A 52,818-nucleotide genomic window follows, 5' to 3' on the forward strand; every position below is an offset into this window, starting at 1 on the left:
CGGCGCCGGCGATGCCGTGGACAACGACGCAGAACACGATCGGCGCCACGATCATCGAGATCAGCTTCAGGAAGGCGTCGCTGAGGATCTTCAGGCTGATGGCGAAGTCCGGAGCGACCACGCCGAGGATAATGCCCAGGATCAGCGCCGCCAGGACCTGGACGAACAGCGAGGCGTAAAGCGGTTTGCGCTCTGCGGCCTGGGCCGCGGCAATGGTCGACATGGCAACTCCCTCGTTTTGACGACGTCTTGATCGTCAAAGGCAGCAACTATCATGCCAGATTGTCGCGGTTTGCTCTGGAAGGCATCCAAGGCATCGCCGAATCCCGGAATTCTGGCGTGCGCTGTCTCGTTTGCATGTCCCCATCGCAAAAGGTATGCCCCAACCTTCGGAGGACCTCGATATGACGATCTCGAATGAGGAAGAACTCGCTTGCCTGAAAGAGATCGGGCGTATCGTCGCCAATGCTCTCGAGGCGATGGGCAAGGCCCTTGAGCCGGGTATGACGACCTCTGAGCTTGACCAGATCGGGCGGAAGCTCCTGGAGGCGGCCGGGGCGCGTTCCGCGCCGGAGTTGGCGTACGCGTTTCCTGGCGCGACCTGCATCAGCGTGAACGAAGAGATCGCACACGGCATCCCGGGCGTCCGCCGAATCGCGCGTGGCGATCTTGTCAACATCGATGTGTCTGCCGAGAAGGACGGCTTCTTTGCGGATACGGGAGCCTCGTTCGCTGTTCCACCCGTGAACCGTTCGATCGAGCGGCTATGCAAGGATGGCCGGCGGGCGATGTGGACAGGCCTGCGGCAGGTCGGCGCCGGCAAGCCGATCGCCGGTATCGGTCAGGCCATCGGGACCTTTGCGCGGAAGTACGGCTATACGCTCGTCAAGAACCTCGCCAGTCATGGTGTCGGCTTATCGCTCCACGAGAAGCCGACAGAAATCGCAACGTGGCCCGACGCTTCCGAGCGTCGCACGATGAGCGATGGCCTGGTGTTTACGGTGGAGCCCTTCCTGTCCATTGGCGCCGAGTGGGCCGAGGATGCTGATGATGATCCGTGGACGCTCTACAGCAGCCCCAGGGCGCCCACGGTGCAGTATGAGCACACCGTCATCGCAACCCACAACGGACCTTTGGTCCTTACGTTGCCCGGTTAGGGCCTCGCGAAGCGCCTTAAGCGAAGAGCAAAGGATTTATTCTTCAGTCGATCATGCACGCGCCGCACACTGTCAGCACGGTTACGCCACCAGATCCAGCAGCCGGCACGATCCACGCACCAACACTTTGCGTCCGATGGGGGTCATCGCGGGTACGCCATCATCAATGACAACGAGACCAAGCCTGACGAGGCTGTCGACGAGATGGGCCTTCGAGAGGCGATTGTTCGCTACGGGGTTACGAAGAGTGCGCAGGGCCGCCCATTGATCCGGCGAAAGATCGAAGTCGAAATCGTCGTTCATGTTGCCTCAAGCGATAGTCACGTTCGCGCGCCCCTGTTAGCCGCGCTGCATGAAGACCATGCGACGACAATGAGTCGGGAATTCGGTGAGTTGTTTAGAACTTCTCTTCACGAATTGCCGCACTTCGTTGCGCTACATTAGTTAGGATCGTTCGCGAGCGATCATCGTCCCGATCCCTGATCACTAATTGATGATCTTCTCTTGATGTTGCATCGCGGCGAGCGCAGTGCACGGGACGCGCTACTGTCTCATTCTGCGTCGCGATATGCACAGAAATGGTGAGACGCTGGGTTCGCGATTCTGCTACGCTCTGCGCGGTGAATGGCTTCACACGACAAGGAGTGTGAGTGCATGAACAGACTGGTGGAAATTCGCAGTCAGGAATTCCTATGCCGTGAGCGTGCGGCGCTCGATTTTGAGCGTCGGGTTTTCTGGCTTGCGCAAGCCCAGGAATGGGAACAGCGCGCGCTCGACGAAATTGCTTATCACTTTCGCGAGTGCAATGTCGCTCAGGTGGAGCTTGCGCGAAGCTGATGTTGACCGTGAGCCAATGACTTACTGGTAAGTCGCAACGATATCGGAGACCGCGCGCTCGAGCTGTTGCGCGGTGGCGCATTGTCGCACCACGCTGCAAAAGGTCGCATAACGCGGCATCTCGGAATCGCCAAAGCCCCAGGCGAGCCGTCCTTCGGGGTTGAGCCAGACCAGCCGCTTCGAACGTTCGGAGATTCGACGCAGGATGTCTGCGCGCGGGTCGAGATTGTTGCTGCGGGCATCGCCGAGCACGATCACCGTTGTCTGTGGCGTCAGCGTGCTCATGAAGTCGTGCTCAAAATCAACCAGCGAAGAACCGTAGTCGGACGAGCCGAAGCCGACCTTGGACATGATCTCGGCCATCGCCTCTTCGGGCGACTTCTTCTCCAGGATCTCGCTGACCTCGATCAGATGCGACGAGAATGCGAAGGAGCGGACGTCGTCCACGACTTCATGCAGCGAGTGGATCAGGAGGAGGAAGAAATCGGAGACCTGCGCGACAGAACCGGAGACGTCGCACAGCGCCACGATCTTCGGCCGGTCGCGATGCTTGCGCTTCCACGCCGTGAGAAAAGGGATGCCGCCCCAGGCGGCGTTACGGCGCAGGGTGCGGCGGACATCGAGGTGACCACGGCGCTGACGCTTGCGCGGCTTCGAATAGCGCTCACGCAGACGGCGAGCGATCTGGCGGATAAGCGCCCGCATTTCCGCGACCTGGCGCCGCTCGATACGGGCAAGCGGCGCATTGCGCAGGATCTCGTTGCGGAGGTTTTCGGCCTCCTCGCGGGCATAGAGCGCAAGCCCTTGCGAGACGGTGTCACGCACCGCCTCACGCAAGGCATCGAGCGCGGCGCGCAAGCGTTCGGCCAGAGCCGGGTTCGTCGCGGTCAGCTCGTCGAGATCGTCGCGCAGGCGTTGAAGGCCCATGGCGTCGAGGATGCGGCTGGAGAAGATGCCGCGTTGGGTCGAGTAGCGAATGTCCGAGAGCGAGGCTGCACCGGAGGCGCTGGCAATCGCGGCCGAGATCACGTTGCGATCCTGTGACATCAGCATTTGTGCAAGCGGTCCCAATCCTTCGGGAGGCTGTCCTTCCCCGGCTTCGCTGGCCGAGCTTGAGGAGGGCGACTGATCCGAGTCCTGCGAGGCTTCGTCATTGTCGTTGGCCTCGGGTTGATCCTGTCGCGGCTCGGGCTGGCTGAAGAACAGATCAAAGCAGTCGCCGAGTGCGAGCTTCTCGTCCTGCGACTTGGCGAGGGTCAGGAGCAGCGCATCGCGCAGGATGGCACGGTCGGTAAGGCCGACCTGCGCAACCGCGCGCATCGCATCGATGCTTTCGGCGGGCGAGACGTGGACACCGGCCCCACGCGCCGCCCGAAAGAAACGATGGAGGTTATCGCGCATCGGGCATCAACCGAAGACGTTGGATCGGGCCGCCTTGGCAATGAAGGTCGTGATCTGCGGGTGAGCTGCCTCGATATCGGTCTCGTATTTCAGGAGCACGTTGAGCGTGTCCTTGACGATCTCGGTGTCGAGTTCGCTCGCCTGAAGCAGCACCAGCACGCGCGCCCAGTCGATGGTCTCGCTGACCGAGGGCAGCTTCTTCAAGTCGAGCGAGCGGATTTCGTGGATGAAGCCGACCATCTGACGACGCAGCGTTTGCGAGATGCCGGGCACGCGGCTCTCGACGATGCGCTCCTCCAGCCGCTGCTCGGGGAAGCCGATATGCAGATGCAGGCAGCGCCGCTTCAAGGCGTCGCCGAGATCGCGCTCGCTGTTGGAGGTGAGGATCACGGTCGGCGGCGTGATCGCCGAGACGGTGCCGAGTTCCGGGATCGTGACCTGGAAGTCCGAGAGGATTTCCAGCAGCAGCGATTCGAATTCGGCATCCGACTTGTCGATCTCGTCGATCAGGAGCACGCATCCGCCCGGCTGCTCCAGCGCCTGGAGAAGGGGACGTGGCTCGACGAACTCCTTGGAGAAGAACACGTCGCCGAAATCATGGAGTTGCTCGAGCGCGGCGTGCAGCGTCTGTGCGCCGCCCAGGACCTCGCCGAGCTTGTCCTTGAGGATCTGGGTGTAGAGAAGCTGCTTGGCGTATTTCCACTCATAGAGCGCCTTGGCCTCGTCGAGGCCTTCATAGCATTGCAGGCGGATCATCTTCAGGCCGCGCCAGGCGGCAATCGCCTTGGCAAGCTCGGTCTTGCCGACGCCGGCAGGGCCCTCGACCAGGATCGGCTTTTCGATCTGTTGCGACAAATAGACGGCGGTCGCGATCTGCCGGCTCGCGATATAGCCTTGCGCGGCGAGGCCGCTCTCCACTGCCTCGATCGAGGTCGAGGCCTTCTGTTCAGCCACGAAAGGGCGCTCCCAAAGGTCTTGCTTGAGGCTTGTTCTGCCTGCGTTCCCGGCAAAGAACAAGCCTCGTTTGGGACGGGCCTGATCCGCGCTGAAGATCGCTTTTTCCGTTCAGCGCAAATACTTAAAGGGCGACTTGTGGTGCGGTCAGTGCCGCAGCAGCTCCGGTTTGCGGATGGTCTGCCTAACCTCAGCGCCGCAATCGGCGCATTCGTAGACGAAGTCGATCTTGGCGAGGCTCCAGTTCGGTTCGACCTCGCGCACATGCATCGGCAGGAACCCCATGCACGTCGGGCAAATCACAGGCGCGATCTCGATATCCTGATGATGCTGTACATAAGCTGGCATCTCGGCTCTCCTTCGCAGGCGACCACCAAACCCCGCGCAGAGGCTACTGCCGGTCGCGGAGATGCCTTCATCAACTCTTTCGAACAGAGACGGAACGGTGAGGGTTTGTCGTTCGCTGTGACATTCTTGTTACGTCTCTGTACTGTAACGGGCGAACCAAATGCCTATTTCTTCGGCCGATCCGCTTTTCTCGGACCATCAACGCAACGATAAGGGAGCAACGCCCATGACCCATGCCATTCGTTTTCACAAGACCGGCGGTCCGGAAGTCCTGGTCTGGGAGGAGGTGAACGTCGGCAAGCCGGGACCGGGTGAGGCGCGCATCCGCCATACCGCGGTCGGTCTCAACTTTGTCGACATCTACAATCGCTCGGGTGTGTATCCAGCACCATTGCCGAGCGGGCTCGGCAGCGAGGCTGCGGGCGTTGTCGAAGAGGTCGGGGCAGGCGTAACCGATCTGAAGCCGGGCGATCGCGTCGCCTATGGTGCGTCACCGCTCGGCGCCTATTCCGAGGCGCGGCTGATCCCGGCCGACCGGCTGTTGAAGCTGCCTGACGGCGTCGACGACAAGACCGCGGCAGCGATGATGTTGAAGGGGCTGACCACGCAGTACCTGATCCGGCAGACCTATCGCGTGAAGGCTGGCGACACCATTCTGCTGCATGCGGCAGCCGGCGGCGTCGGCCTGATCCTGAGCCAGTGGGCAAAACATCTTGGCGCAACCGTGATCGGCACCGTCAGCAGTGACGAGAAGGCAAAACTCGCCAAGGCACATGGCTGCGACCATGTCATCATCTACACGCGCGAGGATTTCGTGAAGCGCGTCGACGAGATCACCGGCGGCAAGAAGGTGCCGGTGGTCTATGATTCCGTCGGCAAGGACACGTTCCTGAAATCGCTGGATTGTCTTGCGCCGCTTGGCGTGGCCGCGCTGTTCGGTGCGTCCTCCGGTGCGGTCGAGCCGCTCAATCTCGGCCTGCTCGCGCAGAAGGGCTCGCTTTACGTCACCCGGCCGACGCTGTTCACCTACGCAGCCAAGCGCGAGAGCCTGGTTGCGATGGCCGGCGAGCTATTCGACGTTGTCAAGTCCGGTGCAGTCAAGATCGAGGTGCACCAGACCTATCCGCTGAAGGACGCCGCCAAGGCACACGCCGATCTCGCCGCGCGCAAGACCACGGGATCGACCGTGCTCACGGTGTGACCTTGGATTGGGCGATGACGCAGGCTGCTTCAGCCTGCGTCACGTCCGTTCGTGTTTGCGCAAGTCGCGGGCGTGATCGAGACGGATCGCCTGGAGGTCGACGTCCTCAGGCGGGATCTGGGGGAGAGACGCCTCGGCGAGGATAGCCTCAGTGACGTCCTCGATCGAACTTTCCACGATCTCGTGGATGAACGAGATGTTCTGGTACTCGCCCGAGGCGACGCGGGAGATGACCTCGCGCCTTGTGACTTCGGGATCGACGACTGCCTCGCGACCGCGCCGCCCATAGTCGATCATCACGACGAAATATTGCATGGAACGATCCTGCCGCGCCCCGTGGCCGGGAGCGCGGCAGAGTATTTCCGAAAAACGGAATTAAGTCAAGTTGGATTTCTATAAATCAGAAATAAGCGCCTATCGGCTCTTCTTGCGCGGCCGCGCCGATTTGGCACGCAGCCGCTCGAGCTGGCCCTTGGGCATCGAGAGGCAGATCTCTCCGACCCAGTCGAGCTTGACGCCGACGATCGGTTTGGCGTTGAAGCTGTTGAGGTTGACGACGGAGGGAGATTTGCCCCGCTCAATGGTCTTCAAATAGCGCTCGCCGGACTTGAGCCGGACCACAGCCTCTTCGCCGTAAAAGCTGGACAGCGGGTGACGCTGGTCCTTGTAGACCACGATCACGTCGCCGCTTTCGTATTTGGGCAGCATCGAATCGCCGACGATCTCGAAGGCGACGGTTTCTTCCATGATCGGGAAGGGCAGTGCGATGTCGCCGAGCCCCTCCGGCGGAACCTGCTCGACATCCGGCTCAATTACGGCGCCGGCGCCGACACGGCCCATGATCGGCGCGAGGTTCAGCTCGAGATATTCCATGATCGGAATGATTTCCGACGCCTTCACCAGGCGTTCGCCGCCGAGGATCTCCGACACCGCGCCAGGGCGCACGCCCATCGCTGCGGCCAGGCCGCCCTTGCTCTTGCCCGTCTTCTCCAGGCCCCGTTCGATCATCGCAGCGTCCAACATGGTGATTCCCTCGATTGCCCATGGCTCCGCCTCTTGTAATCCGAAATTCGGAATTGATGCAATTATGAATATCAGAAACCTTGCTTGACTTTGGCTTCGGAATAACGGAATGTGTGCTCCGCCTCCGGATCGTGCGATCGGGGCGCATCACAGGACAGCAGCATGGAACCGGGCCATTGGTCGTCGGAGCATTCCGACGCGCTTCGCGACTATTTTTTCAAAGGATTGTCATATGCGGAAATCGGAAGAGAGATTAACGCAAGGTTTGGAACGGCTTACACGCGCAATGCGGTGATCGGTCGCGCCAAGCGGCTCGGGCTCGCCGCGCCGGACCGGATGACGAGTCCATCGATCGTGCCGTCCTTGCCGGGCGAGCCCGGTCCGCTCTCCCCGCCTCGCGTTGCAGTACCCGGCCTGAACCTGCCGCCGCCGTCGGCACTAAAGCCGGTCAATTCGGTCAAATTGCGCTGCGTCGGTGTCCGGCCGCGACTGATCACGCTGCTCGAGCTCGAGCGAGGCGATTGCCGCTATCCCTACGGCGGTGACAAGGAGGGAGAGGAGATCGGCTTCTGCGGTCACCCGCGTCAGCCCGGCTCGAGCTATTGCGTGCCCCATGCCCACTTGACCCGCGGCGCCGGAGTCGCCTCCGGCCGTAACGCCGGTGCCGTCGTGCTGCGGCTGGTCTCCGCTGCCTGACCAGCGCGCAGGTGTTCCTTCTCATCCCAGTTCGCAAGGAGTCTCCGAGTGGCACGTGCCAGACGCAACATGTCCTACAAATTGACCGGGCTTCACGACCGCCGATCGCGCGATCAGCCGTTCAATGCCGAATTGGCGGCGGTCGAGGTCGACAATCCCCTGGCGCTCGATCTGGACGAGAAGATCGTGGCGATGCGGTCGATCCGCAACGATCCGCTCGGTCGGCTGCACTCGCACCGCCAGATCGACGAGGCGCAATATCGGGGTGGCCGCGCTTACCAGAACGACTGGGAGCGGGCGGAGCGGGGCCCTCAGGCCATGGATCCGACCCGCGAATATGTCGACGGCACGCGCTCCCGCGAGCCTGTCACCGAGAGCCAGCGTCAGGCCGTGTTGCGGCTGAACCGGGTCGAGCACCAGTTGGGGACAGACGGTGCCGCGCTGGTGCATGACGTGTTGGTGCTCGGCTTGACCATGGACCAGATCGGGCAGCGACGCGCCGTCCGCACCCAGCGCTGGAACGACTATTTCGCACGGCGTTTTCGCGAATGTCTCGACCGGCTGGCGCTCGCTTACGGCTTCGCGACCGATGCATCGTCGCGGCGTCGCTGAACGGGGCGGTGCCGGCGGCTTTCGCCGCCGGCGGTGAGGTCGCCCGTCTGTGCCAGCGGGTGCGCGACCGCGCTCGCGTCATTGCCACCGAGCGTCTGAAGCTCCTCGGGCGATAGCCCGATGATGATCTCGTCCTTGATGGTGACGATCTTGAATAAGTTCATCTTGGTCTCCTGCGCCCATGCGTCCTGTGTCGAGAGCGCAAGAAGCGCAACCACGGAGCCTTTGATGAGATCGCAGCGAGAAAGCATGCTGTCGTCCTCCGGTGCTGACGTGTGCCCGAATCAAACAGTCCATCAGCGATGGCGCCCGCGATCTGCCTGGCCGTTTCGCAACCGCTTGGTCGCATGATCTTGAACCACGGTTCACGGAGCCAGAAATATGGGGCAATAATGAACCGTCATGACGCAGGTCTAGTTGACAGCGATCGGGGCGGTGTGGCGAGTGATTGCTGCTTCTTGACGCAGGTGGGTGACGGCAGCGCGTATTCCTGCTATCCGGACTTGCAGTAGCATGATGCCGGCGACGAAGCGTCGCTTAAGTCTTACGGTTTGGCTTGCTCAAGGGGTTGTTCCTTGCCATAACTGCAACTTCTCGGGTCGGGCCGAGTTTCTCCGGATGTGCAGCTCAGCATGCCAACCGGCCGGCGTGTTTCGACCTACAATTCGTTGTCGCCGTGGCGTTCGGTGACGGCGTGCGGTTCTCGATCAGGCTCCCGACGCCCGACCCGAAGGGCCGAGTCCTGTTATAGGTGCGAGATGAAAAACCTCAATTTCGCGGCTGAATTGCATCTTAAGCTCGGCGCACCCGCGACCGGTACCGTCGAAAGTCTCCGCCTGCTGCGCGCGTTTCTCAAGCTGGCCCCCCGGCAGCGCTTTGAGGTCATCAAGCTCGTCGAAGACCTCGTCACTGATGAGACTGTCCCCGAACTTCCGCTGTCTTGAGCCCGGCCACCGCCGACATTACGCTTTGTCCACCTTTCAGACCGGAAAGCGGACCGCCAAGTGGCGTCCGTTGCCGGAGTTTGGCTGCTGGAAGGCGGTGCGGCAAATGTGATAATCAGTCAGGAAAAAGGGGAGGAGTACGACCATGATCGAACCAAAGCTCGAAGTTCCGGCCGAACTGCGCGACCTGGCTGAGAAAACCATCGACCAAGCCGAGAAGGCATTCGGCATGTTTTTCGATGCCGCTACAAAATCGATGTCGTCCGTTCCCGGAGCGGGCGCCGACGTATCCAAGCAGGCGCTCGCCTTCACCGAGCAAAACATGAAGGCGGCGTTCGAACACGCTCGCAAGCTGGTTCACGCAACCGATGTTCAGGAGGCGATGCGAATCCAGTCCGAGTTCCTGCGCAGCCAGTTCACCAATGCCGGCGATCACATGCGTCAGATGACCGGCAACTTCATGCAGCCGGGCAAGGGCAAATCCTGATTTGGCGAGGCCGCCGCTTGCTTACAGAATGATCTTGCTCGGTGACACGCTGGGCATTGCAATGCCGGTGCAGGTCCAAAAGTTGCCACCGGATGAACCTCATTCGCCGCCCGTCATCCTTTCTGCTGATCCCTGTCGGTTCATCCGGCAGGGATTTGCCGCAAAGCGTCCCGGCTAGTAGTCGCCGGGATTCATGATCATCGGCGAGGTCGTATCGGCGGGCGCGAGCGCGCTGCTGGCACTGTCGAGCAGGAAGCGGTCAAGTGTCGCCTGGATCTTCTCCTTGACCGAGTCCGGCCCGCGATCGCTCATCTCGGTATGCTGCGCACCGGTGTGGATGATGTCGATGCCGCGTGCCTTGGCCTCTTCCGGCGTCGGCAGCACGCCGGGGTCGGTCTGGAAATGCGGATCCTTGGAGCGGAACGACAGGATCTTCATGCGGTTGTTGAGCACGAAGGGCACCCTGAGATTGTCGAGCGTGATCACCTTCGACACGAGCTCGGGATGCTGCTGGGCGACATACATGGAGACGTCGCCGCCATTGGAATGACCAACCAGTGTAACGTGATCGTAATCGGCATTCTGCTGCCTTCCCTTCAACGTATTCAGCACGAAGAGGATGTTGGCTTCGCAACGCATATAGACCTCCCGCCGGCCGACATATTGCTGGCCAACATGGGTCATCAGGGGCGGGTCGGTCGGCAGATCTTGCTGGATGCTGGCGACGAGATAGCCGCGCGCGGCAAGCACGTTGGCGAGGAAGGAATACTCGGTGGCCTTGACGGTGTTGCCGTTGCTGATGATGGCGACCGGAAGCTTCCAGAGGCCGAGATTGGCCTTGGTCTCGTAGTCGCGCCGCACCGCGATCTCGACCGAGATCGGCCGCTGACGCGCGGGGTCGAACAAGGACAGCACCTCGTGACGGATCGCGAATTTGCTGACGATGACATACTGGCCCGCCGCGAGGACGCAGAGAAAGGCCAGAACTGCAAACACCTTCTTCATAGTTCCGTCTCAATCACTTTTGACTGAACATGGCTATTGAAAACGCCCAGATCGAGCGATCGTGAGCACATTACGGGATTAAATTTAGGCAAGTCTGTGAGAAGAGCCTCAAAAGGGCCGCATCGCGGCGAAGGTCGCGTGGCTAGAGGCAGCCGTCCTTGCCGCGCTCCGGGCAGAGCCTAAACGCGCTCGACAGGATGAGCAGGAAGCGCGGGCTGCGGCGCTCATTGTCTGGCGCCCGGTAGCTCAAGGGCACGGCCACGCCGAAATCTGCCTGGAAATCCTGCGGCAGGAAGAACCGTATGCCAGCACCGGCCGACGTCAGCGCCAGCCCGGCGCTTAATTAGCGCCGGCGCGCAACCGCTACGCCAAAGAGGAAAGCGACGAACAGGCTGGCCAGGGGCGCCTCGCGCGTGATCGCCGCCACTGTGGAGAGCGGCCGTCCAGGCTTCCGCGCTTCATCGAGCGCGTAGGTGAGGCGATCGACGGCGGCCCGCAGACCTCCAGCAACCCCGCCGATGGTGTGCGACATGTCGGTCGCAGCATCGATGGCGCGCTCGGCCATGCCGGGCGGAGGATTGGGCTGCGGTATGTCCGTGCTCAAGCGCGACCTCCAGACCTGACGAAGAACCTCTGGCCGGCACCTTTGGCTATCCGCGACAAGCGCCGTTTTGAACGGCGGGTGCCGGCCTCGCAGTGAAAATGTAGAGCGCGGGATTTTGTTCCGGCTCCCCCGTGAAACGACGGATGCGAATCTCTGTTACGCTGGTGCAGCCTTGCCGATCTCTGGAGATTGCCGTGACCGATCGAACCATCACGGATCGAGCCCGGCGCATCGCGCTGCTGGGCGCGCCCATCGACATGGGGGCCTCGCAGCGTGGCACCCTGATGGGGCCGGCCGCGCTGCGTACCGCCGGCCTTGCCGCATTGCTCGAGAGCCTGGATTTCGAAGTCGTCGACCACGGCGATCTCTCCGTCGCTGAGGTCAGCGATCTCGTCGACAGGCCGCCGGAAAAGGCCAATCATTACCGCGAAATCCAACGCTGGACGCGCATCCTCAGTCGTCGCGGCTATGAGATTGCGCAAACCGGCGCCTTGCCGATCTTCCTCGGGGGCGACCACACGTTGTCGATGGGCTCGGTCAATGCGATGGCGCGACATTGGCGAGAGCGCGGACACGAGCTGTTTGTGCTCTGGCTCGATGCCCATGCCGACTACAATACGCCGGAGACGACGATCACCGCCAATATGCACGGCATGTCGGCGGGGTTCCTCTGCGGCGAGGCGGGCCTCGATGGTCTTCTGGGCGATGATCCGCGCGTCTCGATTGATCCGGACAGGCTCGATCTCTTCGGCGCGCGCTCAATCGACAAGCTCGAAAAGGAGCTGATGCGCGCACGCCGGATCAGGGTTGTCGACATGCGCCAGATCGACGAGTTCGGCGTAGCGGTACTGACCCGGCGCGTCATCGAGCGCGTCAAGGCCAGCAACGGCGTGCTGCATGTCAGCTTCGACGTCGATTTTCTCGATCCTTGCGTCGCACCGGGCGTCGGCACCACGGTGCCGGGGGGCGCAACCTACCGCGAGGCGCATCTGATCATGGAGTTGCTGCACGATTCCGGCTTGGTTGGGTCGGTCGATATCGTCGAACTCAATCCATTTCTGGATGAGCGCGGCCGCACCGCACGCACCGCGGTCGAACTGATCGGCAGCCTGTTCGGCCAACAGATCACCGATCGGCCGACGCCCAGCAATGCAATCGCTCCGGGTGAGTAACGCGCGAACCGTTTGTGCATCGCAAAGAATGGAACTGCTGCCGCTGCCGGCGGATTTAGGTAACTCGTGATCGAAATCGCCTGCTTTTGAAATGCACGCGAATTGCAAATGCCTTTCGCGGAAGGTTTCATACGGGCCAAGCTTGAACCGAGGGTCCGCAATGAGCAGCACAATCGACACCGAAGACAAATCCGCCCGAACCACACGCCGTCGCTTCCTGCAAGGCAGTACTGTGGTGGCTGGTGGCGCCGTTCTCGGCGCTGGTGGATCGGCCGCCGCTGACGCGGAAAACCTTCCGCCCAACGTCCCCGATTGGATGAAAGCGCCGGGCGATCCGATGGGAAGCCAGCCCTACGGCACGCCGTCGCCGTTCGAAAAGGGCGTCGTCAAGAATATCTCGAAGAACCTCAAGCAGTACATCTCAGCGTCCGGCCGCACGCCATTGCAGGAGCTCGACGGCATCATCACGCCGAATGGCCTATTTTACGAGCGCCATCACGGCGGCGTTCCGACCATCGACCCGGCGCAACACCGCCTGATGCTTCACGGACTCGTCGAAAGGCCCCTGATCTTCACCGTCGATGATCTGCGGCGCTTCCCTTCGGAGTCGCGCATCCACTTTCTCGAATGTTCTGGCAATCCCGGTTACACCAAGCCCTATGGCAAGACTGCGTCGGACCTCGTCGGCCTGCTGAGCTGCGCCGAATGGACGGGCGTCAGCCTGAAGCTGCTGCTTCAGGAGGCCGGGCTGAAGCCGGAAGCCAAATGGATTATCGCTGAAGGCGCCGACGCTGCCGCGTTAACCCGAAGCATTCCCATCGAGAAATGCCTTGAGGATGCTATGCTCGTCTATAGTCAGAACGGGGAGCGGCTTCGTCCGCAGCAGGGTTATCCGTTGCGGCTGCTCCTGCCGGGGTTCGAAGGCAATATGAACGTGAAGTGGCTGCGGCGCCTGCACGTGACGGCAGAGCCGGCTTACTCGCGCGAGGAGACCTCGAAATACACTGACCTCCTGCCGGACGGTACGGCACGAGAGTTCTCTTTCTACATGGAAGCGAAGTCGATCATCACGCGTCCCTCGGGCGGCCAGCGTCTTAACCCACCCGGCTTCCACGAAATCACAGGCATCGCGTGGAGTGGTCATGGCACGATCAAGCGGGTCGAGGTGTCCGTCGATGATGGTAAGAGCTGGCAGGATGCGCAATTGCAGGAACCGGTGCTGACTCGTGCCCTCACGCGCTTCCGCCTACCCTGGCAATGGGACGGCAAGCCCGCAGTGATCCAGAGCCGCGCAATCGACGAAACAGGGTATGTACAGCCGACGCTCGCCGAGCTGCTCGCGGTGCGCGGCGAGAACTATTTCTACCACAACAACGCGATCTGGCCCTGGCGCGTCGCAGCCGACGGGGAGGTGACCAATGCGTTGGCGTGAAATCTGCGGCGTCGCCTTCATCATCTTGGTCTGCGCTTCAGCGAACGGCGCGCAGGCGCAAAGTCCCTATGGAATCGGGCGGCCAGCGACGGCGGCGGAGATCGCGGGCTGGAACATCGATATCGGGCGGGACGGCAGCAATCTGCCGAAGGGGAGCGGTTCGGTCGGCCATGGTCGCGAGGTGTTCGCTCAGCAATGTGCGTCATGTCACGGCGAAGGCGGCGAGGGCGGTTTAGGTGATCGCCTCGTCGGCGGGCAGGGTACAATCGGGACCGCCAAGCCGATCCGCACCGTCGGAAGCTACTGGCCTTATGCGCCAACGTTGTTCGACTATATCCGTCGCGCCATGCCGCAGAATGCGCCGCAGTCGTTGAGCGATGAAGACGTCTACGCGGTGTCCGCTTATGTCCTGAATCTGAATGGGCTGGTCGGAGCGGATGCGACGCTCGATGCGAAATCGCTCGCGGCGATCAAAATGCCGAACCGCGATAAGTTCGTCGGCGATGCTCGACCTGATGTGAAGTGAGCGAAATGGAGACGGTCAAGTTCCGTGCATTGGCTCGGAACTTGCTTAAATCAGGCGCGGAACTCGCGGGCCGCATTTGAATTAACCTGCGAGAGGAAAAAATGATGGGTCCTTCGATGGCAACTAACCGTTTCGCAAACTCCATGTCCTCGGCGTTTCGCCATCCCGGCGTCATCGCTCTGATTGTGGCCGGCGTGACGATTGCTGCGATGTTGATCGTTGATCATGGGCCATGGAATCGCGCCAAGACACAGCCAGCACACGTTGCGATGTATCACACCACCGGTGAAGCGGCGCAAGCCGCCGGTGCGAAGGTGCTTCCGACCGAGCCAAAATCGGCGATTGAGCCGGAGCGGCCGGGGCCGAGGACGTCCCCGACCGTCAACCCCGTGACGCCGTAGGCGTCGGTTCTTGTGGCCGTAGTTGAGGAGCCTGCGCGTGGTCTTCGGCGGATGGACGCGAAGAGCCTCTTCGTTCGGCTCGGTGCCTCCGGCCCGGGTGGTCCGGAATGATCAGATGGCAAGCCCGGGCCCAGCCACAATTGTTAGGGTAATGATCGACTATCGTGAAGCCGGCTAACACTTGGCCAGGCGTTCATTTGGCCGTGTTGGCGGAAAGCCCGTAGATTCCCCGGAATCATGATGTTTCTTGAGATCGTCCCGAAATTGCGCCAAGCCCAGACTTTTTTGGCCACAATCGGAACCGATCAAGGAGGCATGCAGTTTTTAGCTATGATTTCGGTTTTGGCGCTTCTCACGATGAGTGGGGCCGCCGTTTCCGATCGGTTTCTGACAGCCGATCAGCACGTCGCGCGAGGGGTGGAGTAGCGCGGCGGGCAAGGGCGCTTTGTCTTTGGGGAGACAACAATGCTTTCAGTCGATCAATTCTTGCGGTTCATCAGCGTGCCGGCCGTGTTCGTGGCCTTCGTCATTGCGTCGCAGATTTCGGCCGCGCTATCGCCGCTCTAACCGATCACGGACGAGCCGAGCAAAGCAAGGACGGCCAGCACCGTCAGCGCGGTGCCGAGCCAGCTCAGCGTGACGAGCCACGACCGATTGTCCCGTTCGAGACGATCAGCATCATCATCGCCATGTTCGGGACAGCGACGATGCCGTTGAGCACGGCGCTCCCACACCTGCGCTTCGAGACAAGGCCGTGACCCTGCTTGCGACGGGGCGCGATGCCCTTGCGAAAGCACGTTGAGATCGTCGACGGCGAGCCTGCCGTCCCTGGTCCGCTTCGGAACGGCGGGTGCATGGCCGCGTTCTCTGTCCTATGGAGGACGTGGCGATGGACCATCTGACGAAACGCGCGCAGCCGGATCGCAGCAAGATCAACATGCACGAGGCCTGGGAGGTCAAGTACTGGGCCCACGCGCTCGGCGTCTCCAGGGACAAGCTGCAACAGGCTGTCGACAAGGTGGGCAATTCGGCGGCCGCCGTCCGTAAGGAGCTGGCGGTCTAAGCCGGTCCGTCCTTGCGTCCTACTTGATGCTGACGAACATGCCCCAGGCGGCGGCAAGCGCTGCGCCTGTGAAGATGACCATCGGGCTGTCGCAGAACGTGCCGCCATAGCTGCACACGTCAGCGCCGAACGAGCCGAGCTCGTGACGGCCAGCCGAATAGAACAGTCCTGAAAGCCCGAGCAATACGGCGGCGACGTAGTACATCGGCTCCCTCTCCTGAGAACGGCATGTGCCAGCATGGCGCGGAGAGATTTCGTTCCGCCGAATCCGTTTCCTTGCATTCGAATAAAGTTTGAATCGTCTGCCAAAACACTTGAACGACAAAACACCTGGACGATAAGACATCGCACCGATCACGGTCGCGATTGAACCTGCATCCGCCCCGGCGACACCTAGACAGGCAGACCTGTTGCCATGGCCGCAATGGCCTTGCCGACTGATCGGCCATACGGCTTGGTCATTGGCAGTCCGATTTGACGAACGGATGCTTGTATGAATGCCGCGCTCGATCTCCTCTATCGCCTCGCTGCGATCGGGATCAGCATCTATTGCGCCCGCAAGGTCTGGAATGGCTATCTGGAACGAAAGATCCTGTTCGTCAGCGATGATTGGCTGGACTGGTCGCGGTGGTCGCGGCAGGAGTTTGACCGAGACACCATGCCGATCCGGTACTGGATGCAGATGGGCGGCACGGCCTTCGGCGCGCTGCTATGCCTCGTCGGTGCGATCATCGGGTGGCAGCCCAACGTCTGAGCGATCAGTCTCGCGCGGTGCGTCCTCTACCGACGACGAAACAGTCTTGAAACACGCCTGAAACCAGATCGTCCTGAACTCCGTGGCCATTAGGCCCGACCAACGGAGCGAAAAGGAGATCATCATGATCCAGATCGGTTCGAAGGAAGAAGTCGCGTTGCTGCTGGCGTTGTTCGGGACCCATACCCAGCCCGAGAGGGGGCCGAAGCCGAAATCCGCGCGCAGCTAAGGCGAACCCATGCCGGGTTTGGCCGATTGCCTGAGCTTTTTGCGTTTGCTGATCGCCAGAGGAGACCCGAAAGGAATCCCGCTGGCGATGGGCGCCATCGACGACTATCTGGCGATGGCGCCGGTCAGCGTACGCAGCCGTGGCCTGCGCGTGCTTCGGCGGGATGCGCTTGAGCTGCATGTCACGTCGGTCGGCGTGCAGCGCTCGTTCGCCGAGACGGTGGATGCCTACATCGAGCGGAAGCTGGCGGACGAGTGAGGGGCTCAGGCTCATGCTCTGGTTCCTCCCAAAGTTGGCATCTCTCTTGCTGCACGACGTCTTCATCCAGGCCCGGCCCATCGGGCCGTTTCAAATTGAGGCGATCACATGCAGACAACGTCCCGTTTCGAAGCGACCGCGCTCCGCGCTCTGATCTCCGACCTGCGCTGGAGGATCCAGATGCTGGAGAGCGACATTGCCGAGGAAGAGCGCAATGCCGGGAACGCCGACCCCGGCAGTGCGACCTATTCGATGCTGGCGCTGGCCTTGCGGTCGCGCAGGGACAATCTGCGGGCCTCGATCGCCATGCTGCAGGGACGGGAAGAGCGCGCGGCGGAGTTGTCGCGCGCTGCGTAAGCCACTTGGCATCCTCCCGACAGAACGATCGCGACCGGACATCTCGCCGCGTTCGGGCGGTGCCAGCGAGATTGCTGCGCCGGGGCCCGCACGACCACCCGTGGCTCCGTTAGGAACTTTCGGTTCCGAACCCGAATTTATTATGTGGCCGGTCCGCCCGCCGATGACCGGCCTGGAATGGCGGCCTCGGCGCCAAAGCCCCCCCGTCAGCGCCGGGGCCGTTCTCTCGAATTGACACGTCGGGCAAAACACCGGCACAATGGCATCATCGAAAGAGTCAGGCCCGCGCGGTGCAATCCGTGGCGGGCTTTTTGATGTCGAGGCGGAGCCCGCCTGGCGTCGCAATGGAACAGCCTGCGGCCTCGGATCTGTCCCGTCAGGAGGCTTCCATGCTGACAGACCACCCGGATCGCCGTGCTCTGCGACATCGGCCAGTCCATCGCCTTCAGCGATGACAAGCGGGACGAACTGTTCCGGCTCATCACTGAGGGCTACGTGCAGAAGGATGGCGACACCTTCGAGCTCACCGCCAAGGGCGAAGCGGCCGTGGTCGATCGCGGTGCCGGATTGAACGAGGCTTGATTTCGACGAAAGCGAAATATGGTTTGACGCGTCGGGCAAAACACTGGCACAATGCCATCATCGAAAGAGTTCGGTTCAGCCCGCGCGGGACGCATCCGCAGCGGGCTTTTGCATGGGCGCCTATCGGAGACGCGGACTGCGGTCTGGATAGGACGGGCGTTGCGCATAAGGGTTCTGCAAGCACATCGCCGAAAGGCCCGCAGCGGCCGCGTGACACTCGTCAAAAGATCTATACTCGCAGTAGATCGAGGAGGAACCGCCCCATTCCCACTTCTGCATGCACACCGGAGCACTGCCGCCGAACCGTTGAGCTGAGGCTGGAGCGGGCGCAAGCATTGCGATCCAGGCGAGGAGGAGAAAGGGAAGCGCGCGCATGATGTGACTCCGAGGATTTGCAGACCCTGCTTCCAGGGCACTGCCGACACAGAGATAGGTCCTCCATGCACGGCTACAATACCAAGCCGCGCTCCCGGAGCAAAGGACGTGCGAAGAGGTGCTGTCTGCGGCGGGCTTCTTCACTTCAAAATGCCATCATTGAAAAGATTGGTTCAGCCCGCGCGGAATTATCCGCCGCGGGATTTTTTCATATCGTCGCGGGATCGCAATCGTCGCCATCACGATGGCCTCGATCCCAATTGCAGACAAAGTTTGACACGTCGGGCAAAACACCGGCATAGTGGCATCATCGAAACGAGTTTGTCAGGCCCGCGCGGGACGCATCCGCTGCGGGCTTTTTTGTTTCGATTTCTGGAATCGGACGGCGTCCCGCGCATCGCGGCCTCGCCCTCGTTGAAACGCGTTCATGGAGCGCCGACAAGCGCGCCGCCGTCCGAACCACGTTGATTGGCCGTGCACGCGCGAACGTGCCGGCCCGCGGCGCGAGCCTTTGCTTGCGCCGCCGCGGTCCCCGGAAACGGGGATAAGGTTCGCGCCGAAACGATCGCGCGTCGTCTCGCGATCTGCCGCACTGTTGCTTTCGTTGGAGGAACGATGACCGCCTATCTGATATCGCTCGCGCTTGTGGGCCTGGTCGCGATTGCTGTGTGGGAGATTTTTGCTTGAGTGATGGTCTTGAATACGAGCCGAAGATGGCGGACGTCTACCGGCCCGTCGCCAGGAGGGCCTCGAAGGCGCGAACGCTGACCGAGATCCGCTCGCTGGCGCGCAGTCACACCAGGACGGCGGTCAGGGTTCTCGTCGGCATCATGCGCAGTGACGATGCGACGCCGGCGGCCCGCATCTCGGCCGCCAACGCGATCCTCGATCGCGGCTGGGGCAAGGCGGCGCAGCCGATCGAGAACGACGAAGACGGCGTGCTGGAATTGATCCACCGGATCGAGCGCATCATCGTGCATCCGGAAAAGTCGGGCGGTGAGGAGTCCTAGCGCCATTGCTGGAGAAGAGGCGCTCGCAATGTCGACCTTGAAAATTCCAACCGCCAGGATCTTCGCGCCGCTGCTGAAACCCGCACGCTACAAGGGCGTTTACGGCGGACGCGGCTCGGGCAAATCGCATTTCTTCGGCGAGCTGCTGGTCGAGACCTGCCAGGCCGAGCGCGGCACGCTCGCGGTCTGCATTCGCGAGGCGCAGCGGACGCTGGCGCAATCGTCGAAGCGGCTGATCGAGGGCAAGATCGCGAGCCTCGGGCTCGGCCACGGTTTCAAGCTCTATAGCGACAAGATCGAGACGCCCGGCGACGGGCTGATCATCTTCCGCGGACTGCAGTATGATGCCGGCAAATACCGGCTGATGATGAAAGCGAGGGATGCCGTCACGGCAAAGCCGATACCGCCGGTGCAAAGGCCGGGCATGGCGGCCAGCCGAGGCGAGCGCGATCAGCATGATCTGCGTGCTTTGAGCGCCCGGCTTTCCAGCTCTGGCGATCTCAAGGACGCGGTCGCGCTCTACCAGGCGAAGACAGCCGGTCGACGGTGAAGCGAGTGTAGCGTCAGGCTTTGGCCGAACGAAGATACAGATGTATCTTGTTTGGCTCCGAATTGAGACGTTGTGCAAACAGAATTTTGTCTGTCATGATTGTCGCGACGGGTCTTCTTCTGCCGGCCAATGCATTTGCCGGTGATTATACCGTTTCCTATGCCTTCGACGGCACGACGGGCGACGACGTTGCGGCAAGCGCGATGAGCGCGCTCAACGACGAGGGGACTTCGAAGGAATGCCAGTATGAGAGGCGCTGCACGATAGAGCTGACGAAATCGGATCTGACGATAGCGTTGAACGTACAGCGTTCGGGGCGCCATAAGGTGGTCGTCTTTGCCGACGGCGGTCGTAGCCGCAGTATCGGTTGTTGCTATTTTCGGGCGGGGAGCAGCGCGCTGAAGGCGACCTTACTCAGCCAATGCTTTGGCTGCGCATCTACGATGGGCACGCTCGCAAGAGAAATGAAGTCGTCCAAAATATCCATTTGGGGCTCCTGTATCTCCAATTTTCAGATATGAGATAGTTCGGCATCCGGGACGCCTCTAGTCCGTCTTCATCGCCTTAATCGTCAGCCGAATCCACTCGCGATCCTTGCGTCGATTGCGGGAACGGATCGGCATGTCACGCCAGCAGTATCTTTGTGACCGTGGCTTTCATCGATCGTCTGGCCACGCGCCGGCCGAGCAAAGTGAATTTTAGATAGGAGAACGCACCATGAGCGAGGACCACAGAAATTTCATCGAACGTGCCGAGTCCATCACCGGAAATCTCTACGGCGAGCCGATGTCGCCGGATCGGATCGCGGAGAACTTTGCGCTCTACGGCTTGAGGAAGCGCGTCGCTGCGCTCGAGCGCTTCGATGCCGAGCTGGGCGGTGAGATCGATTCGAGCCCTCACAACTTGCGAAGGCGGGTCCAGCTTGTCGATCTGCGCCGGCGTATGGGCAGTCTCCACGAGGAGCTGCGCAAAGCGAAGCGATGACCCATCCGTTGCTGACGGCGCTCGCGCGGGCGCGGCTACGTGATGCGCCGGTATTCGTTCGGTGGTGCGATCTGCACAATTTGATTGCCTGCCCGGCGGCGCCTTCGTCCGTAGCGCGCTTCGTGGACGACTGTGCATCCCTCGGCGTGGATCGGCTCTGGTCGGCCGTGCAGGAGATATCTCGGATGCACGCGTCGCTCGGTCTCGCCGACCCCACGCTTGGCGGGCCCGGCGCGGCTGCGATGAGCGCTGTTGCGGCGGTCGATCCGCCGCGATCCTGGCCAGGGCGGTTCAAGGAACGGTTCGGCACGCTTCCCTACGACATCCAGGCCTATCTCGCATCTCACGAGGCGCAACGCGAACGTGCGCTCCGCCGCGCGCAGAACGAGGCGGCATCCGTCAGCCGCAAGCTGGCGGCGCTTGAAACTCAAATAAAGGACGGAACGACACATGGCGACGAAGCAGCAGCGCGCGACGAGACTTGAAGAGCGGATCGAGGAACTGCGCGCAGAGATCGATGGCGTCATCGACGCGCGCGTGGCGAAAATCGCAAGCCAGAGCCCCGGAGTGCCACCTGGTGTGATCCGCAACCTGCTCACGGCCCGCGCTCCAACCTGCCGTTGCGCGCAATATATCGAGCTGTGTGGCAGCGAGGCGAAGAATCCGGACTGACGGTCCAGAGGGCGAGGTTGCCCTGGGAATCCGCAATGGCGTCTGCCTCTATATCAAGGATGCGAAATGACTCTCTACAAATGGTCTCAGACGGCGTCCGCAGACGCAACGATCGATTCGACAATCAACTGGGCCGAGGGGCAGTCCCCCTCCAGCGTCAACGACTCAGCGCGTGCGATGATGGCGGCGATAGCGAAGCACCGCGATGATATCGCCGGCGCGATTGTGACAAGCGGGACCAGCACCGCCTACGCCGTGAACTCGTACCAGGTGTTTCAGTCGCTGTTGCAGCTGAGCGGGCAGGTGATCGCGTTCACGCCCCACACGACAAATGGCGCGACAGTCACCATCAACGTCGACGGCCTGGGAGCCAAGCCGCTCCGGTCGGCGCCAGGAGTTGAATTACCGGCCGGCACGATCGTCCAGGGAACGCCCTATGCGGCGCTCTACAACAATGCAGATGCCGCTTTCTATCTGGCTGGCTTCTTCAACAATCCCTACAACGTGCCGATCGGCTGTTGCATCGATTTCTTCGGTGCGACGGCTCCGAACAGTTCGTTCGTGCTGGCATATGGGCAGGCGATCTCGCGAGCGACCTATTCGACGCTATTCTCGCTTCTCAGTACTACCTACGGCTCAGGCGACGGCTCGACGACGTTCAATGTCCCAGACCTTCGCGGGCGGGTTGTCGCCGGCAAGGATGATATGGGAGGATCGGCTGTAAGCCGGCTGACCTCGACTTATTTCGGGGCGAGCGCGGCGTCCTTGGGCGCTGTTGGAGGCCTTGAAAGTAACACGCTGACGACGGCTCAGCTCGCAAGCCACAGCCACGCGAACACTTTGAACGATTTGGGGCATACCCATCCCTGGGGACCCGCGGGCTTTCAAGCCAGCGTCAGCGGCGCAGGTGCGACAGGTACGACACCTCAATATGGCGCCACCACTACGAACACGGGCAACAACACCTCCGCTCCGATGTCGATCACGAACACCAACGCCGGTAGCGGAAATCCTCACCCCAACGTTCAACCGACGATCATCGCCAACAAGCTGATCCGCATCATCTAAAAGGAATGGCGCCGTCGGATGCCCAGAAATAAAGGTTATGTCGGTCAGGATAGACAGTTTCGAAAACGTTGACATTATTGAAGTGGGGCTCCAGGAAGCGGGCGAGGTCATCCTTCGATTTGAATTCATATTCGTGATGAGAAAGCGACTTTTTACCGTCTAGACGCTCGACAATGGTAAACCCTGACAGGATGCCTTCAGGCGTCAGGCGCCGCTTGATGCTCGACATCAATTCGGTGATTTCGGTTTCGGTAAAGTGCTCAATGGCGGCATCCCAAACGACATTGTCGAAAACGCCGTCTGGCATATTGGTCCTGATATCAGCGAGTTCATATCTGATATTCGGCGCGCGGAAGTGCTTATTGGCATAGGCAATTGCCTTGGGATCGAAGTCAACGGAAACCATCGATCCTACGCGAGCACGATAAAAATAATGAGCATTGAATCCGTCTCCACAGCAAAGCTCTAAAGCTTTGCAGCCAGGTTTCATCGCAAGAAGCGAGAAGATGCCGCGCTCGACCCAGTGAGGAGCGTTCGTCGCCTCCCAAGACCAATATAGGCCGATCTTGTGCTCGAAAAACTCGGGCAGGGGATGCAGTCCCCATTGAGCGAGAAATAGTCGGCGATGGGCGGCGGCGGTCCATCGTTCCGACAATCTGGCTTCAAGGGAAAATATCGCTTCTAACAACGGTTTGGCGAATGAAAGCCTCCGTCTGATGAGCTCAACTGTTGAGATCAAGTCTCCGTTTCATCGGGTTCGCACAGGGACTCGACAGGCAGTTTTAGCAGACGGTCCAGCATAGGGCCGAACGTACACCCACAACCCTAATCCGAGCAACCCATGGTAGACCTTAACGCACTGCAACGTGCGAACGCCTCGCGCTGGGCGAAGGCCAAGCTGACCCGGAAGACGGAAGCAGCCAATATTGCGCTGCACCTCTACCAGGCCAAGAAGCGATATCAGGTGGTGGAGGCTAAGACCGGCGTTCCCTGGCCGGCCATCGCGGTCATCCACGAACGGGAATCCTCGCAGCAATGGAGTGCGTCCCTGGCGCAGGGCGATCCCTGGAACCGGGTGTCGATTCACATTCCGGCCGGGCGAGGTCCTTTTGATTCCTGGGAGGCTGCGGCGATCGATGCGCTGGTCAGGTGTCCACCGTTTCTCGCGCGCCATAAAGACTGGTCGATCGCCGGCGCGTTGACCGCGCTCGAGACCTACAACGGCATCGGCTACGCGGCCCGTGCCGTGCCGTCGCCCTATCTCTGGTCGGGGACCAACCAGTACCGGGCCGGAAAATACGTGCGCGACGGCCTCTACGATTCCCGCAAGGTCGATCCGCAGCTGGGGTGTGCGGCGCTGCTGATCGCGCTGACTGAGCTCGATCCGAACATCCGCTTTGCCGGGACAAAGATCGCGAAGAGTTCGCCGAGCGGCGATCCGGCCCGGCCTTCACTGATGAACCCGTCGAAGGGCTCGATCGGCGCGTTCCTCGTCAACTTAATCAGAACGATTTTTGGGAGGAAATGAACATGCAGACCATTTTTGACGTCATTGTCTTCGCCGCTGGCTTCGGCGCCTGCTGGTTTTGCAAGGACGCGCTGCTGCGGTTCGCGACCGGCACCGAGGCCCAGGTCAAGTCGCTCGAGGCCAAGCTCGGACTGCTGCGGGACATGCTCTGATGGCCGCAAGGATCAAAGCGGCCTGCCTGCACTCCATGACGATTGCCTGGAGCTACTGCATCGCGCTCGCCGGTGCATTGGCCGCGATCGTCGATGACCTTGCCGACGCTCTCGGCGATCCCGGCGTCAAGGACCAAATCAGCGCGGCGATCGGTGATGTCAAGGTTACGGGACGCATCCTGCTTGCGATCTCCGTCGTGACGATCATTGCGCGGCTGCGAACGCTCAGAAGGACAAGTTAATGTGGATCACGATCATCTCGTTCCTTGGCGGTCCCGTCGTGAAGGCCCTGATCGACGCCTACAGCGCGAAGCTGAAGGCAGAGAATGTCGATACCAGAATTGCGGCGGATCTCGCCGCGAGCGAGATCGCGGCGCAGACGGCCGAAACCAAAGCCGTCATGCAGTATAGAACGGCGGAGCTCGGCTATTGGTACGAGCCGGATAAGTTGATTGGATATTGCGTGACGATCTATTTCGCGAAGCTCCTTGTCTGGGACAAGGTTCTCGGGCTCGGATCAACAGATCCCCTGGCAGGGTTCGCGGCGATCACCGCCAACCTCGTCGTTTCCTTCTACTTCGCCAAGCGCGGCTTCGAGAATGTTGCAAGGATCATCAAGCGGTGAAGATGCCAGATGATGAAATCAGAGCGATCGTCGCCGAGATATTGGCCGAGCAGCACAGGCTCCAGCAAGACAGCATCGACGCGATCATGTTGAAGGCCGTAGCGTCGGTGCTGGCTTCCTTCGGGATCGAAGATGATGACCGAAAGGAAATTAGAGCTGACTTCCAGCATCTGCGGCGGTGGCGAAGGAGCGTGGAGCAGGCGCAGAGCTACACTTTCAAGGCTGTGATTACGGTGATTGCCACCGGTCTGATGGGTGCCGTCTGGCTCGGCGTGAAGGTTGTGCTGAGTAAGTGAGCCTCTCGTGGCGGTGACGTCGCCGCACTCCGATCAAGGTCGTTCCGCTCCAATGGGCATGCAATGTACAGAATTCGTATGGTCGATGCGTCTGATGATGACGTCGCCGACACCTTGGTTGATCTGCATCGGTTGACGTTCTTCGATGCAGCGACCATGCCAAAGTTTGACCTCGGAGCGTGGTGGCTCGCTTATGAGGCCGATGACGCGGTCGCGTTCGCGGGTGTCGTGCCGTCTACCTATGCACGGAATAGCGGCTACTTCTCCAGAGTCGGAGTTTTGCAGCGGCATTGGGGCAAGGGACTTCAATTCCGTCTGATGCGGGCGGTCGAAGCGCGGGGGCGGCGCATCGGTTGGGACAGCATCGTCTCCGATACGACCGACAATCCGGTATCCGCCAATAATTTCATCCGGGCGGGCTATCGGCTCTATGAACCAGACGTGCCTTGGGCCTGGTCGCATACGCTTTATTGGCGTAGGTCGCTTCGCTGAGCAGGGTTTCCCGTGGCGTGGAACGGGAGCTTAGCAAAGTCAAAAGTGGTACGCGCCGGCGTGGCGCGGCCTTGTTCACCTGGAATGCCCGAGGACCCGGCAGCTTTACCGCTGCCGGGTCCTTTTTGCGTATTGAAGCGTTGTTGTGGGAGCACTTGCGAAGCCGGCCCTGCCGGGCTTTAAGTTCGCTTGCTGGAATTCGGCGAGCACAAGCCGATGTAAGGGAGCGAAGGATGTCCACCAAGCCTCAATTGCCGGAACGTCCGTCGCGGGCGGCGGGAGGACCAACCGCACTTGATGGTCTGCTCGTCGTCGATTTCACGCGCGTGGTCGCAGGTCCCGCCTGCACACAGACGCTGGCCGATTTCGGTGCGCGCGTCATCAAGATCGAGAATCCCGATGGTGGCGACGACACGCGTGCCTATGAGCACGCCGACATCGGCGGCGAAAGTGCGGCCTATCTCAGCCTCAACCGCAACAAAAGCGGCATCGCGCTCGATCTTGCGGTGCCGGAGGCGCGCGAGATCGCGCTGGATCTGATCCGCAAAGCGGACGTGGTCGTGGAGAATTTTTCAAGCGGTGTGATGAAGAAGTTCGGTCTTGATTACGAGGCCGTCGTGCCGCTCAATCCGCGGCTGGTCTATTGCTCGATCTCCGCTTACGGACGCACCGGACCGTTTGCCTCGCGCCCTGGCTTTGATCCCATCACGCAGGCGGAGAGCGGATTCATGTCGCTCAACGGGTTCGCTGATGGTCCGGCGGTTCGTACCGGCCCCCCGATCGTCGACATGGCGACGGGGATGTCTGCCTGCAATGCGATCCTGCTCGCGCTATTGGCGCGGGATCGTCTCGGTCGCGGCCAGCATGTCGAGGTCGCCCTGTTCGACGTCGCCATGGGGATGACCGGCTTTTATGGCATGGCCTATCTGATCAACGGCGAGAACCCGGGACGGTTCGGAAACTCGCCGAGCGGGTCCCCCACCGTCGGTGTCTACGAGGCATCGGACGGTCCGCTCTACATGGCTTGCGCTAATGATCGGTTGTATCGGCGACTGGTGGTCGAGGTGATGAAGCGACCGGATCTCATCAACGAGCCGCAGTTCGCCACGCGGAAGGCGCGGTCCGAGAACAAGGAACTCCTGCGCGCAGCCATTGCCGAAGTGTTCGCGAGCGACACGCTGGAGAACTGGATGGCGAAAATGAAGCTGGCCAATATCCCGGTGGGCTATCTCCGGACCGTCGCGGAGGGATTCAATGCGCCCGAGGCACGTGAACGCGCGCGCTTGAGCCGGATCCCGCATCGCACGGCGCAGTGGGTGCCGAACATCGAGCCGCCGATCAACATGAGCCTGACGGCGGCCATTGATCCGGTGGCTGCGCCGTTATTGGGCGAGCACACCGAGGACGTCATGCGCGAGACGCTTGGTTACGACGAGGGTCGGATTGCAGCTTTGGTCGAAAAAGGGGTATTTGGGCTGCGAAAGGCCACCACGGACTGAGCAGAACAGCATGCTGCGGTCGCAGGCAATCGTTAGCGTCCTCCGTTCGTATTGCAGCGGCTTGATTTGGCAAGGTTCCCGCCGCATAAATGTATGAGAGCGAGGACACGAATGGTGCCTGGTCAGGAGCCGAGTATGGGCCAGTCGGCAGGGGCAGACTCCGGCGAACGAGCCTATGCGATGATGATTGCCCAGGCCCGGTCGCTCGTGCCGCAACTACGGGAACGCGCGGCTCGCACAGAGGAACTGCGGCACCTGCCCCCGGAGACCGAGCGGGACCTGCACGACGCCGGCCTGTTCCGGATGCTTCAGCCTAAGCGCGTCGGCGGCGCCGAGCTCGATTACGTCGCCCTGATCGATTGCGCCGAGCTGCTCGGCCGGGCTGACGCGTCGGTCGCTTGGAATCTGGCCAATCTGGCGAGCCACCACTGGATGCTCGGCATGTTCGAGCAGCCCGCGCAGGATCTGGTCTGGGGCAAAGACCCGGACGTGCTGATCGCATCATCGTTCATCTTCCCTGCCGGTCGCGCCAGGAAGGTCGAGGGCGGATATCGTCTGCACGGAAGCTGGCCCTTCTCGTCGGGCGTCGGCTCCTGCGCGTGGAACATGCTCGCAAGCGTCGTCTCGTCCGACGATGAGGCTGACGGCATCGAATATCGTATCTTTCTGTTGCCCAAGGCCGACTACAGGATTCTCGACACCTGGAACGTCGCCGGACTGCGTGGCACCGGATCGTCCGATGTCGAAGTCAGGGACGCCTTTGTGCCCGAGCATATGACGGTCGCCGTGGGTGATCTCGCGGGAGGCGAAACGCCCGGAAGCAGGTTGAACCCCAATCCACTGTACGCGCTGCCAGTGTTCTCGCTGTTTCCCTATGTTCTCTCCGGCGTTGCGCTCGGCAATGCGCAGGCGTGCCTGGACGACTATGCAGAGGTCGCGCGTCACCGCATATCGACGTACAACCGCGCCAAGCTGAGCGACTTTCAAAGCACACAGATCAAGATCGCTGAGGCTTCCGCCAAGATCGATGCTGCGCGCCTCATCATGCGCGCGGCCTGCGTCGAGGCGATGGAGAATGCGCGACGCAGCCATAGGCCCGACATGACGGCCAAGACCAGGTATCGGCGCGATGGGGCGTTCTCGGTCAATCTGTGCACGGACGCCGTTTCGATGCTGTTCGCGGCGAGCGGCGCGCGCGGCCTGTTCACGACGGGAGTGTTGCAGCGGCAGTTCCGCGATGCGCATGCGATCAATTCGCACCTCGCATTCAATTTCGATGCGGCCGGAACCAATTATGGACGTGTGTCTCTTGGCCTGCCGTCCGAGAATCTCACCCTGTGAGGCCGGCCGATGAATGATCTGCCAAAGCAGCCAGCCGTTCCGGATCCAGCCAATGAACTCGCCAGCGACAGCTCGCCGATTGATCCGCGCGATTTCCGCAATGCGCTCGGCACCTACGCAACGGGCGTAACGATCATCACAGCCATCGCCGCCGATGGAAAACCGTATGGCATCACCTGCAACTCGTTCGCATCGGTCTCCCTGAATCCCCCTCTGGTTCTCTGGAGCCTCGGAGTTTATTCCTCGAGCCTGTCTGTGTTTCAGAACGCCAGCCATTTCACCGTCCACGTGCTGGGCACCTCGCAGCAGGCGCTCGCAAACAGATTCGCAAAGTCGTCCGAAGACAAGTTCGCCGGCGTGGACTGGATGCCGGGCCTCGGCAACGCGCCGGTGCTCGCCGAGAGCGTGGCCAATTTTCAATGCCGATCCGTCAACCGCTATTATGGCGGCGATCACGTGATCTTTCTCGGTGCGGTCGAGGCCTACGCCTACAACGCACAGGAGCCGTTGCTGTTTGCGCGGGGGACGTATGGCCGGTTTATGGCCGAAAACGAGCGCAAGAAGCCGCCATAAGGCGATTCAAGGACGCTGGTCAGTTCAGCGATCCGTGGCCGAGAGCTTGTAGATTTCCAAAGCGTCCGCGTCTGCGCCGCGTGCAGCCTTGGCCAGCCTGAAGATTTGTCCCGCGAGCGTTGCCATCGGCACCGGCGTCGACGTTGCCTGGGCGACATCGGCGACCGTGTCGAGATCCTTCAGCATCGTAGCGATGTGGCCCAGCGGCGGCGAGTGGATGCCCTTGACCATGCGCGGCACGAAGAGCTGAAGCGGGATCGAATCCGCAAAGCCGCCGGCGAGCGCTTCAGGCAGTCGGCTCGCATCAATTCCGGCATTCGAGGCGAGGCGCGTTGCTTCTGCGAGCACAGCCATTGCGCATCCGACGATCACCTGGTTGCAGAGTTTCGTGGTCTGGCCGGCGCCGTTCGGACCCATGTGAGTGAACCTGTGCGCCATCGTCAGCACGTAAGGCCGCACCCTCTCGATATCGCCAGCTGCTCCGCCGGCCATGATGACAAGCGTGCCTTCTTCGGCCCCCTTGGTGCCGCCGGACACCGGCGCATCGATCCAACCGGCGCCGTTGGCAGTTTTCAATCGGGCTGCGAGCCTGCGTGCGGCGTCGGGATGGATCGACGAGAAATCGACCACGAGTTTGCCTGCGCCAGGGGCCTTTGCAAGGCCCTCTGGCCCGAAGATAACCTCTTCGACGGCAGCTGCATCCGTCACGCACATGAAGACGATGTCCGAGTCCGCCAATAGGTCGCGAGGCGTGCCAACGCCCTTGGCGCCGGCCTCGATGAGCGGAGCTACCTTGCCCTCCGAGCGGTTCCAGATGCTGACTTGGTGCCCGGCCTTGAGCAGGCGTCGGGTCATGGGCGTCCCCATCAGTCCAAGGCCGAGATAGCCGAGCCTGTCGACGCCTTGCGGGTTTGCCTTGCTCGTATCAGCCATAGGTTGCCTCCTTCTGTCGCAGCGCAACGGCGCGCGACGGCTGCCGCACCATACATAACGCCTGCCGCGGCGAAACCGGGCCGGCATGCATGGCTTGCCTGATTGTTTGAACCATGAAACATTTGGGCCGGTCGGGTTGGGTGGCGTCGGTCGGCGCCGGAGCAAACGGAGTGGGCACGATGCGAGCAGTTTCGAGCTGGGTGCTGGCAATAGGAGCGGTGGCGACAATGTTTGCGGGCGCAAGCCCCTCACGAGCGCAGCAGACGATCCGTGTAGGCTGGACCATCCCGGCAGAGGAATCCAAATACTGGATGATGCGCAGGCCGGCCGAATTTCCCAATATCGGCAAGACCTACAATATCGAATGGACCCAATTTCAAGGCACCGCGCCAATGACGCAGGCATTGGCGGCCGGCGCATTGGATTGTGCGACGCAGGCGCCGCTGTCTCTTGCCAACGGCGTCGTCGGTGGCAATCTCAAGGCCTACATCGTCGCGCAGCACGTCTTCGAGAAGCCCGGTGGCTTCTCCGTCTACTGGGCGGTCATGAATGACTCGCCGATCAAGACGATTGCAGATCTCAAGGGCAAGACGGTCGGCATTTCCGTGATCGGCGGCGGCACGCAAGGTCCGTTCAACCTGCTGCTCAAGCAGAACGGCATCGATCCTGCCAAGGACATCAAACTGGTCGAGGTCGGCTTTGCCGTCTCCGAAGATGCGCTGCGCCAGGGCCGGGTCGATGCCGTCAACATGAACCAGCCGTTTGCGGCGCGTGCGGAGGCCAAGGGCGGTACAAGAAAGCTGTTCTCACTGTCGCAGGCCATGCCGAATATCGTGCATATCCTGGAAGCCTGCCGTGCAGATTTCGTCGACAAGAACCCCGAGCTGGTCAAGGCCTATGTTCGCGACATCACGTCGGGCATGAAGAAGGCGCTGGCGAACCGCGAAGAGACCTTGAAGGTGGTATCCGAGGTGCTGAAGGCACCCGTTCCGGTGCTTGATACCTACTTGCTCAAGGACAACGATTTCGGTCGCGATCCCGGCGCGGCGCCGAACTTTCCTGCGATTCAGAAGATGCTGGACATCTACGCGGAGACGGGAATGCTGCCCAAACTGGATGTTGCGCAGTTCAAGCATCCAACCATCGTCGCGCCGCTGCAATAAGCGATCGGGGCGTTCGCTGGATCAACGAGGTCGCAATGTCCCGCCGCGTGCGGGACATTTGCATGAAGATGATGCAGGCATGAAGAAGTTGCGATCACGGATAACGACTGACGGGCTCGACCGGGCTCCGCACCGCGCCTTCATGCGCGCCATGGGTCTGGACGACGCGGCCATTGCCAAACCGATGGTGGGCATTGTCAGCATGAAGGGTGAGCAGACGCCCTGCAACATGACACACGATTTTCAGGTAGCAGCCGCCAAGACCGGGGTCGAGGAGGCCGGCGGGACGCCGCGTGAATTCTCGACCATCTCCGTGTCCGATGGTATCAGCATGAACCACGAGGGGATGAAGTTCTCCCTGTTTTCGCGTGAGCTGATCGCCGACTCCATCGAGGCCGTCGTCCATGGTCTCGCCTACGATGCGCTGATTGGATACGGCGGATGCGACAAGACGCTTCCGGGCGTTATGATGGGCATGATTCGGTGCAACGTGCCGTCGATCTTCATCTACGGTGGCAGCTCGCTGCCTGGCCGCGTGGATGGACGGACGCTGACAGTGCTCGACTCCTACGAGGCCGTCGGCAGCTTCATGACTGGCGAGATCGACGCTCCGACGCTTGAGCGGATCGAGCGCGCCTGCCTGCCGACCATCGGTGCCTGCGCCGGCCAGTTCACCGCCAACACCATGGGAATGGTGTCGGAGGCGATGGGCCTGACCATTCCCAACGTGTCGATGGTGCCTGGCGTTTATGCTGAGCGCGCGCAGATATCGCGCCGTGCTGGACGCCTGGTCATGGAGATGCTCGAACAAGGCGGGCCGCTGCCGCGCGAGATCGTGACGCGAAAATCGCTGGAGAATGGAGCAGCGATCGTTGCGGCGACGGGTGGCTCGACCAATGCTGCGCTGCATCTGCCGGCGATTGCGAACGAGGCCGGTATTGCCTTCACGATCGCTGATGTCGGCGAAGTCTTTACCAGGACGCCGCTGATCGGAAACCTGCGGCCGGGAGGCAAATACACCGCGAAGGATGTCTACGACATCGGTGGTGCGGCCGTCGTGATCCGCGAGTTGATCCAGGGCGGGCATATCGATGGCAGCTGTCTAACCATCACAGGCCGTACGCTCGCCGAAGAATATGGCACGGCCAACCGGCCCGATGGTGAGGTCGTTTACGCGGCCCGCGCGCCGATCATGCCCGATGGCGGTGTTGCGGTGCTGAAGGGCAATCTGTGTCCCGACGGCGCGGTCATCAAGGTTGCGGGTTTAAAGAGCCAGTTCTTCGAAGGTGTGGCGCGCGTCTTCGAGGATGAGGAGGCCTGCGTCGCGGCTGTTCGCGACCGCAGCTACAAGGCGGGTGAGGTTTTGGTGATCCGCAATGAGGGGCCGGTCGGCGGTCCCGGCATGCGCGAGATGCTCGGCGTCACTGCGCTGATCTACGGGCAGGGCATGGGCGAGAAAGTGGCCCTCGTCACGGATGGTCGGTTCTCCGGTGCCACGCGCGGCATGTGCATCGGCTATATATCGCCCGAAGCGTTCGTCGGCGGTCCGCTGGCGTTTGTCCGCGATGGCGACAAGATCCGGATTGATGCTGCTGGCCGCCGCATGGACCTGCTGGTCGACGAGCAGGAACTCGCTGCGCGCCGGCGCGATTGGAAGCAGCGTCCACCACGTCACCGTGCAGGCGCGCTGGCAAAATATGCGCGCCTGGTCGGTCAGGCCCCAGGTGGAGCAGTCACGCATGAGGGGCCGGCGGAATGGCCGTGGTTCGACTGAGTCACCGCACGTGCGAAAATGGCGACTCGTTTGGCAAGTTTCTTGCTAAGCACGTGCCGCTGATGGAGAACATTCAGCAGATCAGTTGCGTGACGTTCGCGCGTGAGTGAAGCGGGAGACGGGATGAAGGTAGTACCTTCGATATCTGGCGAATGGGTGAGACCGGTGGCGTCACAAGAGCCGGCTTCTGCGATCATCGAGATCGACCGCGTCTCGCAGGTCTTCCAGACCTCGGCGCGCAACGATCATTTGGCGCTATCGGACATCTCGCTGACGATTGACGAGCGAGCCTTCGTCTCCATCCTTGGTCCGTCCGGCTGCGGTAAGTCGACGTTGCTTTACATCGTCGGCGGTTTCGTCAGCCCGACCAGCGGTGCGGCGAAGATGAAGGGGCGCGCGATCACGGGCCCCGGGCCGGATCGTGGGCCGGTGTTCCAGGAGTTCGCGCTATTTCCCTGGAAGACCGTGCTCGGCAACGTGATGTATGGCCCGCGCCAGCAAGGCGTGCCAGCCGCTGAGGCGAAAGCACAGAGCCGAGCTCTGATCGAGATGGTCGGCCTCAAGGGCTATGAGAATTTCTACCCGAAGGAGTTGTCGGGCGGCATGAAGCAGCGCGTTGCGTTGGCCCGGACGCTTGCCTATCATCCCGAGGTCCTGCTGATGGACGAGCCGTTCGGCGCTCTCGATGCTCACACCCGGACGCGCCTCCAGAACGATCTTCTGAACATCTGGGAGCGTGACCGCAAGACGGTACTGTTCGTTACCCACTCGGTCGATGAAGCCGTCTTTCTCTCGGACAAGGTCGTGATGATGTCAAACTCTCCCGGCCGCATTCGGGAGGTCATCGACATCGACCTCCCCCGGCCGCGGCGTCGCAATGAGCTGTTGCTCGATCCGCGCTACCAGAAATACGTCGTCGACATCGAGCGTATGTTCGATGAAAGCGACGAAGCAGGGTCGCCCTCATGATCTCGCGGGCTGGCTTGACGAGACGTGCTGCGCCGGTGCTGGCTTGCATCGGGTTGCTGGCCGTGTGGCAGGTCGCGTCGCTCGCGCTGAAGAACGATAGTTTCCCGACAGCGATCGAGGCGGTCCGCGCAATCCCGGATATTCTCGGCGACAAGGAATCCCTGATCAACATTTTGGCCTCGCTCCGTCGCATGGTGATCGGATTTGGCATAGCGGTGCTGGTTTCGATTCCGCTGGGCCTCTTGATGGGCCGTAGCCGGGCGGTCGCGGCCTTCTTCAATCCGTTGCTGATGGTGATCTATCCGGTGCCGAAGGCGGCACTGATGCCGGTCATCATGCTGTGGCTTGGCGTCGGTGACATCACCAAGACGCTAGTGATCTTCCTCGGCGTCAGCCTCCCGGTGATCTATCACAGCTTTGAGGGTGCCAGGGCCGTCGAGGAGAAGATGCTGTGGTCAGGGGCGGCGATGGGGCTGTCACGCCTGCAAGGTCTCATCCGGATTGTGCTACCTGCAGCTCTCCCGGAGATCCTCACCGGCTGCCGCACGGGGCTGGTGCTGGCACTGATCACCATGATCACGAGCGAGATGATCGCGCGCCAGTCGGGCGCGGGAAACATTCTGTTCAATGCACTCGACATGGGCCAATACGGCACGGTCTACGCGATGATCATCATCGTTGGCGCGATGGGCATCTGCCTCGATGCAATCTTCGAGCGCGTCCGCGCAAGGCTCGTACGCTGGTCTGAACCGCAGTTCGACATGCCGTTGAGCTTCTCATGACGTCGCGCCTTCTCCCAATGAATTTCGTCCTTGGGCTCGCGCCGATCATACTGGTGATCGCGCTGTGGCAGGGCCTGGTGTCATTCGGGTTCGCGCCTGCGGTTTTGCTGCCGCCGCCGGGCGTCGTCTTCAGCCGGCTGCTCCAACAGCTCGTGACGTGGACATTTCAGCAGGAAATCGCAGCGACGCTGATCCGGCTGTTTGCAGGTTTCGCAATTGCCGTTGTGCTTGGCGTGAGCATCGGGCTCGCGGCTGCTGCCAGTCCGGCCATCAACGTTCTGGTTCGACCGATAGTCCGGGTGTTGGCGCCATTGCCCAAGGTGGCGCTCTATCCGGCACTCCTGTTGCTGCTCGGCTTTGGCCACGGATCGAAGATCACGCTGGTGACGGCAGATGCACTTTTCCCGATTCTGCTGTCCACCTATTACGGGGCGTCGACAGTCGAGCAGAAGCTGATCTGGTCGGCGATGGCTGCGGGAACGCCGCGCTATGAAATTCTGTTCAAGGTGGTGCTACCGGCGGCGATGCCGTCGATCCTGACGGGGTGCCGGATCGGCCTTGTCATTTCCTGCATCGTGGTGTTTCTGGCAGAGATGATCACGTCGACGGACGGATTGGGCCATGTCCTCGTGACAGCGGCCCGCACCTTCCAGGCCGTCGATATGTTCGTGCCGTTGATCACAATCTCGCTTTTGGGTTTGATCCTGAACGGCCTGTTGGGTGCCGTGCGATCGTACCTCTTGCGGGGTTTCCCCGAAGCGTGAATTGGCGAATAAGAAACCAGAAGACCGGGAGTCAACCATGCTGGCTGATCGCATCGAGGCAAAATGGATCGACGCGTTTTGCGAGATTTTTGAGCGATGTGCGGTCAAGGCCGGCGATACCGCGGCGATCCTCTCGGAGACGCAGTCGCGCGCGCTCAATGTGCATCTGGCGGAACTCGCCCTTTTGCGAATGGGAGCGAAGCCCTTTCATGTCGTCATGCCGACGCCACGCAATCGGAATATCGTTCCGGTCCGTTCGACCGGCGCCAGCGAAGCAATCCAAAAGCTTGGGCCGGTCATCACTGCGCTTCAGCAGGCTGGCTTCGTGGTGGACTGCACAATCGAAGGCCTGATGCATGCGGTGGAGACGCCCGAGATACTGAAGGCGGGCGCGCGCATTCTGGTGATCTCCAACGAGCATCCCGAGGCGCTGGAGCGGATGGTGCCGGATCCGGCACTGGAGAAGCGCGTGCGGGCGGCGGCGAAGATGCTGCGCGGGACCAGGCGGATGCGGGTCACCTCGAAGGCCGGCACGTCACTTGACGTCGACATGGTCGGCGCTTCGACGGTCGGCGTGTGGGGCTGGACCGACAAGCCGGGCACGCTGGCGCATTGGCCGGGCGGCATCGTTGTCAGCTTTCCCAAGAGCAGGACGATCAATGGAACGCTGGTGATGGCCCCGGGCGACATCAATCTCACATTCAAGCGCTACCTGACGTCGCCGGTCAAGATGACGTTGAAAGACGATTACGTGGTCGAGCTGGAAGGCGAGGGCCCGGATGCCGCGATGATGCGCGCTTATCTCGCCGCCTGGGGCGATCGAGAGGCTTATGCCGTGTCGCATGTCGGTTTCGGCATGAACCCGGGTGCGCGCTACGAGGCGCTGTCTATGTATGACCAGCGCGACACCAACGGCACTGAGATCCGCGCCGTCTCAGGCAATTTTCTATTCTCGACCGGTGCCAATGAGTTTGCCGGCCGCTATACGGCGGGCCATTTCGATTTGCCGATGATGGGAACGACCATCGAACTCGACGGCGTCGCGGCGGTGCGGGATGGCGTGCTTCAGGACGTCTTCGGCTAGTTGCGATCGAGCACAGGAGGCCGGGCGAGGTCGAAGTGTCGGAGCAGGTCGACCATGGCCTGGAGACGCTTCGCGCGATAGGCGTCAACGTCCATGCCTGAATAATCGAGGAAGCCTGCGCCTGTGCGCAGGCCGATCCGGCCTTCGTGCATGTTGCGTGAAATGACGTCCGGCGCGCGATAGCGGTCATTACCGAGTGCGCCTTCAAGGTAGCGGCTGGCGTAATACAAGATATCGCCGCCGCCCCAGTCGATGAACTCAAGCAACCCGAGCACGGCATAGCGGAAACCGAAACCGTAGCGGATCGCCTTGTCGATCTCCTCCGCGCTGGCGACACCTTCCTCGACCATCCGTGCGGCCTCGTTCATCGCCAGCGCCTGGATGCGGGGAACGATGAAGCCGGGTGTTGCCGCGCAAACGACTGGCACCTTGCCGATGCCTTCGAGCAGCGCCTTGACCTTGTCGATGATGGCAGGATCGGTGGCTTTCCCGGGCGACACTTCGACCAGTGGAATGAGGTAAGCGGGATTGAGCCAGTGCACATTGAGGAAGCGGCGAGGGTTCACGATCGCGCCGGACAGGTCGTCGACGAGAATGGTCGATGTGGTCGATGCAATGATCGTATCTGGGCCGACCTGCTTTGAAATCGCCTCCAGCACCTCGCGCTTGAGCTCGACGATCTCAGGAACGCCCTCGAACACCATTCCGGCTCCGGCCAGGGCGGTGTTGCTTTGGCTGGCCGGCACCACTGAAACCCGCGCGATGAGCGGATCAACGTCCGCCTCGGTCAGCAGCCCCAGCTTCGACAGGCTGGCAAAGGTCTTTCTGACCTCGTCGAGCGAGTCGGCCTTCAGCCTGGCGAAATCGTCCGCTGAACGAGCCTTAATGTCGATCATCGTAACCGTGTGGCCCGCATAGGCGAACGCGACGGCGATACCGCGGCCCATACGACCGGCCCCGAGACAGACAATGTTGGCGCGGCTGCTCATCGGTCAAAATCCCTCGCGAAGCAGTGTCTGCAATTCGGCCTTGTGAAGCTTGCCAAGCCCCAGCGTCTCCAGCGTTCGGCCGTCGCGCGCAAAATCCTCGCCGCAGATCGCGCCGCCAATGGCCAGGAAAGCTTTGGCGAGCGGCGTGGCCACGCCAGCTAGCCCGGCGACTGACACCAGCAGGGACAGCCCAAGCCGCAGATCCTCGCGCATGTAGCGATGCTGCCCCAGCACGATCCGCTCGCGCCAGTCGCCGGAATCCGTCAGCCGGTCATGCGAGCCACGACCATACATCCAGATCTCGCCTTCCTTCGCATAGTGATGGGCGAGCGGAAAATGCGGTGCCCCGTAACCAAGCGCCTCGCGCACGACGATCCGCTCGGCGTCGAGTGCGTCGGTGACCCGACGGATCGCAGCTTGCGTTCCCTCCTTGTGAATGTCCCATCTCTCGAAATGCTCGATCGGACCCGCGTTCATCACAATCAGCGGCGGATGGATGACGGGACCTGCATTCATCAGCGCGCCGGATAGCGCATCTCCGCACGGCTCGATCACATCGGGGAAAGCGCGTCCGATCACTTCGAGCGCATGCGGCGCCTGGTCGAGCGGGAACACGCCGACCGGCAGCCGCTTGGCGCGGATCGTGATCGCGACCTCGAATGGCCCGTGCTTGCGGGTGAGCCACGGCAGCGTGCCCGTTTCACCGAAGCTGGCTTTGGCGCGATTGCCAGCGTCTCGCGCGGCCTCCGCGAAGATCATCGAGCCAAACGTCGCGGGCGGCAGAAACACGACCTGACCATCCCGCAAATGCGGGGCGAGAAGCCGGGCGATATCCTGCTGCGCGAAGGCGGGGGCAGGGCACACGATCAACTCAGTGCCGCTAACGGATTCGGCGATGTCGGTGGTCACCAGCGCCAGCTTCGCGTCGTGGCGGCCGGTATGGTCCTTGACCACGATGCGGGAGCCGGCAGCACGGTGTGCTTCGACCTGGCCTGCGTCACGGCGCCAGAGGCGGACTTCATGCCCCGACAGTGCAAAGTCGCCGGCGGCCGCGAAAGAGCCGTTTCCCCCACCCAGAACCGCAATCTTCAAGTTGCTTCTCCTTGCGTGCGTGACTGCGCATCAAGCTGCTTCAGCAGGAAATGCTGGACCTTGCCCAGCGCCGTGCGCGGTAGGTCCATGACGAAGACGATGTCGCGTGGAACCTTGTAGCGGGCGAGTTGGGTCTGAACGTGTGCTCTTAGCTCGTCGGCCTCGACCCGGCAGCCGGATCGCCTGATGACATAAGCGACGGGGACTTCGTCCCAGCGCGGGTCTGGCCGACCGATCACGGCGCATTCCCAAACATCGGGATGCTCGAGCAGCACCCGTTCGACCTCGGCCGGATAGACGTTCTCGCCACCGGAAATGATCATGTTCTTCTTGCGGTCGCGAACCCAGAAGTAGCCATCGGAGTCGCACAGGCCGATATCGCCGGTGCGATACCAGCCGTCGTGCAGCGCGTCGCGCGTGGCGTCCGCATTGCCCCAATATTCGAAGAACACGTTGGGCCCGCGCACGGCGATCTCGCCCGGCGCGCCCGCCGGCACCTCGTTGCCGGCCTGATCGATCACCTTTGCTTCGCAGCACAGGCCGGCAAGCCCGGTCGATCCCACACGCGAAAGATCGCCACCAAGCCGGGTGTAAACTGCGACGGGGCAGGTTTCCGTCGAGCCGTAAACCTGGAGCACCGGCACACCTCGCGCCACAAAGCGATCAATCAGGTGTGGCGGCACAATAGTCGAACCGGTGGCGACGGCCTTCAGCGATGAGAGATCGGTCGTGGCCCAGGCGGGGTGCTCGCTGACGGCCTGGATGATCGCCGGCACCATGACGGTCAAGGTGGGCCGGTCCCGTTCGATGGCCGCAAGCGCCGTATCGGGGGCGAAACGAGCGTGTATTGAGACGGTCGCACCAAGCTGGAGCGCCGCGGTCGTCTGGATGTTGAGCCCGCCGACGTGAAAGAACGGCAACACCGTCAGCACATGATCGTCGGACGTCATGTTGTGCATGTGCTGGCTCATGACGCCGTTCCAGAACAGCGCCTCTTGGCGCAGCACAGCGCCCTTCGGCCGCCCGGTCGTCCCTGACGTGTAGACGATGAGCAGCGGGCAGGAGAGATCGGTGTGCGGATTGCGTCCACTGCTTCCCTTACGCGCCAGCAGGCTTTCGAAGGTCATGCCGTGCGGTGGCGCAAAATCGAGGCCGACGACAGTGGTCCCCGGCGCGAGTTCGGGAACGACTTCCTCAAATGCCTGCTCGAGCACCAGCACTTTGGCGCCGGCATCGGTGAGGATGAAAAGCTGCTCGGCGACGGCCAACCGCCAGTTCAGCGGCACCAGCATCGCGCCGAGCCGCGCGCACGCGTAGAGCAGGACCAGATAGTCCGGCCGATTTAGGCTCAGGATCGCAACGCGGTCGCCTCGGCCGACACCGAATTCCTGCTTCAAAGCTGTTGCGGTCCGTTCGATGCGTTCGCCGAACGCTGCGTAGCTCAGCCGCTCTCCCTCGAAAGCGATGGCGGTCCTGTCTGGCGAAAACGCCGCGTTGCGATCGATCAGACTGCAGAGATCCACCGTCAGTCGTCCGTTTCGCCGGCCTCGTACAGCGCCTCGCGGCCGATCCGGTCGAGGCAGAGTTCGGCCGTCCAGGGCAGCATCAGCGAACCGCAGCGGCTGTCGCGATAGATGCGCTCCAACGGCAGTGAGCGGAGCATCGCCTGTCCCCCGCAGGTGCGGATCGCGAGCGCGGCGAGTTCATTGGCGCCTTCCATCACCGAATATTGCGCGGCATAGGCGCGCAGCACCTGTTCCTTGCTCGGACTGGCGCGCGCCTCCGTGACGGCCTGAAACCAGATCGCCTTGATCTGCTCAAGCTTGATCTGCATTTGCGCGACCGCGATCTGCTTGGTTGGATACATCCGGCGCTTGACCGGCGGCATGCCCGGAACCTCGCCACGCAAATAGCGGACGGTGAAATCGTACGCAGCTTGCGCGAGGCCCATATAGGTCGGCGACAGCGTCAGGAACATGTGGGGCCAACGCATCGCTGCCTGAAAGTAGACACCGCGCGGCATCAGAGCGGAATCGTCCGGCACGAATACGTCCTTGAACAGCAGCGTCCGTGAGACCGTGCCGCGCATGCCGAGCGGGTCCCAGTCGCCGACGACAGAAATGCCCTGCGACCTCGCAGATATCGCGAGGTAGAGCGTATTGCGGCGCGAGGCCTTCTCGCCTTCCTCGATCTCGGTGCAGAGCACGCCGTAGTAGTCGGCGTGCCCGGACAGCGATGCAAAGATCTTCTTGCCGTTGACGATCCAGCCGCCTTCCACGGGCTTTGCTTCCGTGCCGAAAGCAACGCCGCCGGCGGCAGCCGCGCCGCCCTCGGAGAAGGGCTGCGAGTAAATTGCGCCGTCCTCGACGATGCGCTTGTAGTGGACGGCCCGCCGCTTTTCGTGCTCCGCGCGGGTCTCCGCGTCCATGTCGAGATCATCAGCCAGTGGCCCGGACCACAGCGTCGAGCAGACATGCATGTTCCAGGTCAGTGCAGTCGCACCGCAATAGCGGCCGATCTCCGCGGCGGCCAGGGCGTAGGTCTGGTAGTTCGCGCCTAGCCCGCCGTGCCTCTTGGGGACGGCGATGCCGAGCAGGCCGACGCGATGCAGGTCGCGATAATTCTCGGTCGGGAAGACTGCCTCGCGATCGTAGGTGGCGGCGCGACCGGCGAACACGCTTTGGCCGATCTCGCGCGCCCGCGCGATAATCGCAGCCTGTTCGTCGCTCAAGCGGAACGCAACGGGATCGAAGATCGGCGCGTCCAGCGCGACCTTGTCGCTCGTGCCGATAGTCTTGCTGACTTGCATGGTCATTGCGCAGTCACCTGTGTCTTGCAGCGACGGAATCGACGAAACTGCCGAGAGCCTTGTCGAAGGCATCAGGCCGCTCAAGATTGGCGAGATGGCCGACGCCGAGAAGTTCGATATATTCGGCCGCGGGAATGTAGGTTGCCGTCTTCGCCATCATCGGCGCGGGCGCGTTGTTGTCTTTCGAACCGGACAGCAATAGCGTCGGAACGGAAATGTTTTTGAGCGTGCTGCGTTGGTCGAATCCGATCAGCGCCAGCATCATGGCGCGATAGCTAGCTTCGGGCACACTCCCCATGCAATCGCGCGCAAGCTCCATCCCGTTGGGATCTGGATCATCGCCGACCAGCTCCTTCACCAGCGAAGGAGCCAGCGACTTCATGGTCTCGCCGTGATCGAGCGGACCCAGCCGCGCTGCGATGAACGATTTCTGCCAGTCGCCGTCTGCTTTGCCAAAGGCTGGGCTGGTCTGCGCTAGGACAACAGCGCGCGCGAGTTTCGGCGATTGTACCAGCCATTTCTGGACGATCATGCCGCCGATCGAATGGCCGACCAGAATAGGGCTTGCCGCGTGGATCTGCTCGATGAATTGCTGGAGGGCATCGGCCAGGGCAGCGATGCTGACGCTGGCGAGCGACGCCGAGCCGCCATAGCCCGGCATATCCCACGCGATCGCGCGAAAACGATTGCCGAACGTGGCTAGCTGCTGCCGCCAGGCCCGCGCCGCGCCGCCAATGCCATGCAGGAAAATCAGGGGTGTCCCACCCCGATCGCCAGTGGATTCGTAGGCGAAGCGTCCGTCCCTTGTTATCATTGGCGCAGGCTGCGACACGCGACATCCTTGTTGCTTGGCCCGGCGATGCTAACAGGCCTGTGGGGGATGGGAAGAGATAATTTTATACTTAAAGCAATTTTCAGACCGGTCTCTCGCATGAGAGTGTTGCGGCGTCGATCCGCGCTTTCGTTGCAAAAACTTGAAGGTTAAAATATATCGGAGGAACGATCAGCAGATCTTGAGGGAGCCCGCGCATGTCCGCATTGCCGCATTCGCCGCACGCGCTGGTGACCGGTGGCGGTCGCGGCATCGGCCGCGCGATCGCAGCGTCCCTTGTCGGCGCTGGTGCCACCGTAACGGTGCTCGGTCGGAACGCGGCTACGCTCGAAGATGCGGTGAGCACAGGCGCCGCGCATTATGCAACCGTTGCCGACGTCTCGGACGAAGCTGCGCTGAAGGCAGCGATCGCCGCAGCGCACGCGCGAAAGCCGATCGATATCCTGATCGCAAACGCCGGCAGCGCCGAATCCGCGCCGTTTGCGAAATCGGACAGCGCCCTTTTTGCGCGCATGATGGACGTCAATTTCATGGGCGTTGTCCATGCTGTCGGCGCTGTGCTGCCGGGGATGAAGGATCGCCCCTACGGGCGCATCGTTGCGATTGCATCGACGGCCGGGCTCAAGGGTTACGCTTACGTGAGCGCGTACACGGCGGCGAAGCATGCTGTGGTCGGTCTCGTGCGTTCGCTTGCCCTGGAGATGGCCGGCAGCAATGTGACCGTGAATGCAGTGTGCCCCGGCTTCGCCGACACCGATCTGGTTGCTGGCAGCATCGACAACATCATGAAAAAGACCGGGCGAACCCGCGAGCAGGCGATCGCCGAACTCGCGAAGCACAATCCGCAGGGACGCCTGATCACGACGCAGGAAGTGGCGAACGCCGTGCTTTGGTTGTGCAGTGAGAACGCCGGTGCGATCACGGGACAGGCGATTGCGGTTGCCGGTGGAGAAATCTAGCGTGCTTGGGGCGGGCACGGAACAAAGTGATTAAGGAGATCGAATGAGCAGACCAGCCAATCCCGTCACGGTGCCGCTCGCGGACTATTCGCCGCAACACTTTCTGCTGGCCGTGGTCGACGGTGTTGCCACCGTGACGCTCAATCGTCCCGAGCGGAAGAACCCGCTGACATTCGAGAGCTATCGCGAACTGACGGATTTCTTCCGTGCCTGCGCGTTCGATGACGCGGTCAAGTGTATCGTCGTCACCGGCGCCGGCGGCAATTTCTCGTCCGGCGGCGACGTGTTCGAGATCATCGGCCCGCTCGTGAAAATGGACACCAAGGGGCTGACGGCGTTCACGCGAATGACAGGCGATCTCGTCAAGGCAATGCGGGCCTGCCCGCAGCCGATCGTGGCCGCAGTCGAGGGCATCTGCGCCGGTGCCGGCGCAATCATCGCCATGGCGTCCGATATGCGGCTCGCCGCGAGCGGGGCCAAGGTGGCGTTCCTGTTCAACAAGGTCGGCCTTGGCGGCTGTGACATGGGCGCTTGCGCGATCCTGCCGCGGATCATCGGCCAGTCCCGCGCATCCGAGTTGCTCTACACCGGCCGGTTCATGACCGCCGAGGAGGGCGAGCGTTGGGGCTTCTTCAGCCGCATCGTCACGCCAGAGCAGGTGCTGCCTCAAGCGCAACTGCTGGCCAAGCAGGTGGCGGAAGGGCCGACCTTCGGCAATACCATGACCAAGCGGATGCTGGCGATGGAATGGGCGATGTCGGTGGAGGAGGCGATCGAAGCCGAAGCCGTTGCCCAGGCGCTGTGCATGACGACGGCAGATTTCGAGCGCGCCTTCGAGGCTTTTGCCAACAAGGTCAAACCGGTCTTCAAGGGCGACTAAGCGGCCTTTCCTACGGGAGGCCGGGAACGGGGGACTTGCGCAAGATTATTTTAGGCTTAAAATAGTTTCGTGGCCGGGTGAATTGGCGAGGCTCCCATGAAAGTCGCGATCATCGGTGGCGGACCTGCGGGTCTCTACGCAGCGATCCTGCTCAAGAAGCAGCGCCCAAGCGCCGACATCAGCGTCTATGAGCGCAACCGCGCCGACGACACCTTCGGCTTCGGCGTGGTTTTCTCGGATGCCACGCTGGACAATTTCGAGAAGCACGATCTCCCAAGCTATCGCCGGATTACCCAGGAGTTCGCCTACTGGGACGATATCGCCGTGCATTTTCGCGGCACGGTGCATCGGGTCGGAGGCAACGGCTTTTGCGGCTGCTCGCGGCAGAAACTGTTGCTGATCCTCCAGGAACGGGCACGTGAGCTAGGCGTCGGCCTGCAATTCGAAGTGGATGTCGACGACGAGTCTCGTTTCGCCGATGCCGATCTCATTCTACTCGCAGACGGCATCAACAGCCGGTTCCGGGAGAAGCATGTCGATCACTTCGAGCCGGAAGTCGACCTCCGCACCAACAAGTTCGCCTGGATGGGCTCGACCAGGCCGCTTGATGCCTTCACCTTCATCTTCCAGGAGACCGAGTGGGGGCCATTCATCGCCCACGCCTACCAATATGAAGCCGGTCACTCGACCTGGATTTTCGAGACCGATCCGGAGACGTTCGAGCGCGCGGGCCTGACGGGGCTGAATGAGACCCAGTCCGCTGCACGGATGGCTGAAATCTTCGGCTGGTTCCTCGACGGGCACAAGCTCGTCACCAACCGCTCGACGTGGCGCAATTTCCCAATGGTCCGCAGCAAGCGCTGGATCAAGGACAATATGGTCCTGCTCGGCGACGCCAAGGCGAGCGCGCATTTCTCGATCGGCTCGGGGACCAAGCTCGCGATGGAAGACGCGATCGCGCTGGCAGAGGCGATGCAGAGGGCACCAAGCATCAAAGCCGCCCTGGATGTCTACGAGCATGGACGCCGCGAGGAGGTCGAAAAGACCCAGCATGCCGCCGACGTCTCGCTGGTCTGGTTCGAGCATGTCGACCGCTTCTGGGATTTCGATCCCGTGCAGTTCGCCTTTGGCGTGATGACGCGCTCGAAGGCGATCACCTATGACAATCTGAAGCTCCGCGCGCCCGATTTCGTCGCCGAAGTCGAGACGTCCTTCGCCAGGCAGGTGCGGAGCAACGGCTTCGACGTTCGCACCGACAAGCCGATGGTGCCGCTGTTCCAGCCGTTCCGCTTGCGCGAGATGGAGATCGCCAACCGCGCCGTGATGTCGCCGATGTGCATGTACTCGGCGCAGGAGGGCGTTCCCGGTGATTTTCATCTCGTGCACTACGGTTCGCGCGCCATCGGTGGCGCCGGCCTGATCTTCACCGAGATGACCTGCGTCAGCCGCGATGCGCGGATCACACCCGGCTGCGCCGGCCTGTGGAATGACAAGCAGGAGACGGCATGGCGGCGCATCGTCGATTTCGTCCATCGCAACTCCGCTGCAAAAATCTGTCTGCAACTCGGGCACGCCGGCCGCAAGGGTGCGACCAAGTTGATGTGGGACGGCATCGACAGGCCGCTGGACGAAGGCGGTTGGGACGTGGTCTCTGCATCGGCGCTGCCCTATTTCCCCGACAGCCAGGTGCCACGCGAGCTCGATCGCGCCGGCATGAGCGCCGTGAGAGAGTCTTTCGTTGCTGCGGCCGAGCGCGGCGAGCGCTGTGGCTTCGATATGCTTGAATTGCACTGCGCCCACGGCTATCTGCTCGCGAGCTTCATCTCGCCGCTGACGAACAGCCGTACGGACGAATATGGCGGTTCGCTCGAAAACCGGCTGCGCTTCCCGCTCGAGATATTTGAGGCGCTGCGGGCGGTGTGGCCGAAGCACAAGCCGATGTCCGTGCGCATTTCCGCTACTGACTGGGCTGACGGCGGCATCACCGGCGATGATGCGGTGGCCATTGCGCGTGCGTTTGCCGAGGCCGGTGTCGATCTCGTCGACGTCTCGACGGGCCAGACGGTCCGCGATGCGCAGCCGGTCTATGGGCGCATGTTCCAGACGCCTTTCTCCGACCAGGTCCGCAACGAGGCGCGCGTGGCAACCATGTGTGTAGGCAACATCACGACTGCGGACCAGGCCAACACAATCCTGGCCGCCGGTCGGGCCGACCTCGTCGCGCTGGGGCGTCCGCATCTGGTCGACCCTTTCTTCACCATGAAGGCGGCCGCCTGGTATGGCGCAGGCGACGCTTTCTGCCCACCGCAATACTCGCCCGGGAAAGACCAGATTTTCCGCAATAGCGTGCGTGATCGGCAGGATCTCGAGGAGCTGAGAATTAAGGCTAAGCCCAAGACCCGGGCCGAGCTGAAGGCGGAGGCGGCAAAGCCGCTTGCGGCGGAGTAACCGCCCGTGCGACGTTAACCCCGTTGCCTGTGTATTGAGTGGAGTAAGGGCGATGAAGGCGATTATCGTCGGTGGCGGTATAGGTGGTCTCACCACGGCTTTGATGTTGCGGGCCCGCGGCATCGGGTGCGAGATATTCGAGCAATCCGATACGATCCGCGAGCTCGGCGTCGGTATCAACACACTTCCGCATGCCATGCGGGAGCTTGCCGGCGTTGGCTTGCTGCAACAACTCGACGACGTCGCGATCCGCACTGACCAGCTCTACTACCTCAACCGCCATGGCCAGGAGGTCTGGCGCGAAGCCCGCGGCGTGGACGCCGGCCACGATGTGCCGCAATTCTCGATTCACCGCGGCCGCCTCCAGGGCGTCATCCATCGCGCCGTCGAGGAGCGGCTCGGCCAGCACGCAATCCACACTGGCTGCCGGCTTGGTGCGTTCACGCAGGACGAGGGCGGCGTCACCGCCTATTTCTTCGATCGTGCCGGCGCGCACATTCACACCGCGCGCGGCGATATCCTGATCGGTGCCGATGGCATCCATTCGCGTGTCCGCGATACGCTGTTCCCGAACGAAGGGTCGCCGTGCTGGAACGGCCTGATGCTGTGGCGCGGTGCGCGCGACTGGCCGTTGTTCCTCACCGGAAAATCGATGATCGTGGCCGGTGGCCTCAACGCCAAGGTGGTGATCTATCCGATCGCGGAGGGATCGAGCCCGGCAAGCCGGCTGACCAATTGGGCGGTGCTGGTGAAAGTGGGCGAGGGCAATGCGCCGCCGCCGCGGAAGGAAGACTGGTCGCGGCCGGGCCGGCGCGAGGAACTGATGCCGCATGTCGCGCGCTTCTCGGTGCCGTACATCGATGTGAAGAGCTTGATCTCGGCGACGCCCGAGTTCTACGAATATCCGACCTGCGACCGCGATCCCTTGCCCTATTGGTCGTCGGGGCGCGTTACGCTCCTCGGCGATGCTGCGCATCCGATGTATCCGGTCGGCTCCAACGGTGCTTCGCAGGCGATCCTGGATGCGCGCTGCCTTGCCGACGCGCTGGTGCGCACCGAGCATCCGCGTCAGGCCCTGATCGAATACGAGAAGAAGCGCCTGCCGATGACCGCGGACATCGTCCGCTCCAACCGGCGCGGCGGCCCCGAGGGCGTCATCGACGCCGTCGAGCAGCTTGCGCCCGACGGCTTCGACAATGTCGACAACGTGCTGAGCTATTCCCAGCGCGAGGCGATTGTGCGTGGCTATGCCACCAAGGCCGGCTTCGCCGCGGTCCCGGGACTCGCGGCGGTGCGCGCCTAATGAGAGAGGCTAGCCGGCGCCGGGCGGCGGCGGCAGGAAGTGGATGTTGAACTCGGCGGCCATCGCGACGACATCCTCCGGCTTTTGTTCCTTCATGTTGTGAAGGCCCCAGAACAGGTCGAACAGCTTTTTGGTCGGCGAGACCCAGAACAGCACTTTTGCGGTCTGATCCGACTTGTTGAAGATGCCGTGCGGCACGCCCATGCCGAGCCGGATCAGATCGCCCGGGGTTGCCTGCGACTCCGAATTGCCGAGCATGAAGTCGAGCTTGCCCTCCAGCATGTAGAGATATTCGTCCTGGTCGGGATGAATGTGCGGCGGCACGAACGTGCCCGGCGGCAATGTCGCATGCCAGGAGAAGCTGTGTTCGGTGTTGCTCTTCGGCACGTAGGTCTGGCCGAGGATATTCCAGGAAATACCCTGGATGCCCTCATTGGCCCTCGTGATGCCGGTGATTTCGCTCTTCATTTCTGTGTCCTCCCTAAACGCGACGCGCAGCCTTAGTTCGCCGCCTTGCAGTCCTTGGCATAGCGGTCGCCGTAGTTCTCGAAAACCTTTTGAACGATCTCGGTCTGGAATTTTCCGTCCGGACGCTTGGCGACCTTTGTCAGGTAAAAATCCTGGATCGGATAGCCGTTGGTGTTGAACTTGAACGAACCGCGCAGCGACGTGAAGTCCGCCTTCTTCAGGGCAGCCGCGACAGCGTCCTTGTTAGAGAGGTCGCCCTTCACGCCCTTGACCGCGCTGTCGATCAGCATCGCGGCGTCATACGCCTGGAAGGCGTAGGTACCAGGCACGCTGCTATAGGCGGCCTCATAAGCGGCGACGAACTTCTTGTTCTGGGGGTTGTCGAGATTGGGCGCCCAGTTCGCGCCGCCAAACATGCCGACGGCCGCGTCTTGCTGCGCGGGCAGGGTCGATTCATCCACGGTGAATGCCGAAAGTACTGGAATAGTGTCGGTGAGGCCGGCCTGCTTGTACTGCTTGACGAGATTGACGCCGAGGCCCCCGGGCATGAACGTGAACACCGCATCGGGCTTCTGCGACGCGATCTTGGACAGCTCCGGCTGGAAGTCGAGCGTGTTCAACGGCATGTAGGATTCTTCGACGATCTCGCCCTTGTAGTCGAGCTTGAAGCCCGCGACCGAATCCTTGCCGGCCTGATAGTTCGGCACCATCAGGTACATGCGCTTGTAACCGCGATCCTGCGCAACCTTGCCGAGGATTTCGTGGACCTGATCGTTCTGATACGACGTCACATAAAAGAACGGGTTGCAGTCCTTGCCGGCAAAGGTTGACGGACCGGCATTGGGGCTGATCAAGAAGGTCTTCGACTCCGTCACCGGCCGGTGGATCGCCTGGAGGATGTTGGAAAAGATCGGTCCAACCACGAAGTCGACCTTGTCACGCTCCAGCAGGCCCTTGACCTTGGTTACTGCCACATCCGGCTTGAGCTCGTCGTCGACCACGACGACTTCGACATCGCGGCCACCCATCTTGTTGCCGAGATCCTTCATCGCGAGTGCAAAGCCGTCGCGAACCTGCTGGCCAAGCGCGGCGGCGGGCCCCGACAGCGTCACGATCACACCAAGTTTGATCTTTTCCTGGGCGACGGCTGGGCTCATCGCGGTGCCGAGCAGCAAGGCGGTCGCAGCCAAGGTCAGTTGCGTCTTCATGATGTCTCCCCCCGTGACAAGCCGGCTTGCGCCGCAAGCCGCGTACTCTGATCGAAGCTTATGCCGATGATGGCTGTCGCGGCAAGCAAAGCTCAACGCGTCGCCACTCGTGCGGAGCAGCGTGCATGCAAGCGGCGCGCCAATTATTTGAAGCCTAAAGAAATTGACGTGCGGTCGATTGTTGCAGTTCTGGGCTTGCGGCCGGCGTCAATTTACTTGAAGCTCAAAACATTGGGGAATCCGTGCCGGCGGCAATGCCGGCCGTGAGTGACTGCATCGAGATGCTCGATTCCGAGACCAAGGCCGCCGAAACGCCGGAGGACCACGCCGAAGAGCTCCGGCTGTGGTTGCGCCTGCTCACCTGTACGACCCTGATCGAGGGCGAAGTCCGCGGCCGGTTGCGGCAGCGCTTCGACGTCACGCTGCCCCGTTTCGATCTGATGGCGCAGCTCGACAAGGCGCCTGATGGCATGACGCTATCGGATGTCTCCAAGCGCATGATGGTGTCCAACGGCAACGTCACCGGCCTCGTCGAACGCCTGGTGGAATCCGGTCATCTCGATCGCCGCACATCGGAGACGGACCGTCGCGTCCAGGTGATCCGCCTCACAAAACTCGGTCGCGCCGAGTTTCGCAGGATGGCCGCAGAACACGAGACCTGGATCGCCGAGCTCTTCGCCGACCTGACGCCGAAGGATGTTCGCGAGTTAATGCGGCTCCTCGCCAAGACGAAGGCGTCGGCGCAGAAATCGGCCGGGCGACACCGGCCTTAGGTTCGCGCGCAGGCCGGTCGCCTATCCCATTTGCCGCAGGAAAATGCACGGGATGCCCAAAATCCGCTATTGCGTCGAATTGTTTTAAGCCTAAAATGTTTCTCAGTTAGTGCTGCCGGGTGCTTTCCATGCTGAAAGGAGCGTGCGATGGCCAACGCCGCCGAGGTTCAAGTGACGGGCTCGCATGACGGCAACATCGCGACGGCCCATGTCGACACTTTCGCGCGGCAGCATCTGCCGCCGCCCGGAATCTGGCCGGAGTTCATCTTCACGCGGCCAGAGTTGCACTATCCGTCGCGATTGAACTGCGTCAGCTATTTCCTCGACCGCTGGGTTGAACAGGGCCACGGCGACGCGCCTTGCGTCATCAGTCCCGCCGTCAGCTACACCTATCGCGAGTTGCAAGCGCTGGTGAATCGCATCGCCAATGTGCTTGTCGGCAAGCTCGGTCTCGTCACCGGCGGGCGGGTGATGCTGCGCTCCGCCAATAGCCCGATGATGGTTGCGACCTATCTCGCGGTGATCAAGGCCGGCGGCATCTGCGTGGCGACGATGCCATTGCTGCGCGCCAAGGAGCTGTCCTATCCGATCCAGAAGGCGGAGATCACGCTCGCGCTTTGCGACGGAAAACTCTCCGATGAGATGGAGAAGGCGAAGCTAGCCGCGCCCGGTCTCAGGCATGTCGTCTATTGGGGCAACGGCGCTGCCGACTCGCTCGAGGCCCTGATCGTGGATGCGAGCCCTGAGTTTACGGCTGTCGATACCGCCGCTGACGATATCTGCCTGATCGCGTTCACGTCGGGCACGACCGGCGATCCGAAGGGCACCATGCATTTCCACCGGGACATGCTGGCGGTGTGCGACGGCTACGCCCGTAACATTTTGCAGGCCGAGCAGAACGACCGTTTCATCGGCTCGGCGCCGCTCGCCTTCACTTTCGGCTTTGGCGGCGTGCTGTTCCCCATGCACATCGGTGCATCCTTTGTCGTTCTGGAGAAGACGACGCCGGACGACATGCTGTCGGCGATCGAGCAGTACAAGACCACGGTCTGCTTTACTGCGCCCACCGCATATCGCGCCATGATCAGCAAGCTTCTGGACCGTGACATCTCCTCATTGCGAAAGTGCGTTTCCGCGGGCGAGACGCTGCCCAAGCCGACGTTCGATGCCTGGCTCAAGGCCACCGGCATCAAGCTGATGGACGGCATTGGCTCGACCGAGCTGCTGCATATCTTCATCAGCGCGACTGAAGACGAAATCCGCCCCGGTGCGACCGGCAAGCCCGTGCCGGGCTATGAGGCGAAGATCGTCGATGACGACGGCAATGATTTGCCACCGGGCACGATGGGGAAGCTCGCCGTGCGCGGGCCAACCGGTTGCCGCTATCTCGCCGATGAACGGCAACGCAAATACGTCCAGAACGGCTGGAACATCACTGGCGATACTTACCTGATGGATAGCGACGGTTACTTCTGGTATCAGTCGCGCTCCGACGACATGATCGTGTCATCAGGGTACAATATCGCGGGCACGGATGTCGAAGCAGCGCTGCTCACGCATCCGTCGGTTGCCGAGTGTGGCGTCGTCGGTGCGCCTGACGAGGCGCGCGGGATGATTGTGAAGGCCTATGTCATTACCGCGCCGGGTGTGACGCCGGATGCAAAGTTCGCAGCCGAGTTGCAGGAGCATGTCAAACGCGAGATCGCGCCGTATAAATATCCGCGCGCAATCGAGTTTGTGACCCAACTGCCGAAGACCGAGACCGGAAAATTGAAACGCTTTGCCTTGCGGCAACTGGCGCAGGCAGCGGCGACCTCTTCGGGCGTCGCGGCAGAATGAGATGAGGATCGAGAATTGTCCGTGACGACGCCGAAAGGCCCACAGCTCGCGGTGCTGCCAAGTGCAGCCGAGGATGACGCCAGCCCCAGGGCACAGGTGCTGCAGCCCTCGGGCTGGCCGATCCCGAAGGGCTATGCCAACGGCTTGGCCGCCGAAGGGCGCATCGTCGTCACTGGCGGCGTGATCGGCTGGGATGCCGAGGAGCATCTCGCGGACGGCTTTGTCGCGCAGGTGCGCCAGACTCTTGGCAACATCGCCGAGATCCTCGCCGAAGCCGGCGCACGGCCCGAACACCTGGTGCGTCTGACTTGGTACGTCGTCGACATGGAGGAGTACCTGACGAACCTGAAGGAGCTCGGCAAGATCTACCGTACCGTTTTTGGTGCGCATTATCCCGCGATGGCGCTTGTCCAGGTCGTGCGCCTCGTCGAGAAAGCGGCGCGCGTCGAGATCGAGGCCACCGCCGTCATTCCTCGCTGAACTACGATCAGCTCGTCTTGGAGAGATTCTCGTCCTCCGGTGAGTTCAGATAGACGCCGGA

The 52,818-nt window shown here is 61.8% G+C and carries 65 protein-coding genes and 3 pseudogenes (1 of these 68 cut by a window edge); 45 read left to right on the forward strand and 23 right to left on the reverse strand.

The genetic code is table 11. The annotated features are described in order from the left end of the window. On the reverse strand, positions 1 to 223 hold the start of the coding sequence (locus ABIA96_RS20100; protein WP_354138780.1) for a dicarboxylate/amino acid:cation symporter. Its footprint begins 1,097 nt before the window's first position; the window shows 223 of its 1,320 coding nt (coding positions 1-223); it begins with the start codon at positions 221 to 223; its stop codon lies off the left edge, out of view. A 181-nt stretch (positions 224 to 404) separates the two neighbouring features. Between ABIA96_RS20100 and map the strand changes: the two genes are divergently transcribed. Then, positions 405 to 1,157, forward strand: coding sequence for a type I methionyl aminopeptidase (gene map, locus ABIA96_RS20105; protein WP_354138781.1), 753 nt, complete (start codon positions 405 to 407; stop codon positions 1,155 to 1,157). An 81-nt stretch (positions 1,158 to 1,238) separates the two neighbouring features. Here the strand turns inward: map and ABIA96_RS20110 are convergent, their stop codons facing one another. Then, a complete protein-coding gene (locus tag ABIA96_RS20110; RefSeq protein WP_354138782.1) occupies positions 1,239 to 1,460 on the reverse strand; it encodes a hypothetical protein in 222 nt (73 codons plus the stop codon). 351 nt (positions 1,461 to 1,811) lie between these two features. Here ABIA96_RS20110 and ABIA96_RS20115 point away from each other — a divergent pair, with 351 nt between their 5' ends. Then, complete coding sequence (locus tag ABIA96_RS20115; protein WP_354138783.1) at positions 1,812 to 1,994, forward strand: hypothetical protein; 183 nt, start codon at positions 1,812 to 1,814, stop codon at positions 1,992 to 1,994. 21 nt (positions 1,995 to 2,015) lie between these two features. On the opposite strand, the gene ABIA96_RS20120 is transcribed toward ABIA96_RS20115, so the two are convergent. The 3 genes from ABIA96_RS20120 to ABIA96_RS20130 form a co-directional block, all read right to left on the reverse strand. After that, positions 2,016 to 3,395: a vWA domain-containing protein gene (locus ABIA96_RS20120; protein WP_354138784.1), complete on the reverse strand. Its 1,380-nt coding sequence runs from the start codon at positions 3,393 to 3,395 to the stop codon at positions 2,016 to 2,018. 6 nt (positions 3,396 to 3,401) lie between these two features. Next, positions 3,402 to 4,349 carry an AAA family ATPase gene (locus tag ABIA96_RS20125; RefSeq protein WP_354138785.1) on the reverse strand — a complete coding sequence of 316 codons (948 nt, stop codon included), beginning with the start codon at positions 4,347 to 4,349 and terminating at the stop codon, positions 3,402 to 3,404. A 147-nt stretch (positions 4,350 to 4,496) separates the two neighbouring features. Beyond that, positions 4,497 to 4,697 carry a hypothetical protein gene (locus ABIA96_RS20130; RefSeq protein ID WP_354138786.1) on the reverse strand — a complete coding sequence of 67 codons (201 nt, stop codon included), beginning with the start codon at positions 4,695 to 4,697 and terminating at the stop codon, positions 4,497 to 4,499. 226 nt (positions 4,698 to 4,923) lie between these two features. Between ABIA96_RS20130 and ABIA96_RS20135 the strand changes: the two genes are divergently transcribed. Next, complete coding sequence (locus ABIA96_RS20135) at positions 4,924 to 5,898, forward strand: quinone oxidoreductase family protein (RefSeq protein WP_354138787.1); 975 nt, start codon at positions 4,924 to 4,926, stop codon at positions 5,896 to 5,898. Between the two features lie 39 nt (positions 5,899 to 5,937). Here ABIA96_RS20135 and ABIA96_RS20140 read toward each other — a convergent pair whose 3' ends face one another. Beyond that, positions 5,938 to 6,213 (reverse strand): hypothetical protein, encoded by a 276-nt coding sequence (locus tag ABIA96_RS20140; RefSeq protein ID WP_354138788.1) that lies wholly within the window; start codon positions 6,211 to 6,213, stop codon positions 5,938 to 5,940. Between the two features lie 99 nt (positions 6,214 to 6,312). Continuing rightward, entirely contained in the window at positions 6,313 to 6,921 is a 609-nt protein-coding gene (locus ABIA96_RS20145) for a S24 family peptidase (RefSeq protein ID WP_354138789.1), read from the reverse strand. 162 nt (positions 6,922 to 7,083) lie between these two features. On the opposite strand from ABIA96_RS20145, the gene ABIA96_RS20150 reads away from it, so the two are divergent. Together ABIA96_RS20150 and ABIA96_RS20155 are read left to right on the forward strand one after the other, a co-directional pair. Next, complete coding sequence (locus ABIA96_RS20150; RefSeq protein WP_354138790.1) at positions 7,084 to 7,617, forward strand: GcrA family cell cycle regulator; 534 nt, start codon at positions 7,084 to 7,086, stop codon at positions 7,615 to 7,617. A 48-nt stretch (positions 7,618 to 7,665) separates the two neighbouring features. After that, complete coding sequence (locus ABIA96_RS20155) at positions 7,666 to 8,229, forward strand: hypothetical protein (RefSeq protein WP_354138791.1); 564 nt, start codon at positions 7,666 to 7,668, stop codon at positions 8,227 to 8,229. Here the strand turns inward: ABIA96_RS20155 and ABIA96_RS20160 are convergent. Next, a complete protein-coding gene (locus ABIA96_RS20160; protein ID WP_354138792.1) occupies positions 8,190 to 8,480 on the reverse strand; it encodes a hypothetical protein in 291 nt (96 codons plus the stop codon). The two genes, ABIA96_RS20155 and ABIA96_RS20160, sit on opposite strands and share 40 nt — an antisense overlap. A gap of 507 nt (positions 8,481 to 8,987) precedes the next feature. Between ABIA96_RS20160 and ABIA96_RS20165 the strand changes: the two genes are divergently transcribed. After that, positions 8,988 to 9,173: a hypothetical protein gene (locus ABIA96_RS20165; RefSeq protein WP_354138793.1), complete on the forward strand. Its 186-nt coding sequence runs from the start codon at positions 8,988 to 8,990 to the stop codon at positions 9,171 to 9,173. A 145-nt stretch (positions 9,174 to 9,318) separates the two neighbouring features. Then, complete coding sequence (locus ABIA96_RS20170) at positions 9,319 to 9,660, forward strand: phasin (protein WP_212328811.1); 342 nt, start codon at positions 9,319 to 9,321, stop codon at positions 9,658 to 9,660. 174 nt (positions 9,661 to 9,834) lie between these two features. Here the strand turns inward: ABIA96_RS20170 and ABIA96_RS20175 are convergent, their stop codons facing one another. From ABIA96_RS20175 to ABIA96_RS20185, 3 genes and pseudogenes are all read right to left on the reverse strand, one after another. Continuing rightward, positions 9,835 to 10,665, reverse strand: a complete 831-nt coding sequence (locus ABIA96_RS20175) for an alpha/beta fold hydrolase (RefSeq protein ID WP_354138794.1) — start codon at positions 10,663 to 10,665, stop codon at positions 9,835 to 9,837. 142 nt (positions 10,666 to 10,807) lie between these two features. Continuing rightward, a pseudogene (locus tag ABIA96_RS20180) lies at positions 10,808 to 11,008 on the reverse strand (ShlB/FhaC/HecB family hemolysin secretion/activation protein); the annotation flags it as partial. Further along, a complete protein-coding gene (locus ABIA96_RS20185; RefSeq protein WP_354138795.1) occupies positions 11,009 to 11,269 on the reverse strand; it encodes a hypothetical protein in 261 nt (86 codons plus the stop codon). It abuts the pseudogene before it with no gap. A 194-nt stretch (positions 11,270 to 11,463) separates the two neighbouring features. Between ABIA96_RS20185 and rocF the strand changes: the two genes are divergently transcribed. The 4 genes from rocF to ABIA96_RS20205 all read left to right on the forward strand — a co-directional run bounded on the left by rocF (position 11,464) and on the right by ABIA96_RS20205 (position 14,800). After that, positions 11,464 to 12,441 (forward strand): arginase, encoded by a 978-nt coding sequence (rocF, locus tag ABIA96_RS20190; protein WP_354138796.1) that lies wholly within the window; start codon positions 11,464 to 11,466, stop codon positions 12,439 to 12,441. 160 nt (positions 12,442 to 12,601) lie between these two features. Next, on the forward strand, positions 12,602 to 13,873 hold the full coding sequence (gene soxC, locus ABIA96_RS20195; protein ID WP_354138797.1) for a sulfite dehydrogenase: 1,272 nt from the start codon (positions 12,602 to 12,604) through the stop codon (positions 13,871 to 13,873). Further along, positions 13,860 to 14,399: a c-type cytochrome gene (locus tag ABIA96_RS20200; RefSeq protein WP_354138798.1), complete on the forward strand. Its 540-nt coding sequence runs from the start codon at positions 13,860 to 13,862 to the stop codon at positions 14,397 to 14,399. Before soxC ends, ABIA96_RS20200 begins: the two co-directional genes overlap by 14 nt. A gap of 104 nt (positions 14,400 to 14,503) precedes the next feature. Beyond that, positions 14,504 to 14,800, forward strand: coding sequence for a hypothetical protein (locus tag ABIA96_RS20205; RefSeq protein ID WP_354138980.1), 297 nt, complete (start codon positions 14,504 to 14,506; stop codon positions 14,798 to 14,800). Positions 14,801 to 15,363: 563 nt separating this feature from the next. On the opposite strand, the pseudogene ABIA96_RS20210 reads toward ABIA96_RS20205, so the two are convergent. Beyond that, positions 15,364 to 15,527 (reverse strand): annotated as a pseudogene (locus ABIA96_RS20210) (divalent metal cation transporter); the annotation flags it as partial. A gap of 162 nt (positions 15,528 to 15,689) precedes the next feature. On the opposite strand from ABIA96_RS20210, the gene ABIA96_RS20215 reads away from it, so the two are divergent. Then, on the forward strand, positions 15,690 to 15,863 hold the full coding sequence (locus tag ABIA96_RS20215; RefSeq protein WP_354138799.1) for a DUF3606 domain-containing protein: 174 nt from the start codon (positions 15,690 to 15,692) through the stop codon (positions 15,861 to 15,863). 19 nt (positions 15,864 to 15,882) lie between these two features. On the opposite strand, the gene ABIA96_RS20220 is transcribed toward ABIA96_RS20215, so the two are convergent. Further along, positions 15,883 to 16,068: a hypothetical protein gene (locus ABIA96_RS20220; protein WP_354138800.1), complete on the reverse strand. Its 186-nt coding sequence runs from the start codon at positions 16,066 to 16,068 to the stop codon at positions 15,883 to 15,885. A 288-nt stretch (positions 16,069 to 16,356) separates the two neighbouring features. Here ABIA96_RS20220 and ABIA96_RS20225 point away from each other — a divergent pair, with 288 nt between their 5' ends. From ABIA96_RS20225 to ABIA96_RS20240, 4 genes are all read left to right on the forward strand, one after another. Continuing rightward, the gene (locus ABIA96_RS20225; RefSeq protein WP_354138801.1) at positions 16,357 to 16,617 is read left to right on the forward strand and encodes a hypothetical protein; all 261 of its coding nucleotides are present in this window, start codon (positions 16,357 to 16,359) and stop codon (positions 16,615 to 16,617) included. A gap of 238 nt (positions 16,618 to 16,855) precedes the next feature. After that, positions 16,856 to 17,104, forward strand: coding sequence for a hypothetical protein (locus tag ABIA96_RS20230; RefSeq protein ID WP_354138802.1), 249 nt, complete (start codon positions 16,856 to 16,858; stop codon positions 17,102 to 17,104). 108 nt (positions 17,105 to 17,212) lie between these two features. Beyond that, on the forward strand, positions 17,213 to 17,461 hold the full coding sequence (locus ABIA96_RS20235) for a hypothetical protein (protein ID WP_354138803.1): 249 nt from the start codon (positions 17,213 to 17,215) through the stop codon (positions 17,459 to 17,461). 414 nt (positions 17,462 to 17,875) lie between these two features. Next, the gene (locus tag ABIA96_RS20240; RefSeq protein WP_354138804.1) at positions 17,876 to 18,043 is read left to right on the forward strand and encodes a hypothetical protein; all 168 of its coding nucleotides are present in this window, start codon (positions 17,876 to 17,878) and stop codon (positions 18,041 to 18,043) included. A gap of 120 nt (positions 18,044 to 18,163) precedes the next feature. Here ABIA96_RS20240 and ABIA96_RS20245 read toward each other — a convergent pair whose 3' ends face one another. Then, a complete protein-coding gene (locus ABIA96_RS20245; protein ID WP_354138805.1) occupies positions 18,164 to 18,418 on the reverse strand; it encodes a DUF3551 domain-containing protein in 255 nt (84 codons plus the stop codon). A 713-nt stretch (positions 18,419 to 19,131) separates the two neighbouring features. Between ABIA96_RS20245 and ABIA96_RS20250 the strand changes: the two genes are divergently transcribed. The 7 genes and pseudogenes from ABIA96_RS20250 (at position 19,132) to ABIA96_RS20280 (ending at position 22,702) form a co-directional block, all read left to right on the forward strand. Further along, positions 19,132 to 19,428, forward strand: a complete 297-nt coding sequence (locus ABIA96_RS20250) for a hypothetical protein (RefSeq protein ID WP_354138981.1) — start codon at positions 19,132 to 19,134, stop codon at positions 19,426 to 19,428. Positions 19,429 to 19,456: 28 nt separating this feature from the next. Next, a pseudogene (locus tag ABIA96_RS20255) lies at positions 19,457 to 19,768 on the forward strand (phage terminase large subunit); the annotation flags it as partial. 305 nt (positions 19,769 to 20,073) lie between these two features. After that, a complete protein-coding gene (locus ABIA96_RS20260) occupies positions 20,074 to 20,499 on the forward strand; it encodes a hypothetical protein (RefSeq protein WP_354138806.1) in 426 nt (141 codons plus the stop codon). A gap of 196 nt (positions 20,500 to 20,695) precedes the next feature. Beyond that, positions 20,696 to 20,962 carry a hypothetical protein gene (locus tag ABIA96_RS20265; RefSeq protein WP_354138807.1) on the forward strand — a complete coding sequence of 89 codons (267 nt, stop codon included), beginning with the start codon at positions 20,696 to 20,698 and terminating at the stop codon, positions 20,960 to 20,962. An 8-nt stretch (positions 20,963 to 20,970) separates the two neighbouring features. After that, a complete protein-coding gene (locus ABIA96_RS20270; protein ID WP_354138808.1) occupies positions 20,971 to 21,447 on the forward strand; it encodes a hypothetical protein in 477 nt (158 codons plus the stop codon). Beyond that, positions 21,413 to 21,634 (forward strand): hypothetical protein, encoded by a 222-nt coding sequence (locus ABIA96_RS20275; protein WP_354138809.1) that lies wholly within the window; start codon positions 21,413 to 21,415, stop codon positions 21,632 to 21,634. Before ABIA96_RS20270 ends, ABIA96_RS20275 begins: the two co-directional genes overlap by 35 nt. Positions 21,635 to 21,700: 66 nt before the next feature. Then, complete coding sequence (locus ABIA96_RS20280; RefSeq protein ID WP_354138810.1) at positions 21,701 to 22,702, forward strand: phage tail protein; 1,002 nt, start codon at positions 21,701 to 21,703, stop codon at positions 22,700 to 22,702. Here the strand turns inward: ABIA96_RS20280 and ABIA96_RS20285 are convergent. Further along, positions 22,695 to 23,441, reverse strand: a complete 747-nt coding sequence (locus ABIA96_RS20285; protein ID WP_354138811.1) for a class I SAM-dependent methyltransferase — start codon at positions 23,439 to 23,441, stop codon at positions 22,695 to 22,697. The two genes, ABIA96_RS20280 and ABIA96_RS20285, sit on opposite strands and share 8 nt — an antisense overlap. A 102-nt stretch (positions 23,442 to 23,543) precedes the next feature. Between ABIA96_RS20285 and ABIA96_RS20290 the strand changes: the two genes are divergently transcribed. From ABIA96_RS20290 to ABIA96_RS20330, 9 genes are all read left to right on the forward strand, one after another. Beyond that, the gene (locus tag ABIA96_RS20290; protein WP_354138812.1) at positions 23,544 to 24,230 is read left to right on the forward strand and encodes a hypothetical protein; all 687 of its coding nucleotides are present in this window, start codon (positions 23,544 to 23,546) and stop codon (positions 24,228 to 24,230) included. 2 nt (positions 24,231 to 24,232) lie between these two features. After that, positions 24,233 to 24,382: a hypothetical protein gene (locus tag ABIA96_RS20295; RefSeq protein WP_354138813.1), complete on the forward strand. Its 150-nt coding sequence runs from the start codon at positions 24,233 to 24,235 to the stop codon at positions 24,380 to 24,382. Beyond that, positions 24,382 to 24,624 (forward strand): hypothetical protein, encoded by a 243-nt coding sequence (locus ABIA96_RS20300; RefSeq protein ID WP_354138814.1) that lies wholly within the window; start codon positions 24,382 to 24,384, stop codon positions 24,622 to 24,624. Before ABIA96_RS20295 ends, ABIA96_RS20300 begins: the two co-directional genes overlap by 1 nt. Next, entirely contained in the window at positions 24,624 to 25,007 is a 384-nt protein-coding gene (locus tag ABIA96_RS20305) for a hypothetical protein (protein ID WP_354138815.1), read from the forward strand. The genes ABIA96_RS20300 and ABIA96_RS20305 overlap by 1 nt, the downstream gene beginning before the upstream one ends. Continuing rightward, complete coding sequence (locus ABIA96_RS20310; protein ID WP_354138816.1) at positions 25,004 to 25,303, forward strand: hypothetical protein; 300 nt, start codon at positions 25,004 to 25,006, stop codon at positions 25,301 to 25,303. Before ABIA96_RS20305 ends, ABIA96_RS20310 begins: the two co-directional genes overlap by 4 nt. A gap of 63 nt (positions 25,304 to 25,366) precedes the next feature. Continuing rightward, the gene (locus ABIA96_RS20315) at positions 25,367 to 25,795 is read left to right on the forward strand and encodes a GNAT family N-acetyltransferase (RefSeq protein ID WP_354138817.1); all 429 of its coding nucleotides are present in this window, start codon (positions 25,367 to 25,369) and stop codon (positions 25,793 to 25,795) included. Positions 25,796 to 26,028: 233 nt separating this feature from the next. Beyond that, the gene (locus tag ABIA96_RS20320; protein ID WP_354138818.1) at positions 26,029 to 27,294 is read left to right on the forward strand and encodes a CaiB/BaiF CoA transferase family protein; all 1,266 of its coding nucleotides are present in this window, start codon (positions 26,029 to 26,031) and stop codon (positions 27,292 to 27,294) included. 111 nt (positions 27,295 to 27,405) lie between these two features. After that, complete coding sequence (locus tag ABIA96_RS20325) at positions 27,406 to 28,635, forward strand: acyl-CoA dehydrogenase family protein (RefSeq protein ID WP_354138819.1); 1,230 nt, start codon at positions 27,406 to 27,408, stop codon at positions 28,633 to 28,635. A gap of 9 nt (positions 28,636 to 28,644) precedes the next feature. Continuing rightward, a complete protein-coding gene (locus tag ABIA96_RS20330) occupies positions 28,645 to 29,208 on the forward strand; it encodes a flavin reductase family protein (protein ID WP_354138820.1) in 564 nt (187 codons plus the stop codon). A 24-nt stretch (positions 29,209 to 29,232) separates the two neighbouring features. Here the strand turns inward: ABIA96_RS20330 and ABIA96_RS20335 are convergent, their stop codons facing one another. Then, the gene (locus ABIA96_RS20335) at positions 29,233 to 30,141 is read right to left on the reverse strand and encodes an NAD(P)-dependent oxidoreductase (protein WP_354138821.1); all 909 of its coding nucleotides are present in this window, start codon (positions 30,139 to 30,141) and stop codon (positions 29,233 to 29,235) included. Between the two features lie 179 nt (positions 30,142 to 30,320). On the opposite strand from ABIA96_RS20335, the gene ABIA96_RS20340 reads away from it, so the two are divergent. The 6 genes from ABIA96_RS20340 to ABIA96_RS20365 all read left to right on the forward strand — a co-directional run bounded on the left by ABIA96_RS20340 (position 30,321) and on the right by ABIA96_RS20365 (position 36,677). Then, complete coding sequence (locus ABIA96_RS20340; protein ID WP_354138822.1) at positions 30,321 to 31,304, forward strand: ABC transporter substrate-binding protein; 984 nt, start codon at positions 30,321 to 30,323, stop codon at positions 31,302 to 31,304. 79 nt (positions 31,305 to 31,383) lie between these two features. Next, on the forward strand, positions 31,384 to 33,078 hold the full coding sequence (gene ilvD, locus ABIA96_RS20345) for a dihydroxy-acid dehydratase (RefSeq protein ID WP_354138823.1): 1,695 nt from the start codon (positions 31,384 to 31,386) through the stop codon (positions 33,076 to 33,078). 123 nt (positions 33,079 to 33,201) lie between these two features. Beyond that, positions 33,202 to 34,047 (forward strand): ABC transporter ATP-binding protein, encoded by an 846-nt coding sequence (locus ABIA96_RS20350; RefSeq protein ID WP_354138824.1) that lies wholly within the window; start codon positions 33,202 to 33,204, stop codon positions 34,045 to 34,047. Further along, on the forward strand, positions 34,044 to 34,829 hold the full coding sequence (locus ABIA96_RS20355; protein ID WP_354138825.1) for an ABC transporter permease: 786 nt from the start codon (positions 34,044 to 34,046) through the stop codon (positions 34,827 to 34,829). The genes ABIA96_RS20350 and ABIA96_RS20355 overlap by 4 nt, the downstream gene beginning before the upstream one ends. Continuing rightward, entirely contained in the window at positions 34,826 to 35,593 is a 768-nt protein-coding gene (locus ABIA96_RS20360) for an ABC transporter permease (RefSeq protein WP_354138826.1), read from the forward strand. Before ABIA96_RS20355 ends, ABIA96_RS20360 begins: the two co-directional genes overlap by 4 nt. 37 nt (positions 35,594 to 35,630) lie before the next feature. Beyond that, positions 35,631 to 36,677, forward strand: coding sequence for a 2,5-dihydroxypyridine 5,6-dioxygenase NicX family protein (locus tag ABIA96_RS20365; protein ID WP_354138827.1), 1,047 nt, complete (start codon positions 35,631 to 35,633; stop codon positions 36,675 to 36,677). Here the strand turns inward: ABIA96_RS20365 and ABIA96_RS20370 are convergent. From ABIA96_RS20370 to ABIA96_RS20390, 5 genes are read right to left on the reverse strand one after another with little or no spacing between them, the layout of a single operon-like run. Beyond that, entirely contained in the window at positions 36,674 to 37,666 is a 993-nt protein-coding gene (locus ABIA96_RS20370) for a 3-hydroxybutyryl-CoA dehydrogenase (RefSeq protein WP_354138828.1), read from the reverse strand. The two genes, ABIA96_RS20365 and ABIA96_RS20370, sit on opposite strands and share 4 nt — an antisense overlap. Positions 37,667 to 37,669: 3 nt before the next feature. Next, on the reverse strand, positions 37,670 to 38,758 hold the full coding sequence (locus ABIA96_RS20375) for an NAD/NADP-dependent octopine/nopaline dehydrogenase family protein (protein WP_354138829.1): 1,089 nt from the start codon (positions 38,756 to 38,758) through the stop codon (positions 37,670 to 37,672). Then, positions 38,755 to 40,281, reverse strand: a complete 1,527-nt coding sequence (locus ABIA96_RS20380) for a class I adenylate-forming enzyme family protein (RefSeq protein ID WP_354138830.1) — start codon at positions 40,279 to 40,281, stop codon at positions 38,755 to 38,757. Before ABIA96_RS20380 ends, ABIA96_RS20375 begins: the two co-directional genes overlap by 4 nt. 2 nt (positions 40,282 to 40,283) lie before the next feature. Further along, positions 40,284 to 41,573, reverse strand: a complete 1,290-nt coding sequence (locus ABIA96_RS20385) for an acyl-CoA dehydrogenase family protein (protein WP_354138831.1) — start codon at positions 41,571 to 41,573, stop codon at positions 40,284 to 40,286. A gap of 7 nt (positions 41,574 to 41,580) precedes the next feature. Beyond that, positions 41,581 to 42,399 (reverse strand): alpha/beta fold hydrolase, encoded by an 819-nt coding sequence (locus ABIA96_RS20390; RefSeq protein ID WP_354138832.1) that lies wholly within the window; start codon positions 42,397 to 42,399, stop codon positions 41,581 to 41,583. A gap of 197 nt (positions 42,400 to 42,596) precedes the next feature. Here ABIA96_RS20390 and ABIA96_RS20395 point away from each other — a divergent pair, with 197 nt between their 5' ends. The 4 genes from ABIA96_RS20395 to ABIA96_RS20410 all read left to right on the forward strand — a co-directional run bounded on the left by ABIA96_RS20395 (position 42,597) and on the right by ABIA96_RS20410 (position 47,989). Next, a complete protein-coding gene (locus ABIA96_RS20395; protein WP_354138833.1) occupies positions 42,597 to 43,358 on the forward strand; it encodes an SDR family NAD(P)-dependent oxidoreductase in 762 nt (253 codons plus the stop codon). A gap of 43 nt (positions 43,359 to 43,401) precedes the next feature. Further along, positions 43,402 to 44,238, forward strand: a complete 837-nt coding sequence (locus tag ABIA96_RS20400) for an enoyl-CoA hydratase family protein (protein WP_354138834.1) — start codon at positions 43,402 to 43,404, stop codon at positions 44,236 to 44,238. A gap of 96 nt (positions 44,239 to 44,334) precedes the next feature. Further along, positions 44,335 to 46,686 (forward strand): bifunctional salicylyl-CoA 5-hydroxylase/oxidoreductase, encoded by a 2,352-nt coding sequence (locus ABIA96_RS20405; RefSeq protein WP_354138835.1) that lies wholly within the window; start codon positions 44,335 to 44,337, stop codon positions 46,684 to 46,686. A 52-nt stretch (positions 46,687 to 46,738) separates the two neighbouring features. Further along, entirely contained in the window at positions 46,739 to 47,989 is a 1,251-nt protein-coding gene (locus ABIA96_RS20410; protein ID WP_354138836.1) for a flavin-dependent oxidoreductase, read from the forward strand. A gap of 9 nt (positions 47,990 to 47,998) precedes the next feature. On the opposite strand, the gene ABIA96_RS20415 is transcribed toward ABIA96_RS20410, so the two are convergent. Next, positions 47,999 to 48,457: a cupin domain-containing protein gene (locus ABIA96_RS20415; protein ID WP_354138837.1), complete on the reverse strand. Its 459-nt coding sequence runs from the start codon at positions 48,455 to 48,457 to the stop codon at positions 47,999 to 48,001. Positions 48,458 to 48,489: 32 nt separating this feature from the next. Next, positions 48,490 to 49,665, reverse strand: a complete 1,176-nt coding sequence (locus ABIA96_RS20420; RefSeq protein WP_354138838.1) for an ABC transporter substrate-binding protein — start codon at positions 49,663 to 49,665, stop codon at positions 48,490 to 48,492. A 254-nt stretch (positions 49,666 to 49,919) separates the two neighbouring features. Here ABIA96_RS20420 and ABIA96_RS20425 point away from each other — a divergent pair, with 254 nt between their 5' ends. The 3 genes from ABIA96_RS20425 to ABIA96_RS20435 all read left to right on the forward strand — a co-directional run bounded on the left by ABIA96_RS20425 (position 49,920) and on the right by ABIA96_RS20435 (position 52,757). Next, on the forward strand, positions 49,920 to 50,438 hold the full coding sequence (locus tag ABIA96_RS20425; RefSeq protein ID WP_354138839.1) for a MarR family winged helix-turn-helix transcriptional regulator: 519 nt from the start codon (positions 49,920 to 49,922) through the stop codon (positions 50,436 to 50,438). Between the two features lie 147 nt (positions 50,439 to 50,585). Beyond that, positions 50,586 to 52,277 carry a benzoate-CoA ligase family protein gene (locus ABIA96_RS20430; RefSeq protein ID WP_354138840.1) on the forward strand — a complete coding sequence of 564 codons (1,692 nt, stop codon included), beginning with the start codon at positions 50,586 to 50,588 and terminating at the stop codon, positions 52,275 to 52,277. A gap of 21 nt (positions 52,278 to 52,298) precedes the next feature. Beyond that, positions 52,299 to 52,757: a RidA family protein gene (locus ABIA96_RS20435; RefSeq protein WP_354138841.1), complete on the forward strand. Its 459-nt coding sequence runs from the start codon at positions 52,299 to 52,301 to the stop codon at positions 52,755 to 52,757. The last annotated feature ends 61 nt before the right edge of the window (positions 52,758 to 52,818 follow it).

It is taken from the genome of Bradyrhizobium sp. LB11.1 (assembly GCF_040549385.1).
Lineage (GTDB): Bacteria > Pseudomonadota > Alphaproteobacteria > Rhizobiales > Xanthobacteraceae > Bradyrhizobium.

Bases quoted from the DNA above. Each gene is read 5' to 3' on its own strand.
- ABIA96_RS20365 (WP_354138827.1), top strand. From the start codon at position 35,631: ATGCTGGCTGATCGCATCGAGGCAAAATGGATCGACGCGTTTTGCGAG.
- ABIA96_RS20135 (WP_354138787.1), top strand. From the start codon at position 4,924: ATGACCCATGCCATTCGTTTTCACAAGACCGGCGGTCCGGAAGTCCTG.
- ABIA96_RS20130 (WP_354138786.1), bottom strand. From the start codon at position 4,697: ATGCCAGCTTATGTACAGCATCATCAGGATATCGAGATCGCGCCTGTG.
- ABIA96_RS20145 (WP_354138789.1), bottom strand. From the start codon at position 6,921: ATGTTGGACGCTGCGATGATCGAACGGGGCCTGGAGAAGACGGGCAAG.
- ABIA96_RS20175 (WP_354138794.1), bottom strand. From the start codon at position 10,665: ATGAAGAAGGTGTTTGCAGTTCTGGCCTTTCTCTGCGTCCTCGCGGCG.
- ABIA96_RS20140 (WP_354138788.1), bottom strand. From the start codon at position 6,213: ATGCAATATTTCGTCGTGATGATCGACTATGGGCGGCGCGGTCGCGAG.
- ABIA96_RS20320 (WP_354138818.1), top strand. From the start codon at position 26,029: ATGTCCACCAAGCCTCAATTGCCGGAACGTCCGTCGCGGGCGGCGGGA.
- ABIA96_RS20335 (WP_354138821.1), bottom strand. From the start codon at position 30,141: ATGGCTGATACGAGCAAGGCAAACCCGCAAGGCGTCGACAGGCTCGGC.
- ABIA96_RS20160 (WP_354138792.1), bottom strand. From the start codon at position 8,480: ATGCTTTCTCGCTGCGATCTCATCAAAGGCTCCGTGGTTGCGCTTCTT.
- map (WP_354138781.1), top strand. From the start codon at position 405: ATGACGATCTCGAATGAGGAAGAACTCGCTTGCCTGAAAGAGATCGGG.
- ABIA96_RS20305 (WP_354138815.1), top strand. From the start codon at position 24,624: ATGTGGATCACGATCATCTCGTTCCTTGGCGGTCCCGTCGTGAAGGCC.
- ABIA96_RS20290 (WP_354138812.1), top strand. From the start codon at position 23,544: ATGGTAGACCTTAACGCACTGCAACGTGCGAACGCCTCGCGCTGGGCG.
- ABIA96_RS20235 (WP_354138803.1), top strand. From the start codon at position 17,213: ATGCAGACAACGTCCCGTTTCGAAGCGACCGCGCTCCGCGCTCTGATC.
- ilvD (WP_354138823.1), top strand. From the start codon at position 31,384: ATGAAGAAGTTGCGATCACGGATAACGACTGACGGGCTCGACCGGGCT.
- ABIA96_RS20355 (WP_354138825.1), top strand. From the start codon at position 34,044: ATGATCTCGCGGGCTGGCTTGACGAGACGTGCTGCGCCGGTGCTGGCT.
- ABIA96_RS20415 (WP_354138837.1), bottom strand. From the start codon at position 48,457: ATGAAGAGCGAAATCACCGGCATCACGAGGGCCAATGAGGGCATCCAG.
- ABIA96_RS20170 (WP_212328811.1), top strand. From the start codon at position 9,319: ATGATCGAACCAAAGCTCGAAGTTCCGGCCGAACTGCGCGACCTGGCT.
- ABIA96_RS20225 (WP_354138801.1), top strand. From the start codon at position 16,357: ATGAATGCCGCGCTCGATCTCCTCTATCGCCTCGCTGCGATCGGGATC.
- ABIA96_RS20425 (WP_354138839.1), top strand. From the start codon at position 49,920: ATGCCGGCCGTGAGTGACTGCATCGAGATGCTCGATTCCGAGACCAAG.
- ABIA96_RS20330 (WP_354138820.1), top strand. From the start codon at position 28,645: ATGAATGATCTGCCAAAGCAGCCAGCCGTTCCGGATCCAGCCAATGAA.
- ABIA96_RS20300 (WP_354138814.1), top strand. From the start codon at position 24,382: ATGGCCGCAAGGATCAAAGCGGCCTGCCTGCACTCCATGACGATTGCC.
- ABIA96_RS20150 (WP_354138790.1), top strand. From the start codon at position 7,084: ATGGAACCGGGCCATTGGTCGTCGGAGCATTCCGACGCGCTTCGCGAC.
- ABIA96_RS20395 (WP_354138833.1), top strand. From the start codon at position 42,597: ATGTCCGCATTGCCGCATTCGCCGCACGCGCTGGTGACCGGTGGCGGT.
- ABIA96_RS20110 (WP_354138782.1), bottom strand. From the start codon at position 1,460: ATGAACGACGATTTCGACTTCGATCTTTCGCCGGATCAATGGGCGGCC.
- ABIA96_RS20260 (WP_354138806.1), top strand. From the start codon at position 20,074: ATGATTGTCGCGACGGGTCTTCTTCTGCCGGCCAATGCATTTGCCGGT.
- ABIA96_RS20405 (WP_354138835.1), top strand. From the start codon at position 44,335: ATGAAAGTCGCGATCATCGGTGGCGGACCTGCGGGTCTCTACGCAGCG.
- soxC (WP_354138797.1), top strand. From the start codon at position 12,602: ATGAGCAGCACAATCGACACCGAAGACAAATCCGCCCGAACCACACGC.
- ABIA96_RS20120 (WP_354138784.1), bottom strand. From the start codon at position 3,395: ATGCGCGATAACCTCCATCGTTTCTTTCGGGCGGCGCGTGGGGCCGGT.
- ABIA96_RS20370 (WP_354138828.1), bottom strand. From the start codon at position 37,666: ATGAGCAGCCGCGCCAACATTGTCTGTCTCGGGGCCGGTCGTATGGGC.
- ABIA96_RS20165 (WP_354138793.1), top strand. From the start codon at position 8,988: ATGAAAAACCTCAATTTCGCGGCTGAATTGCATCTTAAGCTCGGCGCA.
- ABIA96_RS20275 (WP_354138809.1), top strand. From the start codon at position 21,413: ATGGCGACGAAGCAGCAGCGCGCGACGAGACTTGAAGAGCGGATCGAG.
- ABIA96_RS20115 (WP_354138783.1), top strand. From the start codon at position 1,812: ATGAACAGACTGGTGGAAATTCGCAGTCAGGAATTCCTATGCCGTGAG.
- ABIA96_RS20360 (WP_354138826.1), top strand. From the start codon at position 34,826: ATGACGTCGCGCCTTCTCCCAATGAATTTCGTCCTTGGGCTCGCGCCG.
- ABIA96_RS20265 (WP_354138807.1), top strand. From the start codon at position 20,696: ATGAGCGAGGACCACAGAAATTTCATCGAACGTGCCGAGTCCATCACC.
- ABIA96_RS20385 (WP_354138831.1), bottom strand. From the start codon at position 41,573: ATGACCATGCAAGTCAGCAAGACTATCGGCACGAGCGACAAGGTCGCG.
- ABIA96_RS20315 (WP_354138817.1), top strand. From the start codon at position 25,367: ATGTACAGAATTCGTATGGTCGATGCGTCTGATGATGACGTCGCCGAC.
- ABIA96_RS20295 (WP_354138813.1), top strand. From the start codon at position 24,233: ATGCAGACCATTTTTGACGTCATTGTCTTCGCCGCTGGCTTCGGCGCC.
- ABIA96_RS20420 (WP_354138838.1), bottom strand. From the start codon at position 49,665: ATGAAGACGCAACTGACCTTGGCTGCGACCGCCTTGCTGCTCGGCACC.
- ABIA96_RS20400 (WP_354138834.1), top strand. From the start codon at position 43,402: ATGAGCAGACCAGCCAATCCCGTCACGGTGCCGCTCGCGGACTATTCG.
- ABIA96_RS20340 (WP_354138822.1), top strand. From the start codon at position 30,321: ATGCGAGCAGTTTCGAGCTGGGTGCTGGCAATAGGAGCGGTGGCGACA.
- ABIA96_RS20430 (WP_354138840.1), top strand. From the start codon at position 50,586: ATGGCCAACGCCGCCGAGGTTCAAGTGACGGGCTCGCATGACGGCAAC.
- ABIA96_RS20250 (WP_354138981.1), top strand. From the start codon at position 19,132: ATGGCGGACGTCTACCGGCCCGTCGCCAGGAGGGCCTCGAAGGCGCGA.
- ABIA96_RS20200 (WP_354138798.1), top strand. From the start codon at position 13,860: ATGCGTTGGCGTGAAATCTGCGGCGTCGCCTTCATCATCTTGGTCTGC.
- ABIA96_RS20220 (WP_354138800.1), bottom strand. From the start codon at position 16,068: ATGTACTACGTCGCCGCCGTATTGCTCGGGCTTTCAGGACTGTTCTAT.
- ABIA96_RS20205 (WP_354138980.1), top strand. From the start codon at position 14,504: ATGGGTCCTTCGATGGCAACTAACCGTTTCGCAAACTCCATGTCCTCG.
- ABIA96_RS20350 (WP_354138824.1), top strand. From the start codon at position 33,202: ATGAAGGTAGTACCTTCGATATCTGGCGAATGGGTGAGACCGGTGGCG.
- ABIA96_RS20230 (WP_354138802.1), top strand. From the start codon at position 16,856: ATGCCGGGTTTGGCCGATTGCCTGAGCTTTTTGCGTTTGCTGATCGCC.
- ABIA96_RS20245 (WP_354138805.1), bottom strand. From the start codon at position 18,418: ATGCGCGCGCTTCCCTTTCTCCTCCTCGCCTGGATCGCAATGCTTGCG.
- ABIA96_RS20325 (WP_354138819.1), top strand. From the start codon at position 27,406: ATGGTGCCTGGTCAGGAGCCGAGTATGGGCCAGTCGGCAGGGGCAGAC.
- ABIA96_RS20280 (WP_354138810.1), top strand. From the start codon at position 21,701: ATGACTCTCTACAAATGGTCTCAGACGGCGTCCGCAGACGCAACGATC.
- ABIA96_RS20410 (WP_354138836.1), top strand. From the start codon at position 46,739: ATGAAGGCGATTATCGTCGGTGGCGGTATAGGTGGTCTCACCACGGCT.
- ABIA96_RS20215 (WP_354138799.1), top strand. From the start codon at position 15,690: ATGGACCATCTGACGAAACGCGCGCAGCCGGATCGCAGCAAGATCAAC.